This is a genomic window from Rhizobium sp. CCGE 510, from assembly GCF_000292525.1.
Taxonomy (GTDB): Bacteria; Pseudomonadota; Alphaproteobacteria; order Rhizobiales; family Rhizobiaceae; genus Rhizobium.
The window spans coordinates 169,560-227,230 of sequence record NZ_AEYF01000026.1 but is presented as its reverse complement, the minus strand read 5'-3'; the positions used below and the strand labels follow the sequence as shown (position 1 = coordinate 227,230).

At 57.0% G+C, this 57,671-nt stretch carries 51 protein-coding genes and 1 tRNA gene (2 of these 52 cut by a window edge); 29 read left to right on the top strand and 23 right to left on the bottom strand.

Annotation, left to right across the window (positions count from 1 at the left end):
- Together RCCGE510_RS14130 and RCCGE510_RS14125 are read left to right on the top strand one after the other, a co-directional pair.
- Nucleotides 1-198 carry the end of an ATP-binding cassette domain-containing protein gene (locus tag RCCGE510_RS14130; protein ID WP_007630865.1) on the top strand. Its footprint begins 585 nt before the window's first position, so only the last 198 of its 783 coding nucleotides appear in the window; the start codon falls outside the window, past its left edge; it ends in the stop codon at nucleotides 196-198.
- Between the two features lie 203 nt (nucleotides 199-401).
- Nucleotides 402-478, top strand: a tRNA-Arg gene (locus RCCGE510_RS14125).
- A gap of 488 nt (nucleotides 479-966) precedes the next feature.
- On the opposite strand, the gene RCCGE510_RS14120 is transcribed toward RCCGE510_RS14125, so the two are convergent.
- Nucleotides 967-1,299: a hypothetical protein gene (locus tag RCCGE510_RS14120; RefSeq protein WP_037078657.1), complete on the bottom strand. Its 333-nt coding sequence runs from the start codon at nucleotides 1,297-1,299 to the stop codon at nucleotides 967-969.
- 361 nt (nucleotides 1,300-1,660) lie between these two features.
- On the opposite strand from RCCGE510_RS14120, the gene RCCGE510_RS14115 reads away from it, so the two are divergent.
- The 5 genes from RCCGE510_RS14115 to RCCGE510_RS14095 all read left to right on the top strand — a co-directional run bounded on the left by RCCGE510_RS14115 (nucleotide 1,661) and on the right by RCCGE510_RS14095 (nucleotide 10,148).
- The gene (locus RCCGE510_RS14115) at nucleotides 1,661-3,643 is read left to right on the top strand and encodes an acyltransferase family protein (RefSeq protein ID WP_007630857.1); all 1,983 of its coding nucleotides are present in this window, start codon (nucleotides 1,661-1,663) and stop codon (nucleotides 3,641-3,643) included.
- Nucleotides 3,644-3,884: 241 nt separating this feature from the next.
- Complete coding sequence (locus tag RCCGE510_RS14110) at nucleotides 3,885-5,681, top strand: DUF4034 domain-containing protein (RefSeq protein WP_240539655.1); 1,797 nt, start codon at nucleotides 3,885-3,887, stop codon at nucleotides 5,679-5,681.
- A 281-nt stretch (nucleotides 5,682-5,962) separates the two neighbouring features.
- Nucleotides 5,963-7,399, top strand: a complete 1,437-nt coding sequence (locus RCCGE510_RS14105; protein ID WP_052029484.1) for a DUF882 domain-containing protein — start codon at nucleotides 5,963-5,965, stop codon at nucleotides 7,397-7,399.
- A 357-nt stretch (nucleotides 7,400-7,756) separates the two neighbouring features.
- Nucleotides 7,757-9,622, top strand: coding sequence for an adenylate/guanylate cyclase domain-containing protein (locus RCCGE510_RS14100; RefSeq protein ID WP_037078651.1), 1,866 nt, complete (start codon nucleotides 7,757-7,759; stop codon nucleotides 9,620-9,622).
- 202 nt (nucleotides 9,623-9,824) lie between these two features.
- Nucleotides 9,825-10,148: a hypothetical protein gene (locus RCCGE510_RS14095; RefSeq protein ID WP_007630853.1), complete on the top strand. Its 324-nt coding sequence runs from the start codon at nucleotides 9,825-9,827 to the stop codon at nucleotides 10,146-10,148.
- 142 nt (nucleotides 10,149-10,290) lie between these two features.
- Here the strand turns inward: RCCGE510_RS14095 and RCCGE510_RS14090 are convergent, their stop codons facing one another.
- The 3 genes from RCCGE510_RS14090 to RCCGE510_RS14080 form a co-directional block, all read right to left on the bottom strand.
- On the bottom strand, nucleotides 10,291-12,606 hold the full coding sequence (locus tag RCCGE510_RS14090) for a rhodanese-like domain-containing protein (protein ID WP_007630851.1): 2,316 nt from the start codon (nucleotides 12,604-12,606) through the stop codon (nucleotides 10,291-10,293).
- Nucleotides 12,607-12,806: 200 nt separating this feature from the next.
- A complete protein-coding gene (locus RCCGE510_RS14085) occupies nucleotides 12,807-13,805 on the bottom strand; it encodes an ABC transporter permease (RefSeq protein WP_007630850.1) in 999 nt (332 codons plus the stop codon).
- Nucleotides 13,806-13,877: 72 nt separating this feature from the next.
- Nucleotides 13,878-14,729 carry an ATP-binding cassette domain-containing protein gene (locus tag RCCGE510_RS14080; RefSeq protein WP_007630848.1) on the bottom strand — a complete coding sequence of 284 codons (852 nt, stop codon included), beginning with the start codon at nucleotides 14,727-14,729 and terminating at the stop codon, nucleotides 13,878-13,880.
- 134 nt (nucleotides 14,730-14,863) lie between these two features.
- On the opposite strand from RCCGE510_RS14080, the gene RCCGE510_RS14075 reads away from it, so the two are divergent.
- The 4 genes from RCCGE510_RS14075 (at nucleotide 14,864) to RCCGE510_RS14065 (ending at nucleotide 18,491) form a co-directional block, all read left to right on the top strand.
- Entirely contained in the window at nucleotides 14,864-15,844 is a 981-nt protein-coding gene (locus tag RCCGE510_RS14075; RefSeq protein ID WP_007630847.1) for an NAD(P)-dependent oxidoreductase, read from the top strand.
- Nucleotides 15,845-15,892: 48 nt separating this feature from the next.
- Nucleotides 15,893-16,882 carry a substrate-binding domain-containing protein gene (locus tag RCCGE510_RS14070; RefSeq protein WP_007630846.1) on the top strand — a complete coding sequence of 330 codons (990 nt, stop codon included), beginning with the start codon at nucleotides 15,893-15,895 and terminating at the stop codon, nucleotides 16,880-16,882.
- Nucleotides 16,883-17,017: 135 nt separating this feature from the next.
- Nucleotides 17,018-17,263: a hypothetical protein gene (locus RCCGE510_RS34765; RefSeq protein WP_157179908.1), complete on the top strand. Its 246-nt coding sequence runs from the start codon at nucleotides 17,018-17,020 to the stop codon at nucleotides 17,261-17,263.
- A 1,021-nt stretch (nucleotides 17,264-18,284) separates the two neighbouring features.
- The gene (locus RCCGE510_RS14065; RefSeq protein ID WP_007630845.1) at nucleotides 18,285-18,491 is read left to right on the top strand and encodes a hypothetical protein; all 207 of its coding nucleotides are present in this window, start codon (nucleotides 18,285-18,287) and stop codon (nucleotides 18,489-18,491) included.
- 365 nt (nucleotides 18,492-18,856) lie between these two features.
- Here the strand turns inward: RCCGE510_RS14065 and RCCGE510_RS14060 are convergent, their stop codons facing one another.
- From RCCGE510_RS14060 to RCCGE510_RS14040, 5 genes are all read right to left on the bottom strand, one after another.
- On the bottom strand, nucleotides 18,857-19,105 hold the full coding sequence (locus RCCGE510_RS14060; RefSeq protein WP_007630844.1) for a hypothetical protein: 249 nt from the start codon (nucleotides 19,103-19,105) through the stop codon (nucleotides 18,857-18,859).
- A 101-nt stretch (nucleotides 19,106-19,206) separates the two neighbouring features.
- A complete protein-coding gene (locus tag RCCGE510_RS14055; RefSeq protein WP_007630843.1) occupies nucleotides 19,207-19,914 on the bottom strand; it encodes a TfuA-like protein in 708 nt (235 codons plus the stop codon).
- Nucleotides 19,911-21,119 (bottom strand): YcaO-like family protein, encoded by a 1,209-nt coding sequence (locus RCCGE510_RS14050; RefSeq protein WP_007630842.1) that lies wholly within the window; start codon nucleotides 21,117-21,119, stop codon nucleotides 19,911-19,913. The genes RCCGE510_RS14055 and RCCGE510_RS14050 overlap by 4 nt, the downstream gene beginning before the upstream one ends.
- A gap of 508 nt (nucleotides 21,120-21,627) precedes the next feature.
- Nucleotides 21,628-22,053, bottom strand: a complete 426-nt coding sequence (locus RCCGE510_RS14045) for a helix-turn-helix transcriptional regulator (protein ID WP_007630841.1) — start codon at nucleotides 22,051-22,053, stop codon at nucleotides 21,628-21,630.
- 242 nt (nucleotides 22,054-22,295) lie between these two features.
- The gene (locus RCCGE510_RS14040; RefSeq protein WP_007630838.1) at nucleotides 22,296-22,928 is read right to left on the bottom strand and encodes a class I SAM-dependent methyltransferase; all 633 of its coding nucleotides are present in this window, start codon (nucleotides 22,926-22,928) and stop codon (nucleotides 22,296-22,298) included.
- A 513-nt stretch (nucleotides 22,929-23,441) separates the two neighbouring features.
- On the opposite strand from RCCGE510_RS14040, the gene RCCGE510_RS14035 reads away from it, so the two are divergent.
- On the top strand, nucleotides 23,442-24,329 hold the full coding sequence (locus tag RCCGE510_RS14035) for a DUF6030 family protein (RefSeq protein ID WP_007630837.1): 888 nt from the start codon (nucleotides 23,442-23,444) through the stop codon (nucleotides 24,327-24,329).
- Nucleotides 24,330-24,354: 25 nt separating this feature from the next.
- Here RCCGE510_RS14035 and RCCGE510_RS14030 read toward each other — a convergent pair whose 3' ends face one another.
- Complete coding sequence (locus RCCGE510_RS14030) at nucleotides 24,355-24,729, bottom strand: hypothetical protein (RefSeq protein ID WP_007630835.1); 375 nt, start codon at nucleotides 24,727-24,729, stop codon at nucleotides 24,355-24,357.
- Between the two features lie 194 nt (nucleotides 24,730-24,923).
- On the opposite strand from RCCGE510_RS14030, the gene RCCGE510_RS14025 reads away from it, so the two are divergent.
- The 12 genes from RCCGE510_RS14025 to RCCGE510_RS13970 all read left to right on the top strand — a co-directional run bounded on the left by RCCGE510_RS14025 (nucleotide 24,924) and on the right by RCCGE510_RS13970 (nucleotide 36,180).
- Nucleotides 24,924-25,997, top strand: a complete 1,074-nt coding sequence (locus RCCGE510_RS14025) for an endo-1,4-beta-xylanase (RefSeq protein WP_007630834.1) — start codon at nucleotides 24,924-24,926, stop codon at nucleotides 25,995-25,997.
- A 31-nt stretch (nucleotides 25,998-26,028) separates the two neighbouring features.
- Entirely contained in the window at nucleotides 26,029-27,180 is a 1,152-nt protein-coding gene (locus RCCGE510_RS14020; protein WP_007630832.1) for a glycosyltransferase, read from the top strand.
- The gene (locus tag RCCGE510_RS14015; protein WP_007630830.1) at nucleotides 27,180-27,683 is read left to right on the top strand and encodes an acyltransferase; all 504 of its coding nucleotides are present in this window, start codon (nucleotides 27,180-27,182) and stop codon (nucleotides 27,681-27,683) included. Before RCCGE510_RS14020 ends, RCCGE510_RS14015 begins: the two co-directional genes overlap by 1 nt.
- Nucleotides 27,680-28,582, top strand: a complete 903-nt coding sequence (gene pssM, locus RCCGE510_RS14010; protein WP_007630828.1) for an exopolysaccharide glucosyl ketal-pyruvate-transferase — start codon at nucleotides 27,680-27,682, stop codon at nucleotides 28,580-28,582. The genes RCCGE510_RS14015 and pssM overlap by 4 nt, the downstream gene beginning before the upstream one ends.
- Nucleotides 28,583-28,732: 150 nt before the next feature.
- The gene (locus RCCGE510_RS14005) at nucleotides 28,733-30,235 is read left to right on the top strand and encodes a lipopolysaccharide biosynthesis protein (RefSeq protein ID WP_037078677.1); all 1,503 of its coding nucleotides are present in this window, start codon (nucleotides 28,733-28,735) and stop codon (nucleotides 30,233-30,235) included.
- A gap of 31 nt (nucleotides 30,236-30,266) precedes the next feature.
- Nucleotides 30,267-31,298, top strand: a complete 1,032-nt coding sequence (locus RCCGE510_RS14000; RefSeq protein ID WP_007630826.1) for a polysaccharide pyruvyl transferase family protein — start codon at nucleotides 30,267-30,269, stop codon at nucleotides 31,296-31,298.
- A 9-nt stretch (nucleotides 31,299-31,307) separates the two neighbouring features.
- Entirely contained in the window at nucleotides 31,308-32,129 is an 822-nt protein-coding gene (locus RCCGE510_RS13995) for a hypothetical protein (protein WP_007630825.1), read from the top strand.
- A gap of 81 nt (nucleotides 32,130-32,210) precedes the next feature.
- Nucleotides 32,211-33,155, top strand: a complete 945-nt coding sequence (locus tag RCCGE510_RS13990) for a glycosyltransferase family A protein (RefSeq protein WP_007630824.1) — start codon at nucleotides 32,211-32,213, stop codon at nucleotides 33,153-33,155.
- A 23-nt stretch (nucleotides 33,156-33,178) separates the two neighbouring features.
- Nucleotides 33,179-34,063, top strand: coding sequence for a glycosyltransferase family 2 protein (locus RCCGE510_RS13985; protein WP_007630823.1), 885 nt, complete (start codon nucleotides 33,179-33,181; stop codon nucleotides 34,061-34,063).
- Complete coding sequence (locus RCCGE510_RS13980; protein ID WP_037078646.1) at nucleotides 34,060-35,040, top strand: glycosyltransferase family 2 protein; 981 nt, start codon at nucleotides 34,060-34,062, stop codon at nucleotides 35,038-35,040. Before RCCGE510_RS13985 ends, RCCGE510_RS13980 begins: the two co-directional genes overlap by 4 nt.
- Before the next feature lie 208 nt (nucleotides 35,041-35,248).
- Nucleotides 35,249-35,707 carry a glucuronosyltransferase gene (locus RCCGE510_RS13975; RefSeq protein ID WP_007630818.1) on the top strand — a complete coding sequence of 153 codons (459 nt, stop codon included), beginning with the start codon at nucleotides 35,249-35,251 and terminating at the stop codon, nucleotides 35,705-35,707.
- On the top strand, nucleotides 35,704-36,180 hold the full coding sequence (locus RCCGE510_RS13970) for a glycosyltransferase (protein WP_007630816.1): 477 nt from the start codon (nucleotides 35,704-35,706) through the stop codon (nucleotides 36,178-36,180). The genes RCCGE510_RS13975 and RCCGE510_RS13970 overlap by 4 nt, the downstream gene beginning before the upstream one ends.
- 38 nt (nucleotides 36,181-36,218) lie before the next feature.
- Here the strand turns inward: RCCGE510_RS13970 and RCCGE510_RS13965 are convergent, their stop codons facing one another.
- The 4 genes from RCCGE510_RS13965 to RCCGE510_RS13950 form a co-directional block, all read right to left on the bottom strand.
- Nucleotides 36,219-36,914, bottom strand: coding sequence for an SGNH/GDSL hydrolase family protein (locus tag RCCGE510_RS13965; RefSeq protein WP_037078642.1), 696 nt, complete (start codon nucleotides 36,912-36,914; stop codon nucleotides 36,219-36,221).
- 292 nt (nucleotides 36,915-37,206) lie between these two features.
- The gene (locus RCCGE510_RS13960) at nucleotides 37,207-38,514 is read right to left on the bottom strand and encodes an HlyD family type I secretion periplasmic adaptor subunit (RefSeq protein ID WP_007630813.1); all 1,308 of its coding nucleotides are present in this window, start codon (nucleotides 38,512-38,514) and stop codon (nucleotides 37,207-37,209) included.
- A gap of 15 nt (nucleotides 38,515-38,529) precedes the next feature.
- Entirely contained in the window at nucleotides 38,530-40,299 is a 1,770-nt protein-coding gene (locus tag RCCGE510_RS13955) for a type I secretion system permease/ATPase (protein WP_037078639.1), read from the bottom strand.
- Nucleotides 40,300-40,797: 498 nt separating this feature from the next.
- The gene (locus RCCGE510_RS13950) at nucleotides 40,798-42,408 is read right to left on the bottom strand and encodes a right-handed parallel beta-helix repeat-containing protein (protein ID WP_007630811.1); all 1,611 of its coding nucleotides are present in this window, start codon (nucleotides 42,406-42,408) and stop codon (nucleotides 40,798-40,800) included.
- A gap of 688 nt (nucleotides 42,409-43,096) precedes the next feature.
- Between RCCGE510_RS13950 and RCCGE510_RS13945 the strand changes: the two genes are divergently transcribed.
- Nucleotides 43,097-43,807, top strand: coding sequence for an Ig-like domain-containing protein (locus tag RCCGE510_RS13945; protein ID WP_007630810.1), 711 nt, complete (start codon nucleotides 43,097-43,099; stop codon nucleotides 43,805-43,807).
- A gap of 117 nt (nucleotides 43,808-43,924) precedes the next feature.
- Here the strand turns inward: RCCGE510_RS13945 and RCCGE510_RS13940 are convergent, their stop codons facing one another.
- The 5 genes from RCCGE510_RS13940 to RCCGE510_RS13920 form a co-directional block, all read right to left on the bottom strand.
- Nucleotides 43,925-44,629 (bottom strand): hypothetical protein, encoded by a 705-nt coding sequence (locus tag RCCGE510_RS13940; protein ID WP_007630808.1) that lies wholly within the window; start codon nucleotides 44,627-44,629, stop codon nucleotides 43,925-43,927.
- Nucleotides 44,629-46,905, bottom strand: coding sequence for a polysaccharide biosynthesis tyrosine autokinase (locus tag RCCGE510_RS13935; protein ID WP_007630806.1), 2,277 nt, complete (start codon nucleotides 46,903-46,905; stop codon nucleotides 44,629-44,631). Before RCCGE510_RS13935 ends, RCCGE510_RS13940 begins: the two co-directional genes overlap by 1 nt.
- 51 nt (nucleotides 46,906-46,956) lie before the next feature.
- Nucleotides 46,957-47,661, bottom strand: a complete 705-nt coding sequence (locus RCCGE510_RS13930; protein WP_037078674.1) for a hypothetical protein — start codon at nucleotides 47,659-47,661, stop codon at nucleotides 46,957-46,959.
- 79 nt (nucleotides 47,662-47,740) lie between these two features.
- A complete protein-coding gene (locus RCCGE510_RS13925; protein WP_037078636.1) occupies nucleotides 47,741-48,952 on the bottom strand; it encodes a polysaccharide biosynthesis/export family protein in 1,212 nt (403 codons plus the stop codon).
- A 271-nt stretch (nucleotides 48,953-49,223) separates the two neighbouring features.
- Nucleotides 49,224-50,663: an O-antigen ligase family protein gene (locus tag RCCGE510_RS13920; protein ID WP_007630801.1), complete on the bottom strand. Its 1,440-nt coding sequence runs from the start codon at nucleotides 50,661-50,663 to the stop codon at nucleotides 49,224-49,226.
- A gap of 304 nt (nucleotides 50,664-50,967) precedes the next feature.
- Between RCCGE510_RS13920 and RCCGE510_RS13915 the strand changes: the two genes are divergently transcribed.
- Together RCCGE510_RS13915 and RCCGE510_RS13910 are read left to right on the top strand one after the other, a co-directional pair.
- On the top strand, nucleotides 50,968-51,567 hold the full coding sequence (locus RCCGE510_RS13915) for a transglutaminase-like cysteine peptidase (protein WP_007630799.1): 600 nt from the start codon (nucleotides 50,968-50,970) through the stop codon (nucleotides 51,565-51,567).
- Nucleotides 51,568-51,836: 269 nt separating this feature from the next.
- Nucleotides 51,837-53,165, top strand: a complete 1,329-nt coding sequence (locus RCCGE510_RS13910; protein ID WP_007630797.1) for a UDP-glucose/GDP-mannose dehydrogenase family protein — start codon at nucleotides 51,837-51,839, stop codon at nucleotides 53,163-53,165.
- Nucleotides 53,166-53,255: 90 nt separating this feature from the next.
- Here the strand turns inward: RCCGE510_RS13910 and RCCGE510_RS13905 are convergent, their stop codons facing one another.
- The gene (locus RCCGE510_RS13905; protein ID WP_037078633.1) at nucleotides 53,256-54,047 is read right to left on the bottom strand and encodes a metallophosphoesterase; all 792 of its coding nucleotides are present in this window, start codon (nucleotides 54,045-54,047) and stop codon (nucleotides 53,256-53,258) included.
- 675 nt (nucleotides 54,048-54,722) lie between these two features.
- On the opposite strand from RCCGE510_RS13905, the gene RCCGE510_RS13900 reads away from it, so the two are divergent.
- Nucleotides 54,723-54,926 (top strand): KTSC domain-containing protein, encoded by a 204-nt coding sequence (locus RCCGE510_RS13900; protein WP_007630795.1) that lies wholly within the window; start codon nucleotides 54,723-54,725, stop codon nucleotides 54,924-54,926.
- 81 nt (nucleotides 54,927-55,007) lie between these two features.
- Here RCCGE510_RS13900 and RCCGE510_RS13895 read toward each other — a convergent pair whose 3' ends face one another.
- The 3 genes from RCCGE510_RS13895 to ung all read right to left on the bottom strand — a co-directional run bounded on the left by RCCGE510_RS13895 (nucleotide 55,008) and on the right by ung (nucleotide 57,395).
- Entirely contained in the window at nucleotides 55,008-55,613 is a 606-nt protein-coding gene (locus RCCGE510_RS13895) for an alpha/beta hydrolase (protein ID WP_007630794.1), read from the bottom strand.
- A gap of 11 nt (nucleotides 55,614-55,624) precedes the next feature.
- Entirely contained in the window at nucleotides 55,625-56,557 is a 933-nt protein-coding gene (locus tag RCCGE510_RS13890) for a VOC family protein (protein WP_007630793.1), read from the bottom strand.
- Between the two features lie 130 nt (nucleotides 56,558-56,687).
- The gene (gene ung, locus RCCGE510_RS13885; RefSeq protein WP_037078630.1) at nucleotides 56,688-57,395 is read right to left on the bottom strand and encodes a uracil-DNA glycosylase; all 708 of its coding nucleotides are present in this window, start codon (nucleotides 57,393-57,395) and stop codon (nucleotides 56,688-56,690) included.
- 236 nt (nucleotides 57,396-57,631) lie between these two features.
- Here ung and RCCGE510_RS35185 point away from each other — a divergent pair, with 236 nt between their 5' ends.
- Nucleotides 57,632-57,671 carry the 5' portion of a phosphomannomutase gene (locus tag RCCGE510_RS35185; protein ID WP_007630791.1) on the top strand. The gene runs 1,385 nt beyond the window's last position, so only the first 40 of its 1,425 coding nucleotides appear in the window; the start codon lies at nucleotides 57,632-57,634; its stop codon lies beyond the right edge, outside the window.

The following is a 57,671-nucleotide window of genomic DNA, read 5'->3' as shown; positions in this document are numbered from 1 at the left end:
GGCATCGGCATCTTCCTCATCAGCCACGACATCCACGACGTCTTCGACCTCGCCGACCGCGTCTCGGTGATGAAGAACGGCCAACTGGTGGGCCACGCCCGCACCGAGGATGTGACCAAGGACGAAGTGCTGGGGATGATCATCCTCGGCAAGGTGCCGCCGAAAGCCATCCCCGGCCCCGGCGCCATGCAGATCTGAGCGGCGCGAGCGCCGCGCCAACGACAATCGAACTCCGCCGCCCGCAAGGCCGGCGGAGTTTTTCGTTCAATCCCCAGGCTGACGAATAAAAATACCTGCCAAACCGCAAGCATTGGTATTTCTGAGAATTTCGCGATTGAAGCCGGCCGCAAGCTAGGCTAAGAACCACCCATCGGACAGGCGATTCAAACCGCCTCAGGCATGCACCCGTAGCTCAGCTGGATAGAGTGTTGGATTCCGATTCCAAAGGTCACAGGTTCGAATCCTGTCGGGTGCGCCATTTTTCTGTAACGCTTGGCATCAGCGTGCACCAGCTTGGCAACACCGTGCACCTCGCTTGCCAACAGCATGCACTGCTTTCCAAAAAACGCAGGTGAATCAATAGATGCGGCGTGTCTATGCGATCCCGCAGCCTCAGCATACGCGTGGGAACCGCTTCTCGCCTCAGTCCCATAAAGATGGCTCATCTGGATATCAGGGAAGCGCCTCTAGCGATGCCGCTTCCACTTGTCAGCCTGAGATTTCGGCATGGTTTCCGTATCCGAGGTTCAATCGAACCCGGCCACTGTAAAGGATTAAGTCTTTTAAGTATTCCGCCTCGCGTTCGAGGCGCGGAAATTGCCCCAGGGGTGAGCATTCAAGTGTCTTGCTTGATACGTTCGCTGATCGCTCGGGCCAGGAATTTCTGCCAGTCAAGAGTCTCGCGGTAGATCATCTCGTAGACATTGATCAGGCTTGGCCCGCGCCTTGCTGTCTTCGAAAACTCTGTCACCAAAGCTGAGCAGGCTTCGATTGAGCTGATCCCAGTCTGCGGACCCAGGTGCATACGCCCATGTCGCTGAGTTTGACGGGCCCGAAGGTGTCGACAAGATAGCATTCAAGCTTCGTCATCCTCTCGTCTGCAATCGCCTGTCGCAAATGAGCAATAACATGGCCAGCGGTCAGGATGCCGTAGATATCGCCAATCTTGATGTAGGTGCCGGATGCAGCGAAAAAACGGTCCGACCCTTTGTCCCCCTGTAGCCGAAACCTCAAGCAGATCGCTACGAAATGGCGAGCAAAGAATTTCATAAATCGATTCACGTCGTCATCGTGCTGCACGAACTGAAAACCTGTCTCGGACGGCTTTTCAAAAGCTATATTAGGTTCTCAGTTTGGTCGATCGGTATCCGTTGTTGCCAACACGTTATTTCGTTGAGAATTGAGAATTCCGGTTAGCGCTAGCCATAACGGCCCATGGACAAAACTGGTCAGCGGCTGGGAAAACAAATGCAAACTGATGAAGGTTCCGCAATGCTGATTTACAACAAAGCAGAAAATAAACATTGAAATCGGCCCCGCCCACAAACCTTTTATCCGGCCAAACTGTTCTCGCTCCAAGCTCTCTGTGGTAGGCAGCCCAGAAGCGCCAATCTTGCGCGCGACAAAGTTACGTTCTCGATATCGAAGGTAGGCGCTAGCATTGAAGGTTTACCGACCAGAGATCGATGGCTTGAGGGCCATATCGGTGATCGCGGTTATTCTTTATCACGCCGAGTTCACGCTTGCCGGCCACACCTTGCTGCAAGGCGGGTACATCGGCGTCGATGTGTTTTTTGTGATCAGCGGCTTCCTGATTTCCCAAATTTTGCTGACAGAAATCGAAGCGACGGGGCGTATTGATTTTCTTAAATTCTATACGCGGCGCGCGCGAAGGATTCTGCCTGCGTTGTTCGCGGTCGTTTTCGCGACCATGCCCTTCGCCTATTACCTTTTATTGCCGTCGGAACTGCTGGATTACGCGAATTCCATCGGTTCGTCGCTCCTATTCGGATCGAATATCTATTTCTATTTTACGGCGGCCCAGTACGGGGAGCCGGATACCCTTCTCAAGCCGTTTCTTCACACCTGGTCGCTGAGCGTCGAAGAGCAATTTTATATCGGCTTTCCGCTCTTATTGCTGATGACCCGCCGATATTTGAAATCAAAATTTTTGCCGTGCGTGTTGCTTATCGCGGTCTTAAGCCTGGTATTCTGTGTCCTCACGGTACGGCATGATCAGCAACAGGCCTTCTACTCGCCGCTCACCCGGGCCTGGGAACTTCTGGCCGGAACGCTTCTCGCCTATTACGAGCTGAGGCGTGGACGCGCGCGCCCTCGGCCGTTGCTCGCGGCGGCCGGGCTTGTGCTCGTTCTTGGTTCCCTCATCTTGTTTAGGAAGGACACGGTTCATCCTGGCCTGTTCACGGTGATCCCGGTCATTGGGACCTGTCTGGTGCTTGCATTCGCCAGTCATAAGGATGGCGTCGGGCGCCTGTTGGCTTCTCGGCCCGCGGCGCTCACCGGGATAGTCTCCTACTCCCTATATCTGTGGCATTACCCGGTCTTCGCCTTCGCGCGGCTGACGAGCGTGGATTTCAACAACGGCGATAAGTTTCTTGCGATCGCAGCGACCGTCCTGCTGGCGGTCGTCAGCTTTGTCGTCATCGAAAGGCCTATTCGCCACACCAGGAGAAACCGCGCCTTCTGGATCTCCCTGGGCTCATCAGTTGCGACCATCACGGCTGCTGTCGTGTCGGTAATCACTATGGCCGGTTTTCCTCACAGGTTGGATCAGGTCTATCCACCTGTCGCGCAGGCGAACGAAGCACGACTCGAAAGCACTTTTCTAAGCTTGAACAACAACATTCAAGCCGGGAAGCCGGTTATCTTCATCATCGGGGACTCGTTTGCCAGAAACTGGTCAGTCGCGCTGAAAAATTACATTGATGCCGATCGATATGAAGTCGTGGCGATCAGCTACTTAAACTGCATGGTGGAGATCAAGAACGATATTGTTAAGGCCCCTTCTCGCGCCAGCATTTACGATAAATACTGCATTCCCTTTGAAAAATTTATCAACGACAAGTCATTGCTCAGCCGAACGAAAGCGATTTTCCTCGCGAGTAATCAGCCTTTTGAGTACACAGTCAACCCGTTCAGGTTCGAGCTTCTTTCCTGGATGAAAAGCCATTCGGATGACGCGAAAATTTTCGTTTTCGGAAATTATTACCAGCTGGACCGATTGCACTCGTGCCTGGGGCTGATGTTTCAGACAAAATCCGATGCCTCTACGTGCCTGCGATTGGCGACGTATCCGCCAGCCAACCAGACTATAGCGCAGCTGCCATTTTTCCCATCTGATCTTGCATTCAACTACGTCGATATCATCAAGCTTCACTGCGACTACGACAAGGAGAAATGCCTCACCAGCAGCGGGGGTGTTCCGTTCATGACAGACTGGGGCCATCTGACAGCGGAATTTCTGACGACCTTGCTGGGTGACATTCTGGAAAAGAGAGCCGCCGACCTGCGGGACAGCGGTCTCCTCGATTTCCTGGTATTGCCGCACGATCGGCAAGGCGAACGAACTGCAAGTTCTCAGCCGAACGCTCACCCCGCGTCTTCTGCTTCTCCATCAAATTAAGCGGCCAGACGCCGGGAACGACGGTGAACCTGGTGTTCGAGTCCGGACTTTCGGCATACTTCCTCGTGTCGATGAGTTGGTTCTCATTACGCATTTTTCCCCGCGGCTTGAAAGCCGCTAAAATTGCGTCAATATCTGCAAAATCTCCTTAGAATTGTGTTTGTAAGCTGCGCCGGATCTTCGCAACAAGTTCTGCCAGGGACTGACCACCGTGACCCGTCGTTCAATGATACTGTTCGTCATGCTCGCACTCTTGATCGGCGTCACCGTTGCGATCAAATTTCAGCCCCAATCGGTGGTTGGGGTGGAGAGCGCCTTTGGTTCCTGGAATCTGCGCCGGAGCGTTTCGCTCGCATTCGATCCCCAAAACAGGAGGGGCCGCCCATATGAAAGCGCAAAGATCGTTCGAACCGCAATCCTAAGTTCGGATTTTGAAACTGCTCAAAGAGTGACGCAAAATATACTCAAGTTGGGCCACTTGCCGAGCCCGAACATAGATCCTGTCACCAAATTCCTCGATGCTCTTATTGATCCGACTGATCCGAGCTTCGGGAGGCAACTGGACGCGTGGGTCGAGAAGAGCCCCGACAGCATGCCCGCTCATTTGGTTCGCGCAAAATTCTACAACAACGTGGGTTGGCTCCGGCGTGGCCATGGATACGTCAATACTGTCAGCGAAGACGAGATGCAGGCCTTCATCGAAGCGATGCGAAATGGCGAGGCGGACGTCATTCGCGCGCTTCAGCTTGATAGTACTGAACCCTTTCTTCAGTCGCTCCGTTTGGAAATCCTCCGTGGCTACGGCTATTCGGACGAGATGGGCCTGGCTCTCCAAGATAGTGTTTCTAAGTTTCCAGCGTTCTTTCCTCCCTATGATCTCCTGCTCTCGACCCTGCAGCCGAAATGGAGAGGGAACATCGACGCCATGTTCCGCTTCGTCGACCATTTTCGATCAACGGATCCCGACGGCATAGCGACCAAGCTTTTGGACGTCGACGTTTACCGCTACCTCTTAAGCACGGCGTCGACGCAATGCCTGGATAATAGTGAGAACAGCGACTATCAGCAGCTTTCTGAATGTGTTCGTGAGTTCATGAAGACCAATGCAACTGTCGAGCGCGAGAGCAGGCTCGTCGAAGCGTTAGCCGCCATAGGAAAGAAAAACGACTATATCGCCACGAAGGCCGTCGAGAAGCTCATCTCCTCTATGATCGACACTGCAGGGTCTGAAATCTATGTCGGACCGACACTACAGGCTGCAGCCAATGCATATGATAGCGATACCCGTCTTATCGAAGACAGCAAATCCCGGAATCACTACATGATCGATAGCCTGGTTGCAAAAACCTGGCTTCGCCAGGGCAATCTCGACAATGCGATCACGAAGTACCAGGAGGCGCTACGCGACCTCCCACTCACCAAGTTCCCCTCGACCTCGGAGCAAGACGCGGCAACCGCTGAGATCAAGGAGCAACTTGCGAAGGTCTACGCGAAACAGAGTCGTTACGCCGATTCGGCCGACGTGGCACGCGAGGCGGTCGCTCTGGGGGGCGGTGTCGAGGCCCAACTTTGGGTGTGCTACGGCAGTTACTGGTTGAAAAATTATGATGCTGCAGTCAACGAATGCGCTGATATCGTCGATGATCAGGAAAATGGACTGAGCGCTCGATATTGGCGCGGAGCCGCTTATCGGGAACTACGTGATGACGGCAACGCGATCAGAGAGCTGAGCGTCGTCGCGGGATCGAAGAGTAACTGGCGGGTATCCGCCGCAATTGACCTGTCGATGATCTCTTTCGGTCAAAACGACAATACTGCAGCCCTCAAGGTGCTGAACAAGCACGATTACCTGTATGATCTCAAGGCGGCTGGGAAAGATGACGTCGCCGTAGCATTCAACAACAGGTGCTATGCGTATATGGAGCTGGGGGATTATAAAAAGGCCTTGGACGACTGCACCAACTCCCTGGCCAACGGAAACATCCCCGATGCATATAAGAAGCAGCAGGAGTTGTTTAAGCGGATTGCATCCCGCTGATGTAGCCGTCGACGTGCAGTCGCCAGTGCGTCCAATGGCAATCGGCCAAAACTTGTTGGAAAGGGGCGCTCGTATCGTCTGACCTTCGATCCCCAACTTGGATCGATTGCCTTTTGCGATAGCCTTGCACCTACAGGAATCTGAACCGGTGCGCGCGACTTCCGCCTCGCGGTGCAGGCCGCAATTGCGCCTCGGATGGCCCACATCCCCAATTCGCCGAGCTTCCGCATCCGATCGTTAGGAGTTTGTTGACCATAAGCTGGCTTTACTGAGCCTGATGGATGCGGAGTTCCCGCCCGTCGTCGAGTGTTTGGTGTGGGACGGGATTGTTGGCGTTGAAGTATCCAGTGCAAGGATTATCGGGCCGAGTCTTGGGCGGACTTGCCACGCTCCTGTCGCGTGCGGAGCGCTTCGCAGCGCAGACCATTCTGCCGGCTCTGTTGGCGCTGCCGGCACTTATCGGTTCGGCATCATTTGCCTCGGCTGAGGATCGCGCCCTGAAGCTGTTCTTTACCCATACGGGCGAGAAGGCGACGATCACCTACAAGCGGGACGGAAAGTTCGATGCCAAGGGCCTTGCCCAGATCAATCGGTTTCTGCGCGACTGGCGAAGGAACGAGCCGACCCGGATGGATCCCCGGCTGCTCGACCTGGTCTGGGAGGTGTATAAGCGCAGCGGCGGCAAGGACTATATCCACATCGTCTCCGCCTATCGTTCGCCCGCGACCAACAACATGCTTCGCAGCCGCTCGCGCAGCACGGGTGTCGCCAAGAAGAGCCAGCACATGCTCGGCAAGGCGATGGATTTTTATGTTCCCGGCGTCAAGCTTGCGACGCTGCGTGCGACTGCCATGCAACTGCAGGTCGGCGGTGTCGGATATTATCCGAGCTCGGGATCGCCCTTCGTGCATCTCGACGTCGGCAATGTCAGGGCCTGGCCCCGCATGTCCCGGCAGGAACTCGCGCGCATATTCCCGAATGGGCAGACGATGCATCTGCCCGCCGATGGCCGGCCGCTGCCGGGATACAATCAGGCGGTTGCCAACCATAGGAAACGCGGCAGCCCCACCGCGATCCAGATCGCCAGCACCGCCGGAGAAGACGAAGAGGTGGTGGTCACGACCAGGTCGAGCCGCGGCACCACAGACGGCAACCTCGTGACGGCGCTTCTGCCCGCGCCGAAAAGCCGAGCCTTGAATGCGCTCGCGCTGCAGACCGGCGCTGCCGAGCCGGATGAAAAACGCTCCGTTCCGAATCTTTCATCCTTGCCGATTCCGATACCGGCGATGCGGCCGGCTGCCCTTGAGCACGACGCTGATGTGGACAAACTGGAGACGGCGTCGATCGGCCCGATTGCCGCACTTCCGGAGAGACAGACGCCGGCATTGCCTGATCACGCCCGCTTTCATCCGCGCATTGTTGCAGGAGAGACCTCCCGGTCGGGCGCCAACATGATCGCCGCCCTGCCGATGACCGCTTCCTGGGAAGAAGCAAATTTCCTTGGATCGACATCCGACGCTGCGCTGATGAAATGGGCGCTGCATTCTCCCGGGGCGGCGATGGGATTGACCGCGCCCCGTGTCTCCCCCCGCGCGGTTCATCGTGAGGTGAATGTGGCGACGTCGGGCGAGGATGTCATCCCGGTCGCTGCCAGCGGCCCGGTTGCCGTCAGAGGCCCGTTCGATGCTAGCCGGTTTACATCAGCCCCGGAGGGCTGACCGCGATCATCATGGGGAATATGGGAGCGACCTTGCCGTCAGTCGCAGACAATGCCGTAGAGTTCGCGAAATTGGTCCAACCGTTCTTTCGGTCCGGCCAGCAGCAGCGGGCAAGCAGTATAGTGGTGGCAACCTCTTTCATACTACTTCTCACAGTTCTATCTCTGGCGGGGATTATCAAGCCTTGTCTCGACTGCGGTCCGTAGCGCTTGACTGATCATTCCACCTCATCCGCGTAGTCTTGCGGCTCGCCGAATCCCGCTGCCACGATCACGCGCTCAAGCGCAGCCTTGAGTGAAACGTGCTGCAAAATCATGTACCATGCCCGGTGCGGAATTCACGTTAGGGGGCCAGGGCATGGAGCGTAAATTATCTGCGATCCTCGCCGCTGACGTCGTCGGTTACTCGGCACTTATGGAGCAGGACGAGGCCGGAACATTCGACCGTCTTCAGGCGCGGCGCACTGAGCTTTTTGAGCCCGAAATTGCAGGGCATCATGGGCGGATCTTCAAGCTGATGGGCGACGGCCTCCTCGCTGAATTCGGAAGTGTGGTCGATGCTGTCGAATGTGCCGTGTCGCTTCAGCGTGGGATGGCGGAACGCAACGCCTCGGTTTCCGAGCAGGAGAGGCTTAACGTCCGCATCGGCATAAACCTGGGCGAAGTGATCATTGACGGCGACGACCGTTATGGCGAAGGCGTGAATGTCGCCGCCAGGCTGGAGCAGCTCGCACCCGAGGGTGGAATTTGCGTTTCAGGCAAGGTCGCCAGGGAAGTCGGGAAAAAGCTTGCCTTTGGCTTTGAGCCCGGCGGTCTTCGGAAAGTCAAGAACATCGAAGAACCTGTAGACGTCTATTATGTTTACATCGACGGTTCGCCGCTCCCGCGGTATTCACGTCGGCGAGGCATCGTCCGTCACTGGTGGGCCATCGCACTCTTCGCGGGCCTCGTGGCGGCAGTGACCGCCGCAGGTATAACGCAATACTATCCGCTGACAGCCACCTCTCCCGCGACATCCGGTGCAATGCCTGCGGTCGCCGTGCTGCCGTTCAAGGACCTGAGTGCCGAAAGGAACCTTGAATACCTGGGAGAAGGCATCGCAAGTGACGTGATCGCCATTCTTTCCCGTTTTTCCGATATCGCGGTCGTCTCGCGAACCTCGTCCTTCGCTTACGAGGACAAGGAGGGCGATGTCCGCAAAATCGGCAAGGAACTGAGCGTCGGCTATGTCGTCGAAGGGAGCGTGCGCAAGGAAGGCGAAAGGGTCCGCATCGTTGCAGAACTGATCGACGCCGGGACGGGCGAGCATGTCTGGGCCGACCGTTTCGACAAATCCGGGACGGATCCATGGGCGCTTCAAGACGAGCTGACCGGCAAGATTGTCGGTGCGATGACAGGCGAATGGGGAGCCATCCGCAGGGCCGATTACAGTCACGCCTGGGGCAAGGACAGCACAAACCTCGCGGAATATGACTATTACCTGCGCGCCGAAAGCCAATTGAACCTCTTCACCAAGGAAGGTGTCGAGCAATCCGGTGAGATCGCGCAACAGGGGCTGCAAGTGTTCCCCGGCTCCCCCTTGCTGACAGTGGAGTTGGGATGGTCCCATTGGTTGAAAGTCGGGCTGCTCTACAGCTCCGACCCGCAAGCTGATCTTCAGGAAGCGGGCCGACTGGCCGACAAGGTCCTCTCGAACAAGAACCTCAGCCCGCAGGTGGGGCGATTGGCACACTGGCTGCGTGCCTGGCTTTTGACGCTCAAGCCGGACCACGAGGCAGCTCTCGCGGAGATGAACAAGGCCATCGCCGCGGCACCATACAATGCCTTCACGCTCACTGATGCGGGTAGTATCTTCCTACAGGCAGGCGAGCCCGAGAAAGCCTTGGAATTGACCGATACCGCCGCCGCCCGCGATCCCGGCCTGGCCTGGTTCTTCAACTACGTCAGAGGTTTCGTTTTTATCGTGATGGGTCGAAACGAAGATGCAGTCGAGGTGCTCAAAACAACGGAATTTGCTGACGCTCCACTGCAGCTCGCCATTGCCTATGAGCGGCTTGGCCAACAAACAGAGGCACAAGCAGCCGTCGAGAGGATGCTGAAGTCAGCCCCGGATGCGACAATCGCGTCGTGGCTGCAGGCCTGGCATTTCCGGGATCCGTCCATACTTCGTCAAGCCGCCGTGGATTTAAAACGCGCTGGACTGCCGGACGGCCGCACTCCCTAGCATTGAGGCCAATGCCAGGTCGGCCGCCTCGCCGGGTAGCGCTCGCATGGCTGCCACTTTGCACCTGAGATGATTGAAATCAGGTCCTGCCTCCGCGTTAGCACCGTGTTAGCGCGAGTGATCTACTGTCGCGACGCGAGGGGAAACCCGGATATCCATTGCAACCGGGGCAAACAGAGCGGCGAGGGCTGACGGAGGTTATATGAAACTGGTTCCAGGCAGCTTGATATTGTCGTGTGCCATGCTGCTATCCAGCGTGCCGGGATTTGCCGCCTCCGGCGGATGGCAGTCGGATGGCCAAGGCACGACATACTGGCACGTCACTCCACGGCCCGGACAATGCAACATCAGCCAGGCAAAAAACCTGGCGCTTCGGGCCGGCATCTATCGTAGCGAGATTGTACAGCAGGATGACAATGTCATCGTGATCAGAGGCCTGGATCAATCGGGCGACCGGCGAGTGATCGGCTTCGGCAACATCCGGGGATGCCCTGAGTTGGATGGCTATGAGGATGGGCACCCCTGAGGGCATGATCAGAGTTTGATCACAAAAACTGCGCCCGCATAGGCTGCAGGCCGCCCGGCTACGCTATGCCCACCTTGTGCCCGATAACTCCGCAGCATGCCGTTAGTATCCTACGATACGCGGCTTCGGGTACGGTATCCCCCTACTCTGTCGGAGCGGTCTCTATGGGATAGTGAGCATCCTCCCAGGCAGGAAAGCCACCGGCAAAGTGGTAGACGTTCTTAAACCCCCATACCAAGGCTTTGGCCGATGCGTAGGCGGAATCGCCGCAATATTTGCCATGGCATGAGAAGATCACTTCCTCCTCCCGGTTCACGGCCTTCGACAGCGTGTCTCTTGCCAGAACCTCCACGACCGAAAGGTTGATCGCTCCCGGCGCATGGCCGCGACCGAAGCTCAGAGCGGTGCGCACATCGACGAGCTTGACGCCGTGGTCGTGCAGCCGTTTGGCCGTCGGGGCGTCGATTTTCGTGGTTCCCTTGATGTTGTATTCGCCGTCGCTCTTGCTGATCAGGGAAGCGTATTCGTCATAGGAAATATCGGTGCCGGCTCCCTCCGGCACGCCCGCTTTGCGCAGCCCCTGCTTCAGGCGCTCGCGATAGGTGCTGTCGTAGTTGAAAATGTCGCCGTACCAGTACCATCCCAATTCCTGCACCGTCAGCGGCGAGTAGCCGGCGGCAATCGCCAGCGCGTTGAATTTTTCGATGTTTTCCTGAACGCCATCCGTCCGCCCGAGGTGGCCGAAGCTCGACACCAGCGTCGCATAGTCTTCACTGACGTCCGATTGCCTGGCGACCACGAGTTCGAGGGTCTTCACCGCATCCTGATATTTTTCCTGGTGGAACTGTGAGATCGCCAGAACCCTGAGATAGCTTGGCGGATATTGCGGATCGACCCGCATTGCCCGCTGCACTTCGCGTTCGGCCTCCGGAGCCTGGCCCGTTGCGTTCAAAATGCGTGCTTTGCTGAGGTGATTTTCGGGATCATTGGAATCGAGTTCCATCGCGCGGCTGATTTCGGCAAAGGCGTCGGCATACTGGCCCTGCCTTGCCAGCACCTCGGCGGAGATCGCATAGGCAAGCGGATTGGGCTTTTGAAGCGCCAGCGCCAGGTGCCGATCCACCCGTTCCATCGCTTTCTCGAAGCCGATATTGGCGGCTTCCCAATTGGAAACGGCAATCCGCCAATTGGCCGAAGCGAGTGCTGCATGCGCACGGCTGTAATCGGGGTCGAGCGCGACCGCCTTTTCGAAATAGGGAATGGCCTTGAGGGTTTCATCCTCGCTGTCGCGGCGCAGGTGATCCCAGCCTTGCAGCACAGCGTCGTAGGCCTGCGGGCTCACCGTCTCCGCCTGCTTGGACTGCGCTTGCTCGGCAATCGTGAACTCGACGGTGAGCGCCGACACGATCTCGCCGATGACCTTGTCCTGAAGCGTGAAAATGTCGTTCATCGCGCCGTCATAGCGGTCAGCCCATAGATGATGACCGCCGAGCGCGTCGATGAGCTGTGCGTTGATGCGGACCTGGTCCCCCTGGCGGCGCACGCTGCCTTCCAGGATGTAACGGACCCCGAGCTCCTCGGCGACCTGCTGCACTTTGGTGGGCTTGCCCTTATAGGCGAAGGTGGAATTTCGAGCGATCACGAAGATGCTGGAGAGTTTCGAAAGGTCCGTGATCAAATCTTCCGTCATGCCATCGGCGAAATAGGCCTGTTCCGGATCGGAACTGAGATTGTCGAACGGCAGGACGGCAATTGACGGCTTGTCGGGCAGCGGCAGCGCCATGCGGGCGATCGATGCGGTTTCCGCACTGGTCGTCCACGGACTGAGCCATATGGCAGCAAAGGCAGCGACCAGAAGCAGAGCCAGAGCTGCAAGTGCTCCCCGGCTGCGAAGCCGCCGGATGTTGAACCGCCGGCTTGGCGCGTTTCCGTCGAACAGCACGCGATAGGTGCGGACGGGGCGGGCGATGTTTTTGACATGCTGCTCGCCGATAAATTCAAGCGGCAGCTCCACCTTGCCTTGCAGATGATCGAAAGCAGTGCCGGATACGAAAAGCCCGCCGGACTCGCAGATCTGCTCCAGGCGCGCGGCGACGTTGACCCCATCCCCCAGCAAATCATCGCCCTCGACGACGACGTCGCCGAGATTGACGCCCATGCGGAAGAGAAGCCGGTGCTGGGGCAGGATATCCACCTGGCGTACCGCAATCTGCTTCTGCAGGGCAACGGCGCAGAGGACTGCATCGACGACGGAGCTGAACTCCACGATCGCGCCATCGCCCATGAGCTTGACGGTGCGTCCGTGATATTCCGCCAGCAATGGCTCGAAGACTTCGGCGCGCAATGCCCTCATCGCGGCCAGCGTACCGGCCTCGTTATCCTCGATCAGGCGCGAATAACCAACAATGTCGACGGCGAGAATCGCAACCAGCCGCCGCTCGGCATGATCGTCTCCCATGGTCATCCTCTCCAGCGAGGCGATAAAAGCCACGCTTAGTGGATCCTTCGGTCAACGGGAACTCTCCTGCGGCCTTGACAATTCTACTCCCCTTTTTCTCCGCCGACGAATGAACTCTTCCGAAATATGGCCTGTCCGATCGCGCGGGTGATATTACCGCCGGCGCGACAGGCATGCAGAGGTCGACACCGAAGCGCCCCTCACTCGCTCTGCCGCAAATTGCGGATCCGATCAAACAGCACCGCCAGCACGATCGCCCCGCCAATAAACGTTCCCTGCCAGAACGCGTTGATGCCGAGCAGGCCAAGACTGTTGCGGATGACTTCGATCAAGGCCGCGCCGACCAGGGCGCCGAAGGCGGTGCCGATGCCGCCGGCGAGGTTGGCGCCGCCGATAACGGCGGCGGCGATGACCTGGAGTTCCATGCCGGCGCCGATATTGGTGGTGACGGCGCCGAGCCAGCCGGTCTGGACGATGCCGGCAATGCCGGCCGACAAAGCCGAGATCATATAGACCGCGACCTTGATGCGGCGGACGGGAACGCCGGTCAGCGTGGCGGCATGTTCATTGCCGCCGATCGCGAAGATATAACGGCCGAAGCGCGTCCAGCGCAGCACGAAGCCGGTGAGCAACGCCAGGACGACCATATAGAGAACCGGGTTGGCGATGCCGAAAAACCAGGCGCCGCCGCCGAGCGCCAGCAGCTTGTCATGATCGGGGCCGAACTGAAAAACCACGGTGTTGTTGGAGGCGACCATCGCCAAGCTGCGCGCAATCGACAGCATGCCGAGCGTCACCACGAAGGGTGGAAAGTTGAGATAGGCGATCAGCACGCCGTTGAAGCCCCCGACCACAAGCGCCGTGGCGATCGCCGCCGTGATGCCGACTTCGATGGAGTAGCCGGCATTCATGGTCACCGCCAGCACCATGCTGCAGAGGCAGAGCACCGAGCCCACCGACAGATCGATGCCGCCGGTGATGATCACAAGCGTCATGCCGAGCGCGATGATGGCGACGAAGGTGACGTTGCGGGTGATGTTGTAGAGGTTCTTCGTCGTCGCAAAGGAATCCGTGGCGAAGGACAGGAAGAGGCAGGCGAGAAGCACGGCGATCAGCACCCAAAATGTCTGGCCGCCGACAAACTCCGCAAGCCGGCTACGCTGCTTCTGTGCAATCGTCTGGTCCAGTGTCACTGCCATCTTCGACCTCTCACTCCAGATAGGGCATTTCTCCCTAGGGGATATTTACCCCCAGGAAACAAGCAGCATCGCTCACACCTGTTCGATGGCGCCGGTAATCAGACCCGTGACTTCCTCAGGCGAACTCGCGGCAATCGCCTTGTCGGCGACCTTTCGGCCGCGGCGCATGACGATCACCCGGTCGGCGACGGTAAAGACATCGGGCATGCGGTGGCTGATCAGCACGACTGCGATGCCGCGGCCGCGCAACTCGCGGATCAGATTGAGGACCTCGGCAACCTGGCGGACCGATATGGCCGCCGTCGGCTCGTCCATCAGCACGATCTTTGCCTCCGACAGCATGGTGCGCCCGATCGCCACCGCCTGCCGCTGGCCGCCCGACATCTGTTTGACGAGGTCGCGCGGGCGGGTTTCCGATTTCAACTCCTTGAAGATCTCGCCGGCGCGCCGGTACATCGTCTTGTAATCGAGAACCTTCAGGGGGCCGATGCCGCGCCTGAGCTCGCGGCCGAGGAAGACGTTGGCGGCCGCCGTCAGATTATTGCAGAGCGCCAGATCCTGATGGACGATCTCGATGCCGTGCTGGCGCGCCTCGACCGGGCGATGCATGACGATCTCTTTGCCCTCGAGGCGCATCGTGCCCTCGCTCGGCCGGAAGTTGCCGGCAATCATCTTGACCAGCGTGCTCTTGCCGGCGCCGTTATCGCCCATCAGGCCGACGACCTGGCCGGCTTCGAGCGCAAAGGACACGTCGTTGACCGCCTGGATGGCGCCGAAATGTTTGGAAATATTGGTGAGTTCGAGAACCGCGACCAGCCGACTACCCTCCCCGGAACTGCAGGCCTGCCTTCGCCGCCGATGACTCCGGCGGACGCCTGCGATCTCGCTCAGCCGATCTCCTCCCGGAAAAGCGATTGCGCTCATTAATGCAAAAGCGCCAGGAATCGTCAATCAATAGTCCGCTAAAACGGTCCCTCATCACAAAAATCTATTTTGTACGACAAATACAGATTGACGCCGGAAACGCCTGGATATTAGCTGTTACTGGGGAGAGAGGTATGCTGATCCTTGTCACCGGGGCTACGGGCAAGGTCGGGCGGCGCTTTATTACCGGGCTGCTTGACGAGCCGCAATTTTCCAAAGCACGCATTCGCGCGCTTTGTCACAATCGCGTGCTCGAAGAAACCGACCGCGTCAGTGTCGTGAAGGGCTCGATCGCCGACAGCGATGTCGTGGCGGCAGCGATGGATGGTGTCACCCATGTCGTGCATCTCGCCACCTGCAAGGAAATCCCGGCCGATGTGATGGATATCACCGTCAAGGGTCTGTTCTGGCTGCTCGAGGCGTTTCGCGCCAGCCCCACGGCGGAGCAGTTCATCCTGATCGGCGGCGATGCCGGCATCGGGCATTTTTTCTATCGCCATGACGGGCCGGTGACCGAAAAGACGCCGCATCGCGCCTATCCCGGCTGCTATGCGCTGTCCAAGGTGCTGGAAGAGGTGATGCTCGAGCAATTCGCCCTCCAGTACGGTATCAACACCTGCTGCCTGCGTGCGCCGTGGATCATGGAGAAGGACGATTTCAAGTTCACGTTGTCCTTCGGCGAGGATGTCTTCGGCGGACCGGATTGGAAGACACTGGTGTCGCCGGCCGATGCCGAACGTTACGCGCATGATGGCACGCTGCCGCTGCTGCGCGATGCCGACGGGCGGCCACTGAAGCGCAATTTCGTGCATGTCGACGATCTCGTCTCGGCAATCCTCGCCGCGCTCGACAACCCGCGCGCCAAGGGCCAGCTTTTCAACATCTCGATGGATCGCCCCGTCGATTATGGCGACGTCGCAGCACATCTCGCCCGTACCCGCGGGCTCGGCTCGGTCGACATTGCGAGTGAGTTTCACTCGAACTGGATGGACAATAGCAAGGCCAGATATCTGCTGGACTGGAAGCCGGTCTACGATCTGGAAAAGCTGATCAATTCGGCTTGGGAATACCAGCGTTCGAAGGAGGAGCCTCGGGTCGTCTGGTATCCAGGTTGATGACGCGGCGGGTGCAGAAGTGCCCGTCTTTTTCAATGGGAGGAAGCTATGAGGAAGGCATTATTGCTTACAGCTGCAGTCCTGGCGCTGACGGCCGGACAGGCGCTCGCCGCCAAGAAGCAGCTGGTTATCGTCGTAAAAGGCCTCGACAACCCGTTCTTCGAGGCGATCAACCAGGGTTGCCAGAAGTGGAACAAGGAAAACGCATCCGCCGAATATGAATGCTTCTACACCGGCCCGGCATCGACCTCCGATGAAGCCGGCGAAGCGCAGATCGTCCAGGACATGCTGGGCAAGGCCGACACCGCCGCCATCGCCATCTCGCCGTCGAACGCCAAACTGATCGCCCAGACGCTGAAGACGGCCAATCCGAGCGTTCCGGTGATGACGCTCGATGCCGATCTCTCGGCTGACGACGCCGCTCTGCGCAAGACCTATCTCGGCACCGACAACTATCTGATGGGTGCGAAGATCGGCGAATATATCAAGAAGGCCAAGCCGAAGGGCGGCAAGATCTGCACCATCGAAGGCAATCCCGGCGCCGACAACATCCTGCGCCGCGCCCAGGGCATGCGCGATACGCTGAGCGGCCAGAAGGGCCTTGCCGCGCTGAAAGGCGAAGGCGGCTGGACGGAGGTTGCCGGCTGCCCTGTGTTCACCAATGACGATGGCGCCAAGGGCGTCCAGGCGATGACTGACATCCTCGCCGCCAATACCGACCTCGATGCCTTCGGCATCATGGGCGGCTGGCCGCTGTTCGGCGCACCGCAGCCCTACCGCGACCTGTTCAAGCCGATGGCAGACAAGATCGGCAAGAACGAATTCGTCATCGGCGCCGCCGACACGATCGGCGACGAAGTGGCGATCGCCAAGGAAGGCCTAGTGACCGCGCTCGTCGGCCAGCGGCCGTTCGAAATGGGCTACAAGGCACCAACCGTGATGATGGACATGATATCCGGCAAAAAGGTCGAGGATCCGGTGTTTACCGGGCTTGACGAATGCACCAAGGATACTGTGGACACTTGCATTCAGAAGTGATCTTGGCACCCTGGAGTGATCCTGGGATTCAGGGTGATGCGGCTCGAAGGGCCCACGCGAGTGGGCGCTTCGATGAAACCAGTCCTTACCCCCGACGCATCTTGCTGGCGCCTCTTGCCATACCGGTCTTCGGCCATGGCCCGCCGCTATCCCCCGAATTTAAACAGCCTGTTGATGGCAATCAAGCGCAATGCTCAAGCCCACAGCACGCAGTTTGGAACGATTTGCCAGCCGCCGAACACGCCACAACTTCGCCGCCGGAAGAATGGACCCCGAATTTTCCGACAATTCACAATTAAACACGTCAAAAATCACGGTCATCAATCCATTAAAACGATAGTTTCCACAATAAAAGAAAATCAACCCAATAATGATGTGTGACAATACACGACTTAACTGCGATTATATCTACGCACTGTGCAGACATTCCTACGGGAGGACCCGTCAACCACCCCGGCGGGTCCTCAACTTTGCATTCGCACAGTGATATCGCGCGGTAGAGATACACTCAATGAGGCAGTCTCACATTTTCGAATGAGGATGGCAGTTGCGTCGCTCGCCAACCCGCATCAGAAACTATACTTTGCTGTCGGCAGCCGAATTATGTACGTATGAACGCAACGCTATCAATATGTCCGTGTAAAATCGTCGATATAGGCACACGATAGGCACTAATAAAATCACTGAGACTATCAACAGACACATCCTGTGATTAATGCCTCTACAATTTTTGTTCGTATTTTAGTTGATTTTAAATGCAACCTCTGTCTGAAACTTATTATTTGACCTTTTGATAAAATTTTACTTGATCATCACGATGATCAGTCGCAGTTTATTCTTTCTTTAATCTCCGCCCGGCCTCGATCTCGGTTCTCCAGACAGTGGAAAGTCGGCTGAAACCGGCCCGCAGCCGCCGCCCGACAACCCAGCCGGCATACCGACAACGCGATCACAGTTGATCGCCCTGACAATCATCGATCATCGTGGCGCCCCCGAGAGGTGCCGGCGCAACCTAGGATCATTGGACGATAGCCGGAGCTCTACGGTGGCTTAATATATTGTAGAATCAGATGGTTACCCCCGCACGACACGCAAAGATTGCGCTGCTCAAGCCGGCAACAACCGGTCCGTCAATTTCACAATCCGGCGCAGGGGGTTCTCGTACAGCTGATGGAGATACCGGCGCCAGGCCATTGCGTCGGCCCGGTTGCGTATCCCTTCGCCACCACACGTCCGGCATCGCTAGACCCGTCTCGTTTCAACACGCCGGAAGGTCTTACGGTATACCAACCTGTGTCGAAATGGTCGCACCTCGACAGCGAATTAACCCTTCATAAAGCATTTGCTTGCTCAACTTATAATTTGTGTCATGGTCACTGTAAGTAGTGAGGGAGCCGACCTGATGAGTGATATGGCATCGCATATTCCGGAATTTGGTTACGATGAACGCGTGATGATCTGCCGGAAGCAGATCGAGAAGGCGGTTTATCAGTTCATTGCAAATACGAGGGTCGAGGGGTGCGATCCGGCGGAAGTCGCAATGGCCATCGCAGACATTGCCGACGATTACATTTTACTGCTGGCCCAGAAGCGCAATCTGACCCATTGAGATCAGGGATCGGCCGTCGCTCGGTCGGTCGCGCAGGAGACATGGAACGCGAAATCGCGCCGCTTCCCTGCCCGGAAGCAACGTCAAGGAGAGCGTTTATCGCTCGCTTGACCATCCACGTGGCGGCTTCGGTAGATCCTGACGCCCCGACCATCAGCGACCGGCAACAAGCCGGGCCTCTCCAAGCCATAGTTGATCGATTGCCGACGCCCGGGCTTCGGGTTCAGCACGTTACTCCCCCGCCATGCGGTCAAATGCCTTTGCTTCGATCAATGAGTATTCACACAGGCATAACCGCGAAAATCGATTTTGATTTTCGCGGTTATGCGTAGGCTCGAAGGCTTGAAGTCGCGCCGATCGACGCGTTAATGACATCTCACGCTTACTTGCGGGACTGGCGAGCTCAATTCGGCCAATTCCTTGGTCAACCCCTCCCCCACCTCCTGCTTGACGGCCTCGAGCGCCAGATCGAGGCAGTTCGTCGCCAACTGCAGTTTGACATCCTGAGCGACCTGTCGCGCATAAGCGATCATTCGCGCCAGCGCGATGAGTTCGTCCGGACTGCCTTCCGCCCCGCGGTCTGTGTTTCTCTTGGCAGCCAATGTCACGCCCATGTGCATGTCTCCCCTCAATTGAAGGAATGATACGCGCGCTGACGTGATGGAGCCCGTGAAAAAAGCGTGACACAACTCCCGGTGACATTGCCGCCTTCGATTCACGGTGCAGGTCGCGTCCGGAACGAGGTCTCATGCAGTTTCCAAGGCCGATCGGCGTTCGAGCGAATGTCACGGGTTTCCTGCACGGCCTTCAGCAGTTCCAGCGCGTCGATGCGTTTTTGATCGACGGAATTCGAAACAAGGGCCGCCAGCAGTTGCGGACGACCGGGCTCGGCTATACCGGCACATTGCTCGACGATCGCCCGCCAGGTCCGCCTCTTGAAAAAGATCGCACTTGCGGCATCTTCGAGCTTTTGGCGCAATCCATTTGCCAGCAGCCCGCGATCCTCCATCGCATCGAGCGTGGCACTGACGTTGACGAGCGGTATCGTCAGCGGCTTGCTATTGAGCGCGCTCGGCGCGTGAATAAGGGCGACGGCGGCATCGTCGACCAGCCGGCCGGTGCGATAGTCCTCGAAAATGCGGCCGATCCCGATCATCCCAAACGGATGACATTCGGCGGCTCGCAAGGCGCCCATGCTTGCCGCCCCGAGGACGGCCACGCCGAGCGAGAGAGCATGGAGAATTTCCTTGTGCCAGACCGGTGCGGCATATTCGAAGCCGCCGTCGATCACGCCGATGACATTGGCGCCTTGCTCCACCTGAGCCAAGACATCGCCTTGCATGGCAGGCGCCAGGACGCGGATCGCCGCGCCGGCAAGCAACGCCGCGTCGGGAAGACTGGGACCTGCGAAAATGATCTTCACAGCCCTATCGCCTTGGCCAGAGCCCTTGTTCCAAATCGCCGGGCGCGCTCCCCCTCCGGATTTTCGAGCTCCGGGATAACGACCTTGACGACGCTGAAGGGAAGCGTGTCGTCGCTGAGGCGCACTGTCATGACCGAAGCAATCCCTCTGCTGCGCAGGGCGTCAAGCACATGTCGCAAAAGATGCGTCAGATCCTGTTGCTGGTGTCCTGCCGCGCCGTCACGATGGAAGGCGGCAGGCGGTGTGGCAACCGCATCGAAGGCTCGTCGCATCAGCGGTGGGAGGGATCTCGAGAAGGTCGCAGGCGAAATATCGTCCCTGGCGCCGCTGATATAGGTCAGCCGGGATTGCACGGCTTCCGTCACCGCCCGAATGGCCGCGCGCACGGGGAACGGATGCGCCCCGGTACCGCCGGTTACCTCGACAAGCCGAATGTCCCTTTCACGACGAAGATCCCTCCTGCCGTGAGCATGCCTGGGGGCCAGAGACAGTTCCCCAGGACCCAGCATGGCGGTGAAACACGGGATTGCGATGTCGCTGGTGATATCGAATAGCCTGAGCGCCAATCCCGATGCTTCGATCTTGTCGATCAGCCCGCTGAGGGCGCCATCCCCAAAGCCGCGGGGATCGACGCATCCGCCATAAAGATCGGCTTCCCCGCCAACCTGCCACAACACATGGGCGTCGCGCTCGATACGCTCCAGGACGCCATGAAAGATTGCCTCCTCGTCATTGTTTCCTGAAGCCAGACCATCCGACGACATCCAGTATCGCGCATCGCGCGTCCGGTCGAGCACCACTGCTTCGAAGGGAATATGGATCTCGTCGCCGCTGAGGATATTGACGCCGGCAACCCATTCCGTCTCGTCGTCCGGCCCGAGATCGGGTTTATGGACGGCGGTCAGGCAGCTCAACCTGTCGACCTCGCAGCCCATCGCCTGCAAGCGAGAAGAGGAACCGTGAACGAGCTTGACGAAGGGCTCGCCGGCGACCGCCCGTTCGAGCGCTTCCATGACAGTGGATACCTTGGCGTCCAGATCGGTCACGCCCTTTCCCTGCGCAATCACGATCGACCGCGAATTCGGGGTATAGGCGCACCAGACGGGGATGCCGATGTCGTCCAATCCGGTATGTCGCGCAACCCTGGTAATGCCGAATCTGGCCAAAAACGGCTCGACGCGGGAAAGAGTTTCCCGCGGCGACATGATCCTGTCGGAATAGTGGGCGCGGTTTGTCAGAAAATCGCCTCAACCGTTGACGTGGCCGGAAGCACCCGCCCCGACCAAACGACGGCGTCTGCTTCACTAGATATCCCTATAATGACTGTGCTTGCCATGGAAGGTCCGAAGTTATCATCAAAACTGGCCTTCCAGACCAAGTTCTTTTGGCAATGCTCGCGGCAGGAAACGATGGCAATCGACTTTTCGGCGTCCAATGTCGAATCGACGCTTTCGTCGCGTTACCTATGGAATAGCGCCCGTTTTCGATCACCGATCAAGAAACTCGCTCCTGAGCACGCCAGAAATAGGGTCAGGTGCGAACGAATTGAGCGGAACGCTGCCGCTGGTTTTCAGCCGAGCCAATTTATAGCGGCTGAGTTCATGGCGCGCACCGGTACATACAGGCTGTTATCAACAGCCCATTGATCCGGTCGCCACTCGTCTCGATCAACCACAGATCGCCGAATGTCTGAAGATGAAGCAAGATCCGTCCTTAGCCGTTTACAACCGGATCATGCAACTCACCGTCGGTCTCAGAGAAACCCGCGACGGCCAGACTTTTGGCCAATGCCACCAGTTTTTGCCTGATATTCGAGTCCTCGATGGCGATGAATGCCTTGTTGAGCGCCAGCCCCTCCTTCGAGGACAAAAACTTGTTCAATTCGCTCGTCTCACCTTCGATCGGTCCGGAACCGCCGTTCTCGAAGAAAAAGCCGATGGGTACGCGAAGAATCTCGGAGATACGCTGAAGACGGCTGGCGCCTATTCGGTTTGTGCCTTTTTCGTATTTCTGGATCTGCTGGAAGGTAATGCCCAGAAGTTCGGCCAGACCGTGCTGGGTCATCCCGAGCGTCTTTCGTCGCACCCTCACCCGGTTGCCAACATAGACGTCGATCGAATTCGGGGATTTAGCCGTCATGTGAATAAGTCTCCCACCTCATCAGCACGCCCAGCTGTATAATGGAGAGTTTAAGCCAAAATGCAACTAAAAGTAAATATTTGGTAAGGACTTTTTTTCAGCACTGCACACAATAAAAAAACAACCTGTGGATTATTGTAGCGGATGCTCTCGAGCGGATGCATACCGCACTCTTTCACGCTCTGTCGCACACTCGAGATGGGTGAATGCTATTCGAAATCGGGGCCACTTCGACGCCGTCTCTAAAGAGGCTTTCGAGCGACGGCGATCATCGACTTGGCCAAAACGGGAATCCTTCCGACATATTCGAAATGGACATTGTCGAAGCCCGCATCCAGCAGCAGCGTGCTCAGAGTGCTTTTCGACCAGAACTTGATATGCCCATGATCCTTCAACGGCATGAAGTGATCATCCATTTTCCCCATCGCAGCCAGCGCAAGGTTCTTGAGATAACCGTGATAGGGCGTCGACATCACGGCGATGCCGCCCGGCTTGACAAGATCGTACAGCGTCGAGGTGAATGCCCTCGGATCGTAGACGTGTTCGACCACCTCCAGGCTGATGACGGCATTGAACGTGCCATATTCCCGGGAAAGATCGTCATAGGCCGAGCCGACATGCAGCGGCAGTTCGGGATAATTGATATTGGCCTTGACAATACCATCGCTGGAGGGATCGACACCAACGACATAATAACCCTTGTTCGCGAGAGCAGCGGCCGCTCCGCCGGTACCGCATCCCAAATCAAAGACGTCGTTTTTCGCAGAACCGCCGAAATGGCTCTCCAGCACCTCGAGCACAGCAGGCAGGATGTAGGAGTGCGCGGTTGTCGGCTTGGCGTGAACATAGGTGGTTGCGTCTAGCTCGACGGACATGTCCCTCCCTCCGACGATTGCGCAGCAAACCCTATCGAAAAATACGTCGAAAATTTGATGAAAACTGCAAAATCATTGCGATAACATAATATATAATCTGGAGTTTTAAAATTAAAAACAAAACCATGGCGGGAAATACCAGAAAACACGGCGCGTAACCAATATTATTATGGCAACTTATTAATAAATACTCTGGCAAATACGAATTCATCGAATTCAATAACAATATACAGAAGTAATATCGCCAAATACGAAAGACCGAAGCAGGCGCAACTGCTCACAGAACGAAGAATGACATCGTCCCCGGTCTGCTACTGCGATATGCCACAGCTGCATGAGCGGTTCCCGATTGAGTGGTGCTGCGCCTCCGCCGAAATCTGTCGCGCCCTTCTGATGGTGAGGCAGAAAGGCGTCCATTTGCCGACACGAAGCCAAAGATATTTAACGGATAAATGTATACTGCTGGATTTAGACAGCCCGATCGAAACCCTTCTCGCACCGGAGAAGACAAGCTTGCCTGAGAATTCGTCGTCCGCAAATGCGAAACAGCCGCTGGGAAAACGGAAGATTCCCGTGGTCTTTTGGTTGCTGCTGACGATTTCCCTCTCGCTGGTCATGGGAACGGTGCTTCTTTCCAACGATATGAAACATTTGAAGACGGTGGGCCATTACTTTGGCTTCGATCTCTTTCCCGCTGAAGTTAAGCCGCCGCCCCCCAAAGCCCTTCCCCGCCCGACGCCCCCAGCCACCTTCACGTTTCCATTGCATATCATCGAACCGCCGGTGGCACAGACCGCATCGGCTTTTCTGCGCACATGGCGGATATCCGGGCCAGCGATGTGTGCGGCGCTGCGCAATGCCGGCATCGAAACCAGCGATTGGGCGGCGGCAAGCTTCGACGCCGGTACGTTCGAATGCTTTTTCGAGCATAGCGGCAAGCGGGAGAAGGATCAGCTTCCGAACTCCATCTTCGTCATCGTTCGCGGCGACGCCGCCGGCGCGATCAACAATATGCGGGTGAAGATCATCAATCCCGAGACGGATCAAAATGGTCAGCTCGATTCCAACATTCTGCGAATTTTCGAAACCATGTTGCGGCAACCGCAATGGCTGGATTTTCACGAGACGCTGACCGCGATCAAGAATCTAAAGGACATCAAGGAAGACGGCTTTGGAGCCAGCATCAATTTCAGCCGCGAGGTGCTCAATCCTGGGCGGTATAATTTTACGCTAGCCCTGGATGCCACGTCGGGACCCCAGAAAAGAACGAGAAACTATTTTTCCGATAGAGCATGGCTTCGATCGCCGGAGCCGACGGGCGGGACCGACCTGCGGCCGGCATCGGTATCCATTCCTGCCGATGCCAAGGCGCCTGCAGAAAGTCAGGATCATCCGCATTAAGGGGCGGAGATTATGCGCCGACTTCTCACGCCATGTAACCTGCGTCGTCGTGATGCCTGGCCAAAATCTTGTAAAGCTCTTTCAAACTGTCCGCACTCGGCCGTTCGGTGCTGTCCCCGCCCGCCAAGCGCCAGACACGCTCGACATTGAGGTCTTGCGTGACTTGCGCAAGGTCTTCGTTCAGCGAGCCAATGACGGCCTCCGATCGGCGCAGCCGCCCCGACAGCCTGACAAGCGCTGCGAACAACAGAAAAATGATGCCAATGGCGCCGAAAACGAGCGCCGAAAATTGTCGGACATCGAGAAGAAATAGATCGTTTCGAACAGTCGTCATAAAAAAAACGGCATTTTGCAATGCAATATGAAAACAGCTCACCAGATAGCTAAACCAATCTTCCATCACGAGCGCCCTCCAGAACAGTTTATACCGTGGAGCCTGCTGAGGAGTCTAGCAGATACCGACAATATCCCCTACGGCGCCAGTACATTTAGGGTTGAATTACTCCGCTGAATTGAACGCGAACGTCGCGTTGCCGACGAGCCTGGCCCTTTAAATTGGCCGCGGACATCAAAAAACCAACAGTGAGAGATAGAATGAATAGAAGACGTTTCCTCGCCTCGGTTCCGTTCGCTCTGCTGTATGCCAATGCGGGCCACGTCCTGGCACAAGGGCCTTCAGTGAAAGGGCTGCGCGCCCTTGCCGACGGCAAGGCGCTCCGATTCGGATCGGCAATCGACCTGCAAAATATCGGCGATCCAATTGCTTCCGAGATGTACATCGACAACGTCAATTCAATAACGCCGCGAAACGAATTGAAGTGGAATGCAACGGAAAAGAGGCCGGGTGTTTTCAGTTTCGAGAATGCGGACCGGATGGTTGCATTTGCACACAAAAACAACATGAGGGTTTATGGCCATACGCTAATCTGGTATCGCGTCCCGGAGTGGGTGTCTGATATCACCGACGCTAAGACGATGCAGGCGACGATGAACCGTCACATAAAACAGGTTGTCACTCGCTATAAGAACGCAATCGACGCTTGGGATGTGGTGAACGAGCCATTGGAATATGATGCGCCGGATCTGCGAGATTGTGTTTTCCGACGCCTTCTTGGAGACGACTATATCCGTATGAGCTTCGATATGGCACATGAGGCAAATCCCGGCGCAATGCTGGTGCTGAACGAAACGCATCTGGAGAAGAAATCAGACGTGTTCGAACAGAAGCGCGCGCGTATCCTGCGAATCGTCGAGGATCTCGTCGCCCGGAAATCGCCGATCAATGCGGTGGGGCTGCAGGCGCATTTCCGTCCCGGCCTCGACCGGATCGATCCGGAAGGAATGGGGCGCTTCTGCGCGGCGCTGAAGGACATGGGTATCGGCGTGTTCATCACCGAGCTTGATGCGTCCTGCCAATTCCTGAACCGCGAGAAAGGCTTTTCGCCGACGTCATACGCGGATATTTTCGGTGATGTGATCACTGTGGCGGCCGAGCGTGGCGACTTGAAAGGCGTGACAGTATGGGGCATGTCGGAAAAATACGGCGAGCGCGTTGAGAACGAAGCCGCTCCCGACGCAGCCTGCGCAAAACGCGTTAATCTTTATGACGACACCAATGCGCCGAGAAGTGCGGTTGATGGCATCAGGCGGGCAATAGAGGCAATGTGATGGGCAAGACAACGGAGACGTCGACAGATTCATGAGAAAAGCCGTTATTTACGTGGAAAAATTTTTGCCTGCCAGCCAGGCATTTGTTCTCAATCAGGCGGTAGCATTTCGTTCTTTCGAAGCTGAAATTCTTGCCGGCTCGCGAATTCCGTCCGCCCATACCAAAAAATCCACTATCCCGGTTCATGACATCCGTCGGTCTCCCATTGCACGGGCCGGTGAACTGCTGCTGAAAATTCCGCAGATCGGCCTTCCCTTTCTCTTTCCGGCGATCGGCCAAGCCGATCTCGTTCACGCCCATTTCGGCAAGAACGGTTATGTCATCGGCCCCCTGGCGCGCGCCGCCGGCAAGCCGCTGGTCACGACATTCCACGGCTTCGACGCCACCTATGGCGGTGACCCGAAAAAGCCGGGCGGCTTTAACCAGGTGCGCTTCTTCGCCAATGGCCGGAGCGAGATGGCCGGCTGGAACAGCTGGAATATTGCCGTTTCCGATTTCATCCGCGATCGGCTGCTGGCGCTCGGCTTTCGCGCCGACCGCGTCTATCGCCATCATATCGGCATCGATCTCGATCTCTTCAAAATGGAGCCGCGTCCACGAAAAAAAGGGTTGGTGGTTTCCATTGCCCGCTTCGTCGACTATAAGGGCCACCGCTTCATGATCGACGCGCTGGCACGCGTGGCCGCCGCCGGCACTCCGGTCGAATTCGTCATGGTCGGCCAGGGTCCCTTGAAGGAGGAAATCGAAGCACTGGCGCGTCGTTCCTTGCCAAGCGTCACGATCCATGAAAATCTGTCGCAGACTGAGATAAAGGATCTGCTCGCCAGTGCGGAGCTTTATCTCCACGGAAGCGTGACCCTCGATAATGGTCACGCCGAAGCTTTCGGTCTCGCCAATCTCGAGGCCGAAGCCGTAGGAACTCCGGTCGTCGCATTTCGCTCGGGAGGCGTGGGCGAAGCGATCGAAGAGGGGAAAACTGGTTATCTCGTGGAGGAGCGGGATGTCGCAGGAATGGCCGAAGCAGTCGGAAGGCTGCTCAATGACCAAGCCCTGTGGACAGCCTTCAGCGCGCGGGCACCGCTTCTGGTGGCCGAGCGCTTTGACTTACGTCGTCAGACGGGGATGCTCGAGGACTATTACAGTTCCGTGCTAGACGAATTTTCCAGCCGGGGTCGGACTTGATGGTGCAGACAGGAAAAAAGCCGAAGTGGGGACTGAACGTATTTCGGCCGCTGCGGAACGGAATTGTGAAGGCCAAATGGCTCTACTATACCAAGTTCTGGGGAATGGACATCGATCCGACGGCCAGCTTTTCGCTCAGCGTACGTTTCGACAAGACCAACCCTAAGGGATTGCATATCGGGGCGGAAACCTATGTCGCCTTTGAGGCGGCGATTCTGACTCACGACCTCACGCGCGGGCTCTATCTTCACACGAGAATCGGCAGACGCTGCTTCATCGGCGCCCGCAGCATCATTCTGCCCGGTGTTGAAATCGGCGATGAATGCGTCATCGGCTCGGGCTCGGTGGTGACCAAGAGCGTTCCGCCGCGCTCGCTCGTCGCGGGCAATCCGGCAAAGATAATCCGCAGCGACATCGAGATCATTTCGCGTTACGGACGCATGGCACGCGAAGACGAGACGGTTTCGATCGTCAAGCACTTGCCGACTGGAGAAGCACGATGAAGATGTTTGCCTACCGTGGGAAACACGAGAATTTTGGCGACGAGCTCAACCATTGGCTCTGGGAGCGTCTGCTGCCCGGCTTCTTCGACGATGACGAAGGTCAGCTCTTTCTCGGCATCGGTTCGATCCTCTACGACAATTTCGATCCGAACATGCAGAAGATTGTCTTCGGCTCGGGTTATGGCGGCTACACCAACCCGCCGAAAGTCGATCGCAACTGGACATTCTATTTCGTGCGCGGAAAGAAGACCGCCGAGATCCTCGGCATCGAGCCGAGCTACGCCATCGGCGATTCTGGCATCCTCACGCGCAGCTGCTGGGATGCAAAAAGCGTCGAGAAGCGGTATCCCGTCTCGTTCATGCCGCATTATGAAAGCGCTATGTACGGCAGCTGGGATAAGGTCTGCGATCTCGCTGGTATACACTATATCGATCCGCGCTGGTCGGTGGAGAAAGTTCTGACCGAAATCAGCGCATCACATAAAGTCGTCTCGGAAGCGATGCATGGCTGCATTATATCGGACGCGCTGCGCGTTCCTTGGCGGGCGATTCGCCCGATCGCGCCGGGAAACAGAGCCAAGTGGTACGACTGGGCGAGTGCGCTTGATCTGGAGATCGATTTCGACCCGATCGGCCCGTCGAACCTCGTCGAAGCCGGAGCCTCGCTGGTTCGGAAAAATACCTACCTATTGAAGAACGTAACATTCCGTCACCGCCGGATCCGCCAGCTGACCGGAAATTATGTCTTCGGATCGACCGTCAAGACGTTGCAGCGAGTGGCAGAGAAGCCGGGCCAGCTCAGCACGGATGATGCTATTGTAAGAGCACACGAAAGAATGCTGGTCGAGCTGAACCGGCTGAAGCAGGATTTTTCCAGGAAAACGGCAAGCGCCCTTTAAGGTCGCAATCGCTTTCGTGACGAGGCAATAAAGCATGATGCTTTCTAACTTCATCAATACCCTCTGCGCCGGCAAGGAGCACAAGTGTTTTCGGCGGGGGCTCAGCCCGTTTCAATGCTCGGAGTCCTCGACGTACGGAGCCGCTCGCTCATGAAGAATGTAGCCGACCGCATGATCCGGGGCAGCATATGGCTGAGTCTGTCCCGCGCTATCGTCAACGCGCTTTCCGCGCTCAGCACCTTTGTGCTGGCGTGGTACCTCGTGCCGTCCGACTTCGGTCTTGTCGCGATCGCAACAACGATCCAAGTCATCTTGAGCTCCGTCACCGAACTTTCGCTTGGACAAGCGCTTATTCGCCATGAATCTCCCGGCGAAACTCACTTCAGCGCGGTTTGGACATTGAGCGTAACAAGAAGCGCGATATTGGCGCTGGTGTTTGCCGCTAGCTCCTATCCGATCGCCGAGTTTTATGATGAACCTCGTTTGACGAGCGTAATGCTTGCCTTGAGTTTCAGCCTGCTCCTGAGCGGTCTCGCCAATCCACGCCGCGTCATGCTCCAACGCGATCTGATCTTCTGGCAGGAGTTCGTGCTGAACGTCTCGCAGAAGCTGGTTGGTTTCGTCGTGACGGTGGCAATTGCCGCCATCTACCAGAGCTATTGGGCTCTCGTCATCGGCACCCTTGCCTATCAGGTGACGAATATCATCGTGTCCTATACCGTATTGCCGTTCTGGCCGCGCATAACCTTCCGCCATGCCCGCGAATTGTTTTCCTTCTCGGTCTGGCTGACGGCCGGACAGATCGTCAACACGCTGAACTGGCGGATCGAATATCTGCTGATCGGTAAGATGCTGGGCGCCACACAGCTTGGTCACTATACGGTCGGCAACACTCTTTCGACGCTGCCGACGCGCGAGGCTACCGCGCCGTTGAACCAGACGATTTATCCGGGCTTTTCGAAGGTCCGCAACGACCCGGTCCGGCTTGTCGCAGCCTATCAGCGCGCACAGGCCCTGATGGCTGCGGTGGCGCTTCCGGCCGGAATCGGCATGGCTGTTGTGGCTGATCCGATGATGCGGCTTGCCTTGGGAGAGAAGTGGGCTCCTGCGATCTTCATTGTGCAGGCGCTTGCATCGGTCTTCGCCCTGCAGACCCTTGGCTCGCTCGTCCAGCCGCTGGGCATGGCGAAGGGCCATACCAAGATGCTGTTTATCCGCGACACGCAAATGCTGGTGGTTCGCATTCCCATCATCATCGCCGGCCTCATGATGGCCGGGCTTCCGGGCGTCGTTTATGCGCGCGTGCTGACGGGTCTGATTTCCACCGTTGTCAATATGCTTCTCGTCAAACGCTTGATCAATCTACCGTTCTTCCAGCAGCTCGCGGCAAACTTCCGCGCGCTTGCCAGCGTGGCCCTGATGGCCGCCGGCATCTGGGGATTGTCGCATATCATGAGCGCTCCCGTCGACAAGCTGGCCTTGGCCCTTCACCTAGCCATTCTGGTCATCACAGGCGGTATTCTCTATGTCGGTTCCAGCTTTGTCCTTTGGCTCGCAATGAACAAGCCAAATGGCCCGGAAACCGAAGTTCAGCGTATCTTTGCCAAGTTCCTGTCAAAAGCCAAACGCATTGCCGTTCCCAAGTCGGCTTAAAACTAAAACGAACATCAACAAGTGAGGCAGAATGACCAGCCTATCCAGATCTGAGCTGATCGCAAAACTCAATGGCATGATCCATGATTGCCTGAAAGACTATGTCTCGCGCGACGAACCGCTCGCGATCTTAGACTTCCCCGACATCCGCAATTGCGGCGACTCGGCGATCTGGCTGGGGGAGATGGCCTATCTCAAGGATCGCTTCAACAAGCGCCCGGACTATGTTTCCAGGCTGTATGACTTCTCAGCCGACGAGTTGAAACGCCGAGTTCCCACAGGCCCGATCTTCATTCACGGCGGCGGCAATTTCGGCGATATCTGGGTTGCCCACCAGGATTTCCGCGAAGCGATCATGGAGCGTTTTCCCGATCGGCAGATCATCCAGTTCCCGCAGTCGATCCACTATAGTTCGCCTGAGCGCATCGAGCAGTCCAAACGGGCAATCGGTCGCCACAAGAATTTCGTTCTGCTCGTGCGCGACGAAGAATCGAAAGAATTTTCCGAGAAACACTTCGACTGCACCGTGCGGCTATGCCCCGATATGGCTTTCGCCATCGGCTCGCTTTCGGATAGGGCGACACAGATTCCCGTTCTCGCCATGCTGAGAGAGGACGCAGAACGGGTCGGCGGCACCGATCGCAACATTCCCTCCGACATTCCTGTGGAAGACTGGATCACGGAGTCGAAACGGAAGGTGGATATCGCCAAGAAGCTGGGAGTGGCGTCGGCCTATCTCGCTTTGAAGCCAAGCGAAGTTGCATTGCGGAGGCTGGACGCTGCTGCGCACAACCGTTTCGAGCGCGGCATCAGTCAGATCTCGCGCGCTCGCGCAATCGTCACCGATCGTCTGCACGTCCATATTTGCTCGTTGTTGCTCGGCCGCCCACACGCCGTGCTGGACAATAGCTACGGAAAAATTCGCCGCTTCATGAGTGCTTTCTCCGGCGGAACGGATCTTTCATACAAGGCAACCTCGCTTGACGACGGGATCGAATGGGCGCGTCATCAGGCCGCGAAGAACCATGCCAATCGAAATGAAGCCGTGAGCTTGCGGGCGTAGGAGAATTCGATGCCACTTGTCACCTTCATTATACCGGTCCGGCATCAGGACAATGCCCGCGATTGGAGCAGGCTGAAAGCAAATCTCACCCAGACCGTGGCCTCCATTTCCAACCAGACCAATGGGGACTGGCGGGGAATCATCGTGGCAAACGAAGGGGCCGATCTGCCTGATCTGCCGGAAAAATTTTCCGCCTTGCGCGTGACCTTTCCGCCAAACGACCTGCATGAGCTTGGAAAGGGCAGCAAGGAAGACTTCCTTGATGCCTTCCGGGCTGACAAAGGTCGGCGTGTTCTGAGCGGCATGTTGAACGCCACCGACAGCCGCTTCTTCATGATTGTCGACGATGACGATTTCGTCAGTTCTCGAATCGTGCAACATGCATCCGAAAATCGGGACGCCAACGGGTGGACGATCGACCATGGTTACATCTGGGACGATGGCGGCAATTTCCTGCTTGGCCATGATGACTTCAGCCATCTCTGCGGCACATCCTTGATCGTTCGTGCCGATCTCTACGATCTGCCGAACCGATTTGAGGATGCTTCGCTCGACTGGATCAAGTCGATGCTTGGCAGCCATGTCCGTATCGCGAAAATTCTGGCGCAACGCGGGGCGCCGCTTGCGAAACTTCCCTTTCGTGGGGCGGTCTATCGGGTTGCCCATGGCGGATCGCACAGTCAGGCGCCAAGCCTGCTGCGACAGTATTTCCTGAACCGCGGCGTGCTCACCAAACCGCGGCGCTGGTTGCGCAATCTTCGTAAGCTGAGGGTGCTCGGCGAAACCCATAGGCGCGAATTCTTCGGCAAAACGCGGTCGAATCCAGCGTAAAACCCGTTCACTTGAACATCGCACAGGCAGTCAAGATATGAGGCTTTTCGCTTTCGACTTCACCAAGAGGATTGGCAATTGATGTCGGATCTATTCGTCAGCGTACTCTTTTCATCCTACAATGGCGCCAGCCGCCGGTTGCGCCACACTTTGGATTCCTTGGTGCGCCAGGAGCTTCCCCATGACCGATGGGAATTGATTGCTGTCGACAACAACAGCAATGACGACACGTTTGATGTTTTGAAATCCTATAGCGACAAGCTCCCGATCATCGTCCTGCAACAGCACAAGCCCGGAAAGTCCGGCGCGCTGAACTTGGCTTTGGATCGGGTGAAGGGAGATCTGGTCGTTTTTACGGATGACGATATTCGCGCCGAACCAAATTGGCTGAAGGCGATCGTCGACTGCGCCACTGCCCATCCGGGCTATGGCGTCTTCGGAGGCAGAATCGTCCCTGATTGGGAAAAGGAGCCAAAGGCCCGCTTTATCGAGTGGATTCCAATGGGATCCACCTTTGCGATCGTGAATGAAACGCAAAGCGGACCGTGCGACCCGACAAAGGTGTGGGGCCCCAATACGATTATTCGACGTGAGCTGCTTGGACCTAGCGTGCGCTACCGAGAAGATATCGGTCCTCTTCCAGGTAAGATATTTGCCATGGGCGAAGATGCGGAAATCATCATTCGTTTAGCGGCAAATGGCGCCAAATCCTATCGATGCGCCGAAGCCGTGGTTCATCACTGGATTCCGGCAGCAAGTGTTACAGAGGACTGGGTGCAAAAACGCGGCGAGCGACTTGGTTATGGCATGCCGGCACTCTTTCCCGACGAAGTACCTGGAGGGGTAAGGCTAAGTGGAGTTCCACTTCCGACCTGGATCGAAAGCGCGCAATGGGCATTGCGGGCAGCCGCGCTTTATCTCTTGCCGCAATCGAAGAAGCGTTTCTGGGCTATCTGGAAATATTACTACATGCGTGGGTATCGTGCTGGAATTCGCCGATATGCGCCTCAGACGCTGACGCGGTGATCGATTGTCCAGGAGGCGATAATTTGAAACTCTCGGTGCTCATCAATAATTTCAACTATGGTCGCTTCTTGCGCCCATGCATCGATAGCGTTCTGTCGCAAGCCTATCCCGACTTCGAGGTGGTGGTGGTCGACGACGGATCGACCGACGATTCCCGTGAGATTCTTGCCTCCTACGGGGAGCGGATTCTGACTATATTGAAGGAAAACGGTGGTCAGGCCTCCAGCTTCAATGCAGGTTTTGCGGCGGCAAGCGGCGATATCCTCTTTCTCCTTGATGCCGATGATACGTTCTTGCCCGGCAAACTCGCACGGATCGCCGAAATCTACGATCGCAACGAGATCGACTGGTGTTTCGACCGGGTGACGACCGAGGAAAGTGACCAGCCTCCTGCGGAGCTTCAAGTGACGCTGTTCGACAAGCGGCACACGCTTCGCAATGGCGGTTTTCCTTCACTTCCGGTTCCGACATCCGGTTTGAGTTTCCGCCGCAGCCTGCTGTCCCAGATATTGCCGATGTCCGTCGCGACCGACGTCGTTCTCAGCGACAATTATATCAAGTTTGCCGCAGCCTATCTCGGCCGCGGCGCCATCGTCGAAACACCGCTGACGTTTCAGCGCATTCATGCCTCAAACCGCTATACGGGCACTAGCAGGGCAAAGACGCTGCGCCCGCGGATCATGATCGCGACGGGGATGGAACTGGCACGCCGCTACGACGGGCTTCAGGCGCTTGGCAAGAGCCTGGTCGCCGGCGGCATTGCCGAAACGACATCGCTGCTGAAGCTCCGGAGCAAAGCGCGCAACACGGTGGCGGGTGGTCCGTTCGGCAATAATGCCGCGACCGAATTGGCCTTGATGGCGGCGCGCAAGCGCTTGGGAAATATGCTGCGGAGGGGACAGTCGTGAACCAGCAAGAAACTTTCCCGCATTCAACTAGCAACGTCGACATGGGCGCAGCGCCGTTGAAGATCGCAGTCGGCGTGCTGACCTATCGGCGTCTGGACGGGATCGCCAAGCTGCTTGACGTCATGACGCGCCAGATCAGGCACCCTGCCCGCCCCTATCATCTCACCATGGTGATCGTGGACAATGATGCGGCCGGCAGCGCCAAGGCAACGGTGGAGAGCTTCGGCCAGACAGGCGCCTACGATCTGATCTACGTCGTTGAGCAAAACCAGGGCATCCCCTTTGCCCGCAACCGCGCGCTGGATTCGGCACCTCCAGGCACCGACCTCTTCTGCTTTCTCGACGATGACGAATGGCCGGTCGACGGCTGGCTGGACGCTATGCTGGAGACCCGCGAGAAAAACCGCGCCGATTGCGTCTACGGCCCCGTTCAGCCGGTCTATCCCGAAAACCCACCGGAATATTTCATCAAGGCGAGGGTATTCGAGCGCAAGAAGAACGTGGACGGCCAGCGTATCGGTTATGCGGCTTCCAACAACGTCATGTTCGACTATCCCCTGATCCGCTCATGGAATCTTCGTTTTGAGGAGAAGATGCGCTTCACCGGCGGCACGGACTATCTTTTCTTCAATCAGGCCATCCGCCGCGGCATGCAGGTTTTCTGGGCTGACAAGGCCCTTGTCTATGACATCGTTCCCGCAAACCGAATGACCTGGAAATGGGTGTTGCAAAGACAGTACCGGCTGGGCAATACCTTCGCAGTCAGCGAGGTTCTGCATGGCAACCTCAAGCGCCGGATTTACCGCGCCGCCTATGGCGGCACGAGGGTCGTGCTTGGACTGGTCATGCTGCCGGCGATCTTGATTTCACCCTACTGGGGCATGCGGGCTCTCACCCATGTTCTGCGCGGCGCCGGCATGGTTAACGGAATTTTCGGACATGCCTATCAGGAATACAAGCCCAATGCCGCCCTCTGATATTGTTTGCGGAAGCGCTCTTGGAGAAATTCTGGCTCCTACTATGTTTCGACCTACATCATTAAGCGTAGCGGCATTGATCAAGTTCAAGACTTCAACCAACAGGCCCAAGGATGGTACGCTTCTATTGAACTATCATGAAACAAATGCTGTTTGAACTAGATGGTTTTAGCTCTTGCCGTCGGTCAAATATAGGAGATGCCTGTCTATGACTGAGAAAAAATTGAAGGTTCTCGCTGCCTCCTCGGGAGGCGGCCACTGGGAGCAGCTGATGGCCATGCGGAGCGCGTTCGAGGGCTGCGATATCGTATTTGCAACGACCATCCCGGGGCTGCTTGCCAAATACGACATTCGCGACGGCCTGGTCCTTCCCGATTGCAGCCGCGACTCTATTACCATGTCGATCCGGTGCTTTTTCAGCGCCTTCGCCATCGTTATCAAACACAAGCCCGACGTCGTCCTCTCCACAGGAGCTGCGCCCGGCCTTTTTTGCCTGCTTGCTGGCAAACTGACGGGCAAGCGGACGATCTGGATCGATAGCGTCGCCAATGTCGAGAAGCTGTCCCTATCGGGAAAATTGGCGGGCCGTATCGCATCGCTCTGGCTCACGCAATGGCAACATTTGTCGCGGCCGGATGGCCCCCACTACGCAGGAGCTGTCCTTTGATCCTCGTCACCGTCGGAACGCAGCTGCCGTTTGACCGCCTCGTCAAGGCGGTCGACACTTTCGCGAACGAACTTTCCAAGCCGGTTCTGGCGCAAATCGGCAAAGGCACCTACACGCCACAGAATATGAAATGGATCAAGAATATCGAGCCCGCGGACTTCGATAGGGTCTTTTTCGATGCAAGCGTTATCGTCTCGCATGCAGGTATTGGCACGGTGCTGACCGCAAAACGTTTTGGAAAGCCGATCATTCTCGTTCCCCGGCAGGCGTCGCTTGGCGAGCATCGAAACGACCATCAGCTTGCCACCGTCGGCCAGCTGGCGGGCCGACCGGGCATCTATGTCGCGCATAGCGACGAGGATCTCAAAAACTATCTTCTCGACGATCTGGACAGTCCCTCTCACGAGGATCCGTCAGAGATTGGACGGACTTCGCTGGTCACCTACCTTAAAGGCTATCTGGCGGCAGTCTGACCCACACCCCGCAGCTCTATCGGCAAAACAGGGATCTTTCATTCTTTGCAATTGCCGGCGGAGATATGTTTGACAAGTTCCGGCACGATGATTTTGGAAGCAATGTCGGGCAGCGGATGGGCACCATCAGGAATCGCTGCGGCCAGATCCCCCGACGTCAGACGCTGCCAGTTGGGCCGGTGGTCGACAAACTCCAGACCCCGTTTCTGCGCCTCCGCCTCATGGGCGGAGATGTAGCTGCCGACAAAGGGGCGGATAAGGCTACGCAGCCCCGAAAACGGATTCATCGCCATGACGATGATCCGCGCCTGCGGCAGGCGCTGCCGAAGCCGGTCGAGGATATCGCCGATATCCTTTCGGCTTTGCGCAAGCGACACGAACCGCTGCAATGCCGCATCGTTGGCGTAAACCTCGATCAGTACGATATCCGGCTGCTCGGCAATAACCCGATCGATCTGGGTGAGAGCCCATAGCGACGTCTCGCCGCTTTTTGCAACGGTCGCGACCTTTACAGGCCTTTGCAGGCAGGCTGCAAGTCCGGTCTCGAGAGACCTTTGCCACCCCCCGCGGGCCGTCAAAGATGTTCCGAAAGCTACTATTTTCATCGACGGGGAATTTCCGGCATAACCGCTGTCGGGCGCTGAGAGCATCACCAGACACGCCGAAAGCAAAAGCCATCCATAGGCCGATCGTCTCTCAGATGGCACTGCGCTCCAAAGCCGCAAACGTATCATGGAGAAACCATATCTGGGCGGAGCCCATCGGTCACGCGTCCTTCCTTGAACTAATGCATGTCGCCGGGAAGTGTGCAGCGGTACCCGGATAACGACATGCATAAAACAAGGAGCCAAAGCGCGCCGAATGGATCAAGTTACATACGACGCGCTTTAAGCTGCAGCAGGCTCGAAACAATTTCCTGAAGTCGACCACTCATGCCGGCTTTGACGCCGCGATGACTTCATGTGGCCTGGCGGATCGGAACCGCCATAATGTCAGGACGCTCACAATCACGCGGTCCACCCGCCATCACTCCTCACGAAACACGTGCTGCATCTGATCGGTCAGCGGCTTCGTCAGATAGGAGATGACGGTCCTGTCGGCGATCTTGATAAAGACTTCCGCCGGCATGCCGGGATAGAGCTTTATCGACTTCAGCTTCGCGATGCTTGCAGCCTCCGGCTTGACGCGAAGGGGATAATAGCTGATGCCCGTCCGCTCATCCTTGACGATATCAGGCGCAATCGAAGTGATCTCGGCGCGCACATCAGGCGTCGTGCGCTGATCAAAGGCGCTGAAACGCAGATCGACGGACTGGCCGACGTGAACCTGGTCGATATCGCGGGTGGCGACTTTCGCTTCAACCGTAAGATCGTCATTTTCCGGAACGACGAGCATCAGCGTCTCACCAGGATTGATGACGCCATTGACCGTGTGAACCGAGAGTTCGTGAACGCGCCCACTGAGCGGCGCGGTAATGTCGAGGCGGCGCAGCTGATCGACAGCGGTTCCGCGGCGCTCCTCATTTTCGGCGATCTTCGCCTCAACGTCAGTGAGTTCCTTTGCGATCTCCGAACGACGGTCCTCGTCCAGCTGGATTGCCTGGCGATCGATCTCGATTGCCTTGCCTTCGGCCTCCGCCTTTGCAGCGATTTCCTGGCCGCTGTTACCCCGCAATTCGGCGCGGGCGCGCTTGAGTGAATTCAAACGCTGGAGCGTGACCAGCCCCTTCTTGTAGAGCGTATCGACGCCCTCGAGCTCCTGTTCGATCAGGCCGAGGGAATCATTGGTCGCGTCGATCTGAACGACCAACCCCTTGATCTGCTCGGCCAGCTGATCCTTGCGCGACGACAACTGGCTCTTCATTCCGATCAGCGCCGATCTGCGGCTATCGAACAACTTCGTCTCGCCATCGAGCAGGTCCCGCGCGGCGGTGCTGGATGTCAGATCACTGATGTTTTCCTCGACATCGAATGACCCGGCGTCGATCCGTTCGGCCTTCAGGCGGGCACGGCGCGCGTAAAGCTGAGCGAGTGTGCTCTCGACGATCGAGAGCTGTGCTCTTGTCGTCGTGCCATCAAGCTGTATCAAGACCTGTCCAGCCGTCACATGATCATTTTCGGAAACCAGCAGTTTCGATACGATGCCGCCGGTCAGGTGCTGGATCTTCTTGACATCGCCATTGACGACGACCACGCCCTCGCCAATGACGGCGCTCGAAAGCTCTGTCGTTGCTGCCCAACCGCCAATGCCGCAAACGAGAGCTAGCGACAACACGCCGACAATAGCGACATGACGATTGAGGGAGCGCTTGGATTCGCTGATAATCTTGCTCAAAATCTTCCCTCCGGCCTATTCGGCCGCATTCATGCCGTCGACAACGACTTTAAGCTGAGCTACGCGCTCGGCAATCGGCGTACGGGCTGCTGCTTCCGGTCGGCTGACCCGTGCCAGAACTTCCTCCTTGGGACCGAATGCGATCATCCGGCCGTCCTGCATCATCAAGACGAAGTCGCACACCGCCAGAACGCCGGATCGATGTGCGATGACAACGACGATGCCGCCGCGTGCGCGCACGCTCATGATCGCCGCACTCAACGCACGCTCGCCTTCTTCATCGAGATTGGAGTTCGGTTCGTCGAGGACGACGAGGAAGGGGTCCGCGTAAAGCGCTCTTGCAAGGGCGATACGCTGTCTCTGGCCTGCCGAAAGCGCCGCCCCCCCTTCACCGATCTCGGTCTCGTAACCATTCGGCAGACGAAGAATGAGATCGTGAACACGCGCCGCCCTCGCCGCGGCAACCACGGTCTCAGGCGACATTTCCTTCGCGAAACGGCAGATATTCTGGGCGACGGTCCCCGAGAACAGTTCGACGTCCTGCGGGAGATAACCGATGTGGCGGCCAAGCGCGTCGCCATCCCATTGGTCGAGTGCTGCGCCATCGAGGCGGATGGATCCCCTGGCGATCGGCCAGATGCCCATCATCGCCCGCGCCAAAGAAGACTTGCCCGAGGCGCTGAAGCCAATAACCCCAAGTGCGCTTCCTGCTCTCAGCCCGAAGCTGACATCGGAAATGACCAGGCGTTGGCCGGCCGGCGGCCCGCTTGCCAAGCCCTCGACCGTAACCTGCTTGGACGGTGCCGCAAGCGCGAGCGGGGCCGGAATTTCCGGAATGGTTTTCAGCAGGTTCGCAAGCCGCCCCCAGCTTTGCTGGGCCGAAACGAACCCGCGCCAATTTCCGATCGCTGCTTCCACAGGGGCCAGCGCGCGAGACGTCAGAATAGAGCCCGCGATGATAATGCCTGAAGAGGCCTGTCCCTGAATGACCAGGATCGCGCCGGTTGCAAGCGTTCCAGATTGCAAGGCGATACGGAAAATCTTCGAAAGCGTCGCGTATCCGTTCCCGACATCCGATGCTTGCCGGTTGATGGTCCTGTATTCCCTATTCTTGCTTTCCCAGATTTCAGCCATGGTGCCCGCCATGCCCATAGCGTGAATGACCTCGGAATTGCGGATCGAGGTCTGCGCAAAAGCATTTCGCAGATTGGCGGCGTCGGACTGCCGTTTTGAGACCGTACGCGTTCCCTGATTGGTCAAGAACGTCAGGATGGCCAGAACCAGCGATCCACCAATCGCGATATATCCGATCGCGGGATGAAACAGGAAGCAGATCACGATATAGAAGGGAAGCCAGGGCAAATCGAACATCGCCGTCGGGCCCATGCCGGACAGGAAGGTTCTGATCTGGTCGAAATCGCGCAGCGGCTGAAGCCCGTCCCCACCGATTTTGACCTTCAACGGCGCCTTGATCAGCGCCCGGAACACACGCCCATTCATCATCTCGTCGAGCGCACCGGCAACGCGCACGAGCATTCTGCTTCTGAGAACTTCGAACGCTCCCTGGAAGGCGTAAAGGGTCAACGCAAGTATTGCCAAGGCAGCCAGCGTCGGTATGCTTTTGCTTGGGATGACTCTGTCATACACCTCAAGCATGAAAAATGAACTCGTAAGGTAAAGAATATTGATAAGCGCGCTAGCTATACCAATGAAGATAAGCCCTCCTTTACACTTCCGCAAGGCTTTGGACGGCTCGCTGACATCGGTTGCTGCACTCTGAAACACGAAATAATCCTCTCCTACCACATCGCACACAAGCCCAATAGGCGAGCGCGCACTGCAGCTACGGGTCCATCAAGCCCGATCAATGACATGACTGCATTTGGACCCTCGGCACCGGTGCCGAGTTCCGCTTGCAGTCCACAGCCTATTATATGAATCCCACCGAAAAGTGACCAAATAAAATCCAATTTATCGCGAGTGATTTCAGGGGTTCCATTGTTAAAGCTACGCCAGATATACCGGCCTAGGCAAGTGAAAATCGCAAACCGCCCAATTACGGCTCAAAGCGATGATCGTGTCGCGCGCCATAGACTCGATGCTTACTCTGGCGTTAACTATAAATTTAAACTATAGTTCACCCTGCTTATAAGCGGCTGAAATATTTTGTCATCGATTCTTTAGCCCATTCCGATAGCCGGCAACAATTCATTATTGAACGTTGAAGCCGAAAACCTCAGTCGGACGATGACAACCGTCCGACGCTCTCTCCCGTTGGCTGCTTCAGATCAGCAGGTGCGCGGCCTGGCTGGAATGGAGTGCATCGACATTGATGTACACACCGAGCGAGTCCGTATCGATGTGCGAAGCGCCGTCAGAAATTTTGTACTGGAAGGATTCGCTGACGTTGCCGCTGAGACCGGCGAGTTTCGTCACGTCTACCGTATAGGTGTAATCGCCATCGCTCTCGACATGGATGACCCCGTATTTCCCGGTCAGCGTCAGGCCATGCTTATCGACTGCGCTGTCACCGAAGCGGCGGAGCAGCACGGTTCCGTTAACAGCATTGTCGTTATCAAGTAGATTGCCGTGATAGGCGCTGCCAGTGTCGGCCGAAATCTTCAAGTTGTCATGGACCGCAACAATTTTCGGCGCGGCGACTGCGGGCGTTGCCGTCGAGGGTGCCGAGACGCTTGTTTGCGGCTGCGCCGGCATTTCCGGGGGGGGCTCGACGACCGGTGCCGTAGTGGTCGACTCGTGGGCGGGTGACGCATCGCCACTCGTGCCGCCGGCGACACTGTCCAGCTCCGCCTGCGCCTGCTCCATCGTCTTATTGTCATCGATTGAGAAGGTGTTCTGGGTGGCGATTGTCACGGGCATCGTCAGCGTCGACACTTGGCTGTCTATTATATTGGCATGGAAAGAACCTGATGCAGGCCTGTCGACCTTAAGCGCCGACGAGGACAGGTCGTCGAAGACATTGTCATGGATATCAATATTCGCGCGGACGTAGTTTGGGTAGCCCGCGGCACTAATCGACACGCCCCATACGCCGTCATGAATATAGTTTCCACTGATATCATAGTTCGATGCATCGCCCTGATCGCCAAGGCCGATGCCGAAGGACCAGCTGTAACCGCCATATCCCGAGATGTCATTGTCGTGAATGGCGATATTCTTGCCTGCGTTAGCCCCTATCCCAAAACCGCCGCCGATCAGCGTATTATCCTCGATCACGGCATTTACAGGCCGGACAAGCGCCAGGATACCCTTTGCGCTGTTGGTCTCCGTCTGCTCTAGGTGATTGCCTTTGATCAGAATGTTGCTGCTGTCGTTCAATTGAATGGCGTCTGCCGCAGCACCCTGGCTGTTGGTGATTACGTTGTTGACAATAGTCACGCCGCTGACTTTTTCCATCCAGATGCCATCGCCATTCACCCCCACGATCTTGCTGTTCTCGATGGTAATGTTCTGGCTGCTCTGGAAATTGACCGAACCGGGTTTGCCGGCAAGTCCCGTATTTGACACCTCGACGTTGCGGACGGTCCAGTTCCAGACATTTCCGGCGTATATCGCCGCGCCGCCGGCGTCGGCGATCTTGATGTTTTCGACAACGATGTTCGAAGCCTTCGAACCATGGATGCCGTCATTGCTGCTGTGAATGACCGGCGCGTCGCCAAGACCGTAGCTGCCAATCGTGATCGGAGCCGTGACGCTTCCGGAGTATTTCAAGTCGAATTGTTCATTGAACACGCTTCCGGCAGCAAGCAGCACCTTGTCGCCCGGGCTCAGCCTCAGGGACTCGACGGCGGACAATGTCGCAAAAGCGGAATTCTCCGTGGTCCCGTTATTGTGGTCGGATCCTGTCGCTGAATTCACGAAGTAGACGGTCATGCTCTGATCTCCCGGAGGTAATGGAAATCTTCTAAGCCTTGCCCCCTCTCCATCGGCTAAAATGAAACACTAAAATGCCGGCCATCTCGTAGTAATTCCTATTCTCCGAATAAATATATTTTTGTGCGTTAATATTATTGCACTGCAGCAAACTTTGTACCGCATATCCGACAGTTTTTACTGCGACATCAGTCTTGGCCCTGATTTATTTTCGCGATGCGAAGATTGACCCAATGCAATTTAGCTTGGCATCAAATGTCTTTCCATGAGCACGCACGCTGGCGAAGTGACACCGCCACACCGCGAGGATGTGAAGTTGCAACAATGACACAGCCAGAGAAATTCTTCCGATACGGCCAATAACCCAAAGTGGTTATCACAAATATGACCTGGAGAATGGAAACCCCTCGTATTCTTATAAATTGCCCTTGAATAAACGTTCTTATCTCCTGAAGAAATATTGGTTCATAGCTGTCATATGATAGTTTCACTTATTATTAATGAAATATTTCCTATGACTTTCATCAACTTATGCGCATTAGATGTGTGTCATTATTGATAGATACATGAAAAAACGTTCACATTCTGTTTATTATGTCCTTGACTCTCTCTCTTAAGATATCCTTAATTTGAGTACTCGCTGAAGGTCAGAACTGGCCAGCGAAGATCAATTCAAGGAGAGACAACAATGGCTATTCACGCAACCGACGATTCTGCAACATTCCTGGAAACCGACGTCATCTCGGGAAACCTGCTGAGCAACGATTCATCTGATAACGGCCACCTATTCCTTCGCGCATTCGACCAGCAGGCCGTTGGCGCCAAGCAAGGCAACAGCCAGGTTACTGAAATCCAGGGCGACTACGGCACCTTCTTCGTCAAGCCGGACGGAAGCTACACCTATGTTCTGAGCGCTGCTGCCAAGGTCAACTTCACCAATGGTGAATTGCTCCAGGAAAAGGTCTCATACAAGATCTCCGACGGCAGCGGTCATACCGATGTCGGCCTGTTCACCCTGAATATTCAGGGCGTCACCCAGGTCAAGCCGATCGCTGTCGACGACCATTACAGCTTCAACGAAGGCAGCCCGATCGGCGGCAATGCGCTCGACAACGACATTCCCGGCGACAATGGACATCTCTTCCTCCGTCAGTTCGCCGGAACGAACGTCAACGGCAACCCGAGCGCAACCACCGACGTCGCCGGCACCTATGGCACGTTCCATGTCAAGGCAGACGGCTCATTCACCTATGATTTGGCATCCGATATCGCTCCGGGCGATCACGTTACGGAAACCGTCCAGTTTTATAAGATCTCCGACGGCCAAGGTCACACGGATGCCGGCGTTCTGACGCTCAATATCACGGGCACGGATTTTGTCTCGGGGGCCACCGTCTGATCGTGCAATAGCCTATTCATCGACAACGCCCGCCGCGCAAGCAGTGGGCGTTGTTGCCCATCCAGCGTTGGTTCAGGCCTTTGTGACCTTGCAGCCTTCGGCAGAAAACGCTGATGATTATTTGCTGCAGCGCTGCCGGAATCGTGCTGTCGCTCCGTCCCCAACGCCTGCCCAGGTTCGATCGAAGATGGGGCGAAGTTGTGGGCTGATGACTTTAATGGCTGCGTTGACCGTGCAGCGGTCGCCAAGTTTCAGCATTGTTGTAAGATCGCTATCGAGCCCAGTCTTTGCCGCTGAAAGCGTTGCGTCGGTAAAATCATTCCAGAAAAAAAACCGAGTCAAAATCATTGACTCGTCATGAGGCGCAAGAGCAACCGAACGCTTCATCATTCCGGCAATCGAAAGCGGTTCCTCCGCAATCACAGACTGGACAGCTGCGAGACGAAGCCAAAAATTGCTGTTCGTCGGCATGCACGAAAGCGCATGTTGTAGATAGTGCCGGGCGCCCGATGCGGCGGCAGCCCAGGCGTCGTAATCGACATTGATATTCTCCCGATCGAGTTGCGCCAGGACGAGAGTAACGCCAGGAGCCACGATGTCAGATCGGCAATAGTGCCCGTCAACCATGGCGACGACTCTGGCCGCGTATTTGGCTGTGACGTCATTCGCGACGGTCTCGCCACGCTCGATCCTTTCCGCGACGATCGAAATGCTGGCCGTTCTTATCGAAGCGTACAGCTCCCGACCAGCGAGCACTGCAAAGACGACGGTGACGACAACGAAAACAATCCTGGCAACCGAACCGAACTGACCGCGAAGCATCAGCTTTCAGTGTAGTATCGCGAGTACCGCTTATAATAATACTCGCTGGAGCCGAACGTGCGGTAGAGCTTCATCTGCGACGGGTCGACCTTGGTCAATATCGCACCGACGCATTTCGCATAGAGTTCCGGCTCGGACAGCAGGGTGGACTGCACGACCTTGCGCGATGTTTTCCCCCACTCGATAACGAAAACGACGGCATCGAGCTTGGAGTTGATGGCACGCGCATCCACAACCGGCGCCAGGGGCGGCAGGTCAACGATAATGTAGTCGAAGCTTTGACGCGCCATTTCGAGAAGTTGATCCATGCCGCGCGATGCGAGCAGCTCCGATGAATGCGGGACGCGATACCTTGCAACCGTCGGCAGAAACGCAAGCTTCGTTCTGGGATCGAGAAGGATCAGATCCTTGAGCGGACGGCCATCGACGATCGCCTCGAGCAACCCGGCTTCGGCATGGCGGCCGATTGCCCGAGTCGAACCGGGATTCCGCATGTCGCCGTCGATAAGCAGGCAGCGGGCGCCCTGCATTGCCAGAAGCTTGGCAAAATTGATGGATGTCGTCGACTTTCCCTCTCCGGGCAGGCTCGACACCACGCCGATGACCTTGCAACGCTGATCGGCCGCACTGAGGTCAATCGCGATCTTGGCGCTCCGAAGCGTCTCGGCAAACGCCGAGAGCGGGTGCTCCTCGACATAGGTCGTCGTCTTGCTGCCCCTGGCGATACTTCTCGGATTGCTTGGATCGACGAGGGACGGATCATCGACATTATCGTCAACCAGCGGCATGACGCCAAGTGACTCGACATCAAGCACTTCCTTGATGTCATCGCCGGTGCGGAAGAACCGATCCCGGAATTCCCGGAAAGCGCCGATGCCGCTTCCGACCGCACATCCGAGGAACATCGCAAAAGCGACGACGAGGGCTCTCTTCGGTGCACTCGGCTTCGTTGGGGTCTCCGCCATCGTGATAATGCGGGCAGCCGTTATCGGGAAGCTCTGCTGCTGAATTGCTTCTTGGTAACGCGTCAAGAAGCTCTGATAAAGATTCTTATAGGTATCGCGCGTGCGCTCGAGTTCGCGAACCTGCACCTGCGTTTCACCGGCCGTCGCAGCAACGCCCGTCGCCTGTGTGACGCTGTCGCGCAAGGAATTTTCTCGCGACTTCGCGACCTGCAGCTCGCTTTGGTAGCTCTCGGCGATGCGGTTCAACTCATCGAACATGAGTCTCTTATATTCTTCCATCTCCGCACGAAGCCGAACCGCCTGGACGTGATCGGGACCGAGCCGCGCCTCAATTTCGGTTTCGAGCTTGGAAGCCTCCAGATATTTCTTTCGCAGCTCGTTCGAAATGGAGCTGTCGAGCACATCCGTGACGATCGCATCGGTCTGCTTGGCGTCGATGATCGATTTGACGCGTGCATATTTTGCCTCGGCCTTCGCCGTCTCGGCCTGAGCATTGATCAATTGAGTGTTTATCTCGGAAAGCTGCTGCTCGCTGATCAGTGTACCGGATCCGGCTTCGACGAGCCCATGCTCGCTGCGGAATTTCTGAACCGCAAGGTCGGTGTCCAGCGCTTGCTGCCGGAGTTCTTCGATACGCTCTTGCAGCCATTGGCCGGCGCGGCGTGTCGCCTCATATTTTGAATTGAGTTTATCGACCAGATAGACATCGGCAATGGCCGCTGCGATCTGACGCGCCATATCGGGTGACTGCGAGGTATAACTGACATCGAGCACGTAGGATTTGCCGACACGCTCGACATCGATATTGCCGGCCACGGTCTCCGCAGCGTTCCGCCGCTGCATTTCCCGATCGGGCGCTACTGCTGCATCATCGGCAAACCATGACCTGAAATTCACCAGGGATTTCAGCGTTGCGACTGAAAACAGCGAATTCCGCTGTGCATTGAACACTGGGTCGTCGACCAGTTTCAACTTGTCGACGACAGCATAGGCGATCGTGTCGGATTTCAACAGCTCGACCTGACTGAGGACGGTACCTTCGTCATCATCCATCTGGCCGAAAGCCGCCAGCTGGTTGATCACCTGATTATCGCTGCGGTCGATCAGCACGCTTGTGTCGGCGGTATAGACCGGCACCGAAGTCAGCACATACACAATGCCGAGAATGGCGAATGCGAAAGCGCACGCCGCAACCATCCGCCACTGTCGGCGGGCAATCGCGATGAGCTTGTCGAAATCGATGAAGTCAGCTTCGTTTCCCGTATCGCGGGAGGGGTCGATACGTGGCGTAAGTTTATCTGGCGATAGCAATTTCGATCTCCAACTAAGGCGTAAAGCGCTAAGATCTACGGGCAATTCCAGCTATTGTATGACGGGTGTGCTCGGGCTGGTCGATCCCGTCGTGTCGGAGGACGACTGCCCTCCCCCATTGACGGTGAAGAATGTCCTCGTAGACGTCGAGGACGAGCTATCTCCGTCGCCGGCGTTCGAAACCAGCGAACCGGCAGTCGTCGCGGCGCCATCGAAGGGTGTGCCATCGTCAGATCCAGGACCTGTCTGGCCAATCGACCCCGTGTTGCCGATGCCTGCTGCGGCAGACGCACTTGCACCCGGGCCGAGCGCCGCGGTTCCGCCTTCGGCGAGGACCTTCGCAAAGGCGGCGAGCAACGGCGCAAGGTTGGGATCGGCACTAGCCGCATCGGCGACAGCCTTTTCGATCGCCAGCTTGAACTGCGGGTCCGTCACTTGGCAGCTGTTTGCCGCCCGCCCGAGACCGGAGCCGATCGCCGCCATCTGCGCGGCATTGGCCTTCTTGGCCTGCTCGATCACCGGCGACAGAGCGTCGTTGCTGCTGCCAACCAATGCGCGAACACGCGATGACAGAACCAACGGATCGGACATGTCGAGCAGAGCAGCTGGGCTACCCGTAAATCCACTGACATCGGCCGAAGTCAGATTTGCCGGACCGAGGCAAGCTGCTGCTAAAGCGCTTGAATTCATGCCGACAAACATTGCGACGACAATTCCGCTATACGCAAGCTTACGATAAACACCTGACCTTGCCATAACATCGTCCTTCATCAAATCCGCTATATAGGCCGCAGGCATTGATCACTCGTGATCGATGCCTGCTCGCCTATTTCAATCAATTTCCGAGATCCTGGACCGCGTTGCGGGTATCATTCGCATCGTCGGACACGCCGGCAACAGTGGACGATACCGAGTTTACGATGTCAAGGAACTTGACCAGTTCAACAGAGTCCGAATTGGAAATATAGATAATATCCTTGTCTTCCATCTTGAATTGCTGAGCGGCAAACAAGGTTGCCGGATCGCGGAGATTGGCGCGGACAATCACCGGAACCGTCTCACCTGCAAATCTCGTCGTGTCCACGTGCATCGCCTGAACCGTTTTCTTTGGAACAAGGCGATAGAGCAGGACCTGAGCCGGATCGGCGCGGTCGTCGCGCAGGCCGCCCGCCTTAGCGATTGCCTCTCCAAGGGTCAGGTCAGACTCTTCGAAGTCGAAGCGGCCGCTGGTGCCCGCGGCACCGAGCATAAGATAGGTGCGGCGCTCATGGTCGATCGAGACCGTATCATCCGGCGCAACATAGATATTTTCCACCGGATTCTTCAGCAGCGTGCTGTAGGCGACGGTTGCGGTCTTGCCGCGGCGCTGCAGCGTCACATTCGTTTCGATATTGTTGGTCGTCAAACCGCCCGCTGCGGAAATAACGTCGAGAACGCGCTCACCCGCCGGGCTGATCTGGACGCGCTGGGGATTATTGACGTCACCGAGCACAGCAACCTGGCTGGAGCGACTGGTCGTTGTCGTGATAACCACCTGCGGCTCGATCGCGCGGCTCGCCAGACGATCCTCGACGTCCTGTTCCACGGTCTCCTTGAGGCGACCGGCGGCCGGAACCCGACCCGCATAGGGAATCGTGATCGTTCCGTTTCTATCGATGGTCTGCTCCGGCAGAGAAATGTAATTGCCGGGTCGGCTACCAGCATCGGACGGAATGAAGAGACCGCCGGACTGAGCTTCGAAGATGGCGACTTGAACGACGTCACCGAAACCAAGTGGAATTTCAGGCGCTCCGCCTCGTCCGCCCCCAAACCCCTTGAAGGAAGTCGGCTGAGGTGCGGTAAAATATGTCAGAACGTTCTTGCTGAGATCAATCAGAGCGTAGTCGATACCGACGCGACGCTCCTTCGTGGTCACTTTCACTGCCGCATCTCGATCAACGTCTTTGTGATCGGGACCGGATCTGGGCAACGAGGTGCAGCTTGCCAATATAGTCGTTAGCGCTACAACAATGGCGACGCGTGTACTACCGATACGAGAACAACCCATAGAATAACCTGTGTTGACGCCCTTGAAGCTACTGCCCCGCAATCTGACAAAATACAAGACAATCCCCGATCAATAACACTGAAAGCCGATTAACATTCCCCTAACTGTGGCAGGCTGGCAACGCCAGGCGCTTGAGGAAGCGAAAAACGACCCAGTCCAACTTTTCTGGCGCCGTAACAACCCGAAGGCTAGACCCGCTATAAAATTTCTTGCGTTTCAGAGTCAACAGTTCGCACCTGCACAATCGCTATTTTCCAAAAACCGTCATAAACTATCCGTTTAAATTTTCGTTGATGAGCGGCCGCTCATATGCCGTGTGCGCCTCTCCATTGCTGCGACCAAGGCTTATCGCGACAATCGCACTGAGGAAGGCGGAGAAAAATACGGCGAAACCCGGTATTTGCAGCGAGAAATCGACCGCCGCGTGAAGAGCGACCAAAACCGTCGATGCCAGGCCGAGAAGAACATAATGCTTGAGACGCCGCCTTTGAGCGAGCCCGTGCCAGAACACCCTGGCAAGGACAGCGAAGGCGAGGATCGCCGTAATCGGGAACAAGATCCCCAGGCCCAGAAATCCTTCGAGATAGAAATTGTGCGCTCGGTCGAAGATCCCGAAAATTCCGCAGGCCGGATCGCGGTAGGCGGAAAACACGGTGCGGAAAGTTCCGAGGCCGGTTCCGGTCAACCAATGATCCGAGATGGCGCGCCATATGCCCGGCAAGATGCAGAACCGATCATCATCCTCAAGCCGCCGCTCTTGTGCGCGCAAAATCGCCTGACCCGCAAACACCGTCAGCAGCACAACAACGAAACCAATCGCCGAGAGGAGCTTCAGCATGGAATGCCATTTTGGCGCCGGTCTTAGACCACGCCTCGAGCCGTTCCAATTGATGACAAGCCACGGAAAATAAATGAGAGCGGCAACGAAGGTCGCAAATATCCCAGCGCGCGAGCGGGTCAGCATCAGCGCGGTGAAGCATGCGCACAACAACAGGATGTAGATCCACGATTTTAGGACAAGAGTGTTTCGGCCCGGCTCGCCGGGCGGGTGGTTTGAATAGGAACGGGCGATGTCTCTGACCAGCGTCAGCATCAGCAGCGTTCCAAGCCCAAGGAAGGTCGCGGCGGTGTTGCGGTTGACGAAGACTGCGGTCAGGCTGTCAAGGTAGGCGCGTTTCTCCACGACGATCAGGATGTTGGGAAACAGTGAAAACTGCAGCAGGCCGAACACAGCGATGATGCCCGCTGAAAGCCCGAGGAGCGCCAGCACTTTCCTCGCGCGCTGATCGGTATCGCATAAGAAAAGCCCGGTCAGGAACGTGACGAATGGCAGCGCCACCGAGAGGATCGACGCCAGCGTATCGGCCGGCTCGACCGAGATTGCCGCATATTCGACACCTGCAAGGTCACGCGCAACACTCCAGGCCGGATTTGCCAGCCAGTTGGAAGGCAGTTCGATGGTCTGGATGAACGTCCAGCCTGTCACCACGACGAGCATCAACAAAGCGCTGCTGAAAACCCATCTGCTTTGTCTCGGCTCTCCGAACAGCAGTGCCGAAATGGCGCCGAGGGCAAACATTCCGATCGCGGCAAAGGCGAAGGGAATGGGCGTGACGCTGCCGAAAGGAATGAGCGTCAGTATAACGAGGCCGATAAAGGCGACGAGAAGAGCTTCCCGCAAGACCTGCCTGTTGACGAGGTTGGATAACATTCGATCTCTTCACCAGCGCGCGGCAATGGCAGAATTACAACCCAAGAGATTAATATGCACGTACTAACATAAGTTGCATATCAAGGGCTTGCGTGTTAAAGTGTAACAGAATTTCACATCGTTTAAAATTGTCGCGAAAGACTTAAGCCAATCGAGACCAGCCCCGGCTATGCTCCGTCAAGCAGCAGGAACGGGACAGACGTTCTGCAGCCAATACTTGGCAGATCACTAAATCGCCATGCCATTGACTGAGACAAAAGGCAAGCCAGATCTCAATCGGTTGCCCTGAACGGGGATTTAACAGATGAAGAAAACATTCGTTACACTTCTGGCGCTGGCCTTTACGGCAGGGAATGCCTGTTCGGCACTTGCCGCCGGTCCCGCAGGTTTTGCCCGCGGTTTGAATGGCAGTTCGGCGGTCAGCTACATCTCTGAAAAAAGCAAAATCATTCCGCCCTTCGCCCAGGTGTTGTTCTGTGCTCAGAACCCGGCCGAATGCCGCGACAACAACGGTCTCTCGGTCGTTGCGCTCACGGATGAGCAAATGCTGCAGTTGAAGAACGTGAACGGCACCGTCAATCGTACGATGATCGGCCGAAACGATTCCCGCACCGAATTGAACGGTGACGTCTGGAAGGTGAATGTCCGCAGCGGCGACTGCGAAGATTTCGCACTCACCAAGCGCAGCCGGCTGATTGCAATGGGCTGGTCGTCGCGCGCTTTGCGGATCGCAACCGCGTTTACACCCTCCGGTGAAGGCCATGCCGTCCTGGTGGTCAGGACCGACAAGGGCGACCTCGTACTCGACAACAGGCAAAGCAGGATCAAGAACTGGCGGGATACCGATCTACGTTGGGACAAGATTCAATCGGGAACAGACCCGTATGTCTGGTATCGGCTGTGACCGCAGGCGCGACAAAATAAACTGAACGCACCGTCTTGGAGATCGAAGTCGAGCCGCTCTGACGAACGGCTCGACTTGTCATATTGCCCACACAAACCTATGTTTTTTGCCATCGACGGGGCGGCCGACAGAAGGCTGCGGCGCCCAAAGTTCGATTTCCGGTTTGGGTATCAAGCGATCTTCGATATTGTCTTTTCGTCCAGATTAAGTATGACGGTCGCCATGCTGCGACGCAGCATGACGTTCTACTCTAATGATTTGAGGGAAATATGCGCATCACGATGATTGGATCAGGCTATGTCGGCCTCGTTTCAGGCGTTTGCTTTGCGGATTTCGGCCACGACGTCATCTGCGTCGACAAGGATCTGAGTAAGATCGAAGCCCTTCGCGACGGCCGCATTCCGATCTTCGAGCCGGGTCTGGAGCAATTGGTCGCCGAAAATACCAGCACTGGCCGCCTGTCGTTTTCGACGGATGTCGGCGAAAGCGTCCGTAGCGCCGATGTCGTGTTTATCGCGGTCGGCACGCCATCGCGGCGCGGCGATGGCCACGCCGATCTCTCCTATGTCTACGCCGCTGCGCGCGATATAGCCACCTATGTGGAAGGCTTCACCGTTATCGTCACCAAGTCGACGGTGCCGGTCGGCACCGGCGACGAAGTCGAGCGCATCATGCGCGAAACCAATCCTGCGGCTGATGTCGCCGTCGTTTCCAATCCGGAGTTCCTGCGCGAAGGCGCGGCGATCGAAGATTTCAAGCGTCCCGACCGTATCGTCATCGGGCTGAATGACGACCGGGCGCGCGAAACCATGACCGAGGTTTATCGTCCGCTTTACCTCAACCAGGCACCCCTGGTCTTCACCACCCGCCGCACGTCGGAACTGATCAAATATGCAGCCAATGCATTCCTCGCGATGAAGATCACCTTCATCAACGAGATTGCTGATCTCTGCGAACGGGTCGATGCAAACGTCCAGGACGTTTCGCGCGGCATCGGTCTCGATGGCCGTATCGGCGCCAAGTTCCTGCATGCCGGTCCGGGTTACGGCGGTTCGTGCTTCCCGAAGGATACGCTGGCCCTTGCCAAGACGGCGCAGGATTTCGACGCGCCGGTGCGTCTCATCGAGACGACGATCTCGATCAACGACAACCGCAAGCGGGCGATGGGCCGCAAAGTCATTTCGGCCGTCGGCGGCGACATTCGCGGCAAGAAGATCGCCATTCTCGGCCTGACCTTCAAGCCGAACACCGACGACATGCGCGACAGCCCGGCGATTGCCGTCATTCAGACCCTGCAGGACGCCGGCGCCCAGGTGGTCGGCTACGATCCCGAGGGCATGGAGAACGCCCGCAAGGTGATCGAAAACATCGAATATGCGAGCGGTCCCTATGAAGCGGCCGCCGGTGCGGATGCGCTCGTCATCGTCACTGAATGGAACCAGTTCCGCGCGCTCGATTTCAATCGCCTGAAGCAGTCGATGCGTGCACCGGTCCTGGTCGACCTGCGCAATATCTACCGCAGCGACGAGGTCCGCAAACACGGGTTTACCTATACCGGCATCGGCACCAATCTCTATCAGGAATTGGCAAACAGCTGACAGGTCCTGGTGAACTCCTAATCGTTCTGACGCCGCGGAGCATAAATCCCGCGGCGTTTGTTTTTGAGCACCGCACTCCTCTTATCCGATCTATAGGATCCCGACCCGCGTCCCTTTTATCGTCAGCACGGTCAGCCGTCCCGTCGCCGAAACCGCCGTGTCGATGCCGATCCGTTGCGGACCACGTGTCGGGATCCGCCCCGGGGTATGCCCATGGATCACGAGGACGGGAAGCTGCGGTCCTTCATCCAGGAAAGGTTGGCGGATCCACATCAAATCGCTGTCCTTCTGCCTCTTCAGGTCGATGCCCGGTTTGATGCCGGCATGGACGAAGACCACCCTTCCCATCCGCAGCATGATCGGCAGCGATTCCAGGAGTTCGATGTGCCGCTCGGGGATCATGTTGCGAATGACGCGGGCAATCATTTCGCTTCCCGCCGCCGAATGCAGCAGATGCTCGATATCGATACCGTATGAATGCAGCGTCTCCGTCCCGGCAAAACCCAGCCATTCAAGAATCCGCGCCGGTTTGCGATAGAGCTTCACCAGCTCCGCATCGTGATTACCGCACAGAGCGAAACGCTGAAATCCAGGCGGCGGGGTCTTGCTCAGGAACTCCAGCACCGAGCTCGAATCAGGCCCGCGGTCGACATAATCGCCGAGCAATACGATGAGTTTCGGCCCCGGAATGCGCGCAGCGTCCTCCTCGATGCGGCGATGCGCCTCGACAAGCTCGTTGTAACATCCGTGAACATCGCTCATCGCATAGACCGCAGCGAAATCGCCTTCGGCAAACGTCAGCCGAGTGCGTCCTTTGCGGTTGCCGGCCAGTATCGGTATCTTTCGTCGCCACGGCCCGAGATAGTTAAACATGTAACCTATTTATGCGATCCGATAGCACACCAGGCTGTCGGATAAGCTCCATTCTGACCCATCCCTGCACGGGGATGAAGCTCAGTGTTCAAAAGAAGTTGGCCTGATCACGGCTTCATCGAATTGTAACCGGAACCGGTTGCCATATTCGAAACGATATAATCCGTCGCTATTTGCTGCACCGGTTGGGCCTGGCTGGCGCCTCCATTGCTGCCGGAACCGGTCTCCTCCGCACGGGACACTGCACCTTCGTTTCGAATCACCTAATTCTCACATCGCCACCATCGCATGCAGATCGGCTTTCCGAGGCATATCATTCGCCGCTCACGCGACGCGCCTGCTAGAAACGCCAGTTGTAGCCGGTCATTTTGAAGGCATCACGGTTTAATATTGTGCCGTATTTTGGTATGCGATGGTTAATTCAGCGTTAAATCATATTACTGGCTCCATAGGAGGCTGTGTCAGTCGCCGGCTCTCCGAGCGAGAGAGCTTCCGGCAATCGAATTTCCACAGGCAGCGCCTACTGAAAAGCTGCAAAAATCAACTATAACGAGAGCCATCATAAAAAAATAAACGCTTAAGCTTATGGTGCTTGACGGTACTGCGATGCCGCACGATGATGGCGCATTGCAGCGTGAATGACATTCCTCACCAAATCTCAGATCAGAAACTGCGGGGTGCAAAGTGGAAACTGCGGTTGATTCGAAACTTATCGAGGCGATCACCTACGACGAAGACAGCCGGCATCTACGGGTTTATCTGACAAACGGTCAGAGGCGAGAATATGAAGGCGTCCCCAAGGGCGTCGTCGTCGGCTTGACGATGGCGGAATCCCCGGGAAATTTTTATATGACGGCAATCAGGGGCAAATATCCTCCCCGCCCCTAACAATCCATCAATCCAGCCAGGATGCGGGACCGGTATTCACCGGCCCCGCAAATCGGCGCCACCGACTGGCGGCACATTCCATCAATAGCCGCTGAAGAAATCGCGAACAGCATTGATCTCGAGCGGCGCAATCTCATGGCCGCCGGGATGCCATACCGTCCTGACATCAGCCCCGCGATCTTTCAGATGCTCCGACAGCGCCTCGGTCAACGGGACGGGAGCGATCGGATCCCGCTGGCCGGCTGTCACCAGCACCTTTCTCCCCGCAAGAGTTGCCTGGGTTTCGGGCTGAAACGGAATGAGCGGGTGCATCAAAACAGCGGCATCGAAGATGCCCTTCTCGATCAGCACATTGGCAAGAATGTTTGCGCCGTTCGAAAAGCCCAGGCCGAGAATCTGGGAAGCCTGGTGCTCGTCAGCCAATGACCTGACATAGGCGGCCATCTTCTCCGTTGCCCGTGAAAGATCGGCCATGTCGTAGACCCCTTCCCCGGTACGCCGGAAGAATCGCGCCGCGCCATGTTCGGAAACGTCGCCGCGCGGCGAGAGAATCGTCGCTTCGGGCAGCAGGCGCCGGCCGAGATCGAAGAACTGGTTCTCGTCGCCACCGGTGCCGTGCAGCACCAGCAAAATGGGTTTATCAGGCGCACCGGCATGCAGCCGGTGCACATATCCAGGTTCGGTCATATCGCCTCTCCTTACGCTTCGAGCGGCTGCAGGTGTTGCTCGAGCAGCGCGCGAAGATGGGTGTGCTGCTGCGGCAGCTTCAGAGCTTCGCCGAGGTGGGCCGTATCCTCGTCGCGGTCAAAGCCCGGCTCATTGGTCGCGACCTCGAACAGCACGCCGCCCGGCGTGCGGAAATAGATCGCCCAGAAATAATCGCGGTCGATTACCGGGGTCACCTGATAGCCGGTGTCCATCAGCGCCTTGCGCACTTCGAGCTGCTTTTCGCGATTTTCAACGGCGAAGGCGACGTGATGAACGGAGCCGGCGCCGGGCAGCGCGCGGGCAATGTTCGGCATGGTCTCGAGATCGATGAGGTGGGCACCGTTGCCATCAGGCTTGATCAGCCGCTTGACGCCGTCCCGTTCCTCGCCAACCTCGTAGCCCATGAACTTCAGAAGTTCGGCGGTAGCGCCTTCATCCCGCAGGCGCATCGCTACGGAGTGAAAGCCGCGAATGGCGTGGTCCTCGCTGATGCCGCCATGTGTCCAAGCCTGGCGGGCATCGTCCTCGACCTCGACAAGCGCAAAGCCGTCACCGTCGGGGCCGGAAAAATTCAGGCGCTTCTCGCCGAAGCTTTCCTCGGCCTTCAGCCCGCCGATATTCAACGTGCTGAAACGATCGCTCCAGAAGCCGAGCGAGCCTTGCGGAACGGAAAACACCGTCGTGCCAACCTCACCGGTGCCGGGACGGCCCTGCGCCATCTTCGGGAACGGGAAATAGGTCATGACAGTGCCTGGCGCACCGGTCTCATCACCATAATAGAGATGATAGACATCAGGCGCGTCGAAGTTCACCGTCTTCTTGACACGGCGCAAGCCGAGCACATTGGTGAAGAACTGGTTGTTGGTGCGGGCGTCCTCCGCCATCGACGTGACGTGGTGCAGACCCTTGATCTGATCGAGCATGTGAGACCCCTTTCTTGCCCGCGGCTCGCGGGCTTTCGATGAGGCTAAGATGCGCGCTGAAGCTCGCTGCGAACAGACCCATAGACCAGAACGCATTGTCTTCTTTTAGTGAACGAACATCACCGCGCGTTCACAGTTCGGTGTCTTTGGGATCGACCGGCAATTGCCAGTCGATCGGCTCGCGTCCGCGTGATTGCAGGAAGTCATTCGCTTTTGAGAAATGCCCGCTACCGAAAAACCCGTTATGAGCCGAAAGCGGCGAGGGATGCGGCGCCCTGAGCACGAGATGCCGTGTCGTATCGACGAAGGCCGCCTTGCGCTGGGCATAGGCGCCCCAGAGCATAAAGACCACGGATTCGCACTCGTCGTTGACTTTCCGGATGACAGCGTCGGTGAAGCGCTCCCATCCCTTGCCCTGATGGGCCGCCGCCTGCCCTTCTTCGACGGTCAGCACGCTGTTCAGCAGCAGCACGCCCTGTCTCGCCCAATGTTCGAGGAAACCGTGACGCGCCGGCGCTATGCCAAGGTCCGTCTGCATCTCCTTGTAGATGTTGACGAGAGAGGGCGGGATGCGCACGCCCGGCCGCACGCTGAAGCACAGCCCGTGGGCTTGCCCCAGCCCGTGATAGGGGTCTTGGCCGAGAATGACGACCTTGACGTTTGAGATCGGCGTCAGGTCGAGGGCGCGGAAATATTCACTGCCGCGGGGGAAAATCCGCTTACCGACCTGCTTCTGCGCGACAAGAAAAGATTTGAGTTGCTGCATGTAGGGGCTCGAGAATTCTCCCGCCAAGGCAGCCTTCCAGCTCTCTTCGAGACTGACTGACGTATCGCTCATCCAGCAAACCCTTCGCATATGACGAAACAACGGACACACGGTTCTAACAAAATCGATCTACGCTGCAATGCCTGCCCGCTCGGCAATGGGTCTACGTCTTTGGGATAGGCGAGAGAAGATTGCGAGAGGCTGTCCGAGCCACGGTCGTCCGTGTTTAACTATATGACGGCTTCGGTATTTACGCCGACCGGCGGCCTGAGTAGAACCTTGATGATAAACCGGAGACATGTCTTCAGATGAAATTCGGCACGAGCGGCCTTCGCGGACTTTCAGTGG

Coding starts and splice junctions, on each gene's coding strand:
- RCCGE510_RS14110 (WP_240539655.1), top strand. CDS start 3,885: ATGCTCGCACTCTTGATCGGCGTCACCGTTGCGATCAAATTTCAGCCC.
- RCCGE510_RS14105 (WP_052029484.1), top strand. CDS start 5,963: ATGCGGAGTTCCCGCCCGTCGTCGAGTGTTTGGTGTGGGACGGGATTG.
- RCCGE510_RS14100 (WP_037078651.1), top strand. CDS start 7,757: ATGGAGCGTAAATTATCTGCGATCCTCGCCGCTGACGTCGTCGGTTAC.
- RCCGE510_RS14095 (WP_007630853.1), top strand. CDS start 9,825: ATGAAACTGGTTCCAGGCAGCTTGATATTGTCGTGTGCCATGCTGCTA.
- RCCGE510_RS14090 (WP_007630851.1), bottom strand. CDS start 12,606: ATGGGAGACGATCATGCCGAGCGGCGGCTGGTTGCGATTCTCGCCGTC.
- RCCGE510_RS14085 (WP_007630850.1), bottom strand. CDS start 13,805: ATGGCAGTGACACTGGACCAGACGATTGCACAGAAGCAGCGTAGCCGG.
- RCCGE510_RS14080 (WP_007630848.1), bottom strand. CDS start 14,729: ATGAGCGCAATCGCTTTTCCGGGAGGAGATCGGCTGAGCGAGATCGCA.
- RCCGE510_RS14075 (WP_007630847.1), top strand. CDS start 14,864: ATGCTGATCCTTGTCACCGGGGCTACGGGCAAGGTCGGGCGGCGCTTT.
- RCCGE510_RS14070 (WP_007630846.1), top strand. CDS start 15,893: ATGAGGAAGGCATTATTGCTTACAGCTGCAGTCCTGGCGCTGACGGCC.
- RCCGE510_RS34765 (WP_157179908.1), top strand. CDS start 17,018: ATGGCCCGCCGCTATCCCCCGAATTTAAACAGCCTGTTGATGGCAATC.
- RCCGE510_RS14065 (WP_007630845.1), top strand. CDS start 18,285: ATGAGTGATATGGCATCGCATATTCCGGAATTTGGTTACGATGAACGC.
- RCCGE510_RS14060 (WP_007630844.1), bottom strand. CDS start 19,105: ATGGGCGTGACATTGGCTGCCAAGAGAAACACAGACCGCGGGGCGGAA.
- RCCGE510_RS14050 (WP_007630842.1), bottom strand. CDS start 21,119: ATGTCGCCGCGGGAAACTCTTTCCCGCGTCGAGCCGTTTTTGGCCAGA.
- RCCGE510_RS14045 (WP_007630841.1), bottom strand. CDS start 22,053: ATGACGGCTAAATCCCCGAATTCGATCGACGTCTATGTTGGCAACCGG.
- RCCGE510_RS14040 (WP_007630838.1), bottom strand. CDS start 22,928: ATGTCCGTCGAGCTAGACGCAACCACCTATGTTCACGCCAAGCCGACA.
- RCCGE510_RS14030 (WP_007630835.1), bottom strand. CDS start 24,729: ATGGAAGATTGGTTTAGCTATCTGGTGAGCTGTTTTCATATTGCATTG.
- RCCGE510_RS14025 (WP_007630834.1), top strand. CDS start 24,924: ATGAATAGAAGACGTTTCCTCGCCTCGGTTCCGTTCGCTCTGCTGTAT.
- RCCGE510_RS14020 (WP_007630832.1), top strand. CDS start 26,029: ATGAGAAAAGCCGTTATTTACGTGGAAAAATTTTTGCCTGCCAGCCAG.
- RCCGE510_RS14015 (WP_007630830.1), top strand. CDS start 27,180: ATGGTGCAGACAGGAAAAAAGCCGAAGTGGGGACTGAACGTATTTCGG.
- pssM (WP_007630828.1), top strand. CDS start 27,680: ATGAAGATGTTTGCCTACCGTGGGAAACACGAGAATTTTGGCGACGAG.
- RCCGE510_RS14005 (WP_037078677.1), top strand. CDS start 28,733: ATGAAGAATGTAGCCGACCGCATGATCCGGGGCAGCATATGGCTGAGT.
- RCCGE510_RS14000 (WP_007630826.1), top strand. CDS start 30,267: ATGACCAGCCTATCCAGATCTGAGCTGATCGCAAAACTCAATGGCATG.
- RCCGE510_RS13995 (WP_007630825.1), top strand. CDS start 31,308: ATGCCACTTGTCACCTTCATTATACCGGTCCGGCATCAGGACAATGCC.
- RCCGE510_RS13990 (WP_007630824.1), top strand. CDS start 32,211: ATGTCGGATCTATTCGTCAGCGTACTCTTTTCATCCTACAATGGCGCC.
- RCCGE510_RS13975 (WP_007630818.1), top strand. CDS start 35,249: ATGACTGAGAAAAAATTGAAGGTTCTCGCTGCCTCCTCGGGAGGCGGC.
- RCCGE510_RS13965 (WP_037078642.1), bottom strand. CDS start 36,914: ATGATACGTTTGCGGCTTTGGAGCGCAGTGCCATCTGAGAGACGATCG.
- RCCGE510_RS13950 (WP_007630811.1), bottom strand. CDS start 42,408: ATGACCGTCTACTTCGTGAATTCAGCGACAGGATCCGACCACAATAAC.
- RCCGE510_RS13945 (WP_007630810.1), top strand. CDS start 43,097: ATGGCTATTCACGCAACCGACGATTCTGCAACATTCCTGGAAACCGAC.
- RCCGE510_RS13940 (WP_007630808.1), bottom strand. CDS start 44,629: ATGCTTCGCGGTCAGTTCGGTTCGGTTGCCAGGATTGTTTTCGTTGTC.
- RCCGE510_RS13930 (WP_037078674.1), bottom strand. CDS start 47,661: ATGGCAAGGTCAGGTGTTTATCGTAAGCTTGCGTATAGCGGAATTGTC.
- RCCGE510_RS13925 (WP_037078636.1), bottom strand. CDS start 48,952: ATGGGTTGTTCTCGTATCGGTAGTACACGCGTCGCCATTGTTGTAGCG.
- RCCGE510_RS13920 (WP_007630801.1), bottom strand. CDS start 50,663: ATGTTATCCAACCTCGTCAACAGGCAGGTCTTGCGGGAAGCTCTTCTC.
- RCCGE510_RS13915 (WP_007630799.1), top strand. CDS start 50,968: ATGAAGAAAACATTCGTTACACTTCTGGCGCTGGCCTTTACGGCAGGG.
- RCCGE510_RS13910 (WP_007630797.1), top strand. CDS start 51,837: ATGCGCATCACGATGATTGGATCAGGCTATGTCGGCCTCGTTTCAGGC.
- RCCGE510_RS13895 (WP_007630794.1), bottom strand. CDS start 55,613: ATGACCGAACCTGGATATGTGCACCGGCTGCATGCCGGTGCGCCTGAT.
- RCCGE510_RS13890 (WP_007630793.1), bottom strand. CDS start 56,557: ATGCTCGATCAGATCAAGGGTCTGCACCACGTCACGTCGATGGCGGAG.
- ung (WP_037078630.1), bottom strand. CDS start 57,395: ATGAGCGATACGTCAGTCAGTCTCGAAGAGAGCTGGAAGGCTGCCTTG.